Origin of the sequence: Lentzea aerocolonigenes, assembly GCF_000955955.1 — a bacterium.
Lineage (GTDB): Bacteria > Actinomycetota > Actinomycetes > Mycobacteriales > Pseudonocardiaceae > Lentzea > Lentzea aerocolonigenes_A.
In genome coordinates, this window is the sequence record NZ_JYJG01000130.1 from 1 (window position 1) to 54,976 (window position 54,976).

A 54,976-nucleotide genomic window follows, 5' to 3' on the forward strand; every position below is an offset into this window, starting at 1 on the left:
GGTACACGGCCTGGACGTCCCAGTCCGTGAAGACGCCGGTACCGCGGACGTTGCCGTCGCCGGTCAGCTCCTGGGTTTCGGTGCGCAGGCCGACGACACGGTCGGAACCGAGCACCTCGACCGGTGCTTCCAGGAAGTGCAGGTGCAGGCGGCGCGGGCGAGTGCCCACGTCGCGGATCGCCCACTCCTGCAGGGTCTTCACGATCATGGAGACCTGCTTGTCCGAACGGATCGCGGCCAGCGAGGCCTCGTCGAACTCGATGCCCTCGGCGTGGACGATCACCTCGACGGACGGCGAGTGGTCGAGCTCGCGGAGCTCCAACGGCGTGAACTTCGCCTGGGCCGGGCCGCGGCGGCCGAACACGTGCACGTCGGTGACCGGCGAGGAGGCCAGGCCTTCGTGGACGTTCGCGGGAATCTCGGTCACCAGCAGCTCGTCGGCCGTCTTCGCCAGGATCCGCGCCACGTCCAGAGCCACGTTGCCGACGCCCAGCACCGCGACCGAGGTAGCGGTCAGCGGCCAGGTGCGCGGCACGTCCGGGTGGCCGTCGTACCAGGACACGAAGTCCGCGGCGCCGTAGCTGCCCGGCAGGTCGATGCCAGGGATGTCCAGCGGGCGGTCGCAGGATGCGCCCGTCGAGAAGATCACCGCGTCGTAGAGGGAACGCAGGTCGTCGAGCTTGATGTCCACGCCGTACTCGACGTTGCCGAAGAAGCGGACCGAGGGCTTGTCGAGCACCTTCTGCAACGCACCGACGATGCCCTTGATGCGCGGGTGGTCGGGGGCGACGCCGTAGCGGACCAGGCCGTAGGGCGCCGGCAGCTTCTCGAAGAGGTCGATCCGCACGTCGACGTCGGACTTGGTCAGGATGTCGGCCGCGTACACACCGGCCGGACCGGCGCCGATGACCGCGACGCGCAGGGGATGACTCATGACACCTATTTTAGGGAAGCCTTACCTTGTCTCAGACGAGAGCTAACTCACTCGACGCGACCGACTAGGCTCACCACATGCGCGTGCTCGTGGTCGACAACTACGACAGCTTCGTCTACAACCTGGTCCAGTACCTGGCCCAGCTCGGTGCCGAGTGCATCGTGCGGCGCAACGACGAGGTGGACCTCGACGAGATCGCGAAGGTCGACGGCGTGCTCGTCAGCCCAGGACCCGGTACGCCGGAGCGGGCAGGCTCGAGCATCGACGTGATCAAGCGGTGTGCCGACACCGGTAAACCGGTCTTCGGCGTGTGCCTCGGCCATCAGGCCATCGGTGTGGTGTGGGGCGGCACGGTCGACCGCGCGCCCGAACTGCTGCACGGCAAGACGAGCATCGTCTTCCACGAGGGCAAGGGTGTGCTCGACGGTGTGCCGCAGCCGTTCATCGCGACGCGCTACCACTCGCTGACGGTGCTGCCGGAGACGATTCCGGCGGAGTTCGAGGTCACAGGCAAGACCGAGACCGGCATCGTGATGGCCATGCGCCACAAGGAACTACCGGTCGAGGGTGTGCAGTTCCACCCGGAGTCGGTGCTGACCGACGGCGGCCACCGGATGCTCGCCAACTGGCTCAAGGTCTGCGGCTACGAGGTTCCCGAGGCGACGGTCGCGCAGCTCGAGAACGGCATGCGCACGCTCGCCGCAGCCGCTCGCCAGTGAACAAAAGGGGCGGCTCCCGAGTAGGAAGCCGCCCCGCAAAGCCGAAAACCTAGGTTGTCACGATCCCGAACTTGCCGACGGTGATCGTCACGGACGCGCCCTTGGTGATCGCCTGACCCTTGCCGGGGTTCTGCGAGAGCACCGTCTTGTCCTGCTGCGGGCTGTTGACCTGCTGCTGGTCGACGTTGAGGTTGCCGTTCCAGCCCAGCGACCTGAGCTTGTTCTCGGCTTCCTTCTGGGTCAGGCCGGACAGGTCGGGCATCTCGATCTGGTTGCCCTTGGAGACGTCCAGCGTGACGATGGAGTCCTTGAGCGCCTTGCTGTTGCCGGTCGGGGACTGTGCGACGACCTGGCCCTCGGGCTTGGCGCTGTCGACCTGCCGGACGTTGACCTTGAAGCCGGAACCCTGGAGCGTCGTGCGGGCGTCGTCCTCGGTGCTGCCCACGACGTTCGGCACGTTCTGCTTGTCCGGTGCCTTGCCGAGCTGGATGGTGATCGTCCCACCCTTCTTCAGCTTCAGACCGGACTCCGGGTTCTGGTTCGCCACCTTGCCCTGGAGCTTGGCGTCGTCGACCTCGACCGACTCCTGGCTCTGCACGAGCTTGAAGCCGCCGGGGTCCTTGTCGACGATCGCCTGGGCTTCCTGCGCCGTCCTGCCCTTCAGGTCAGGAACGGCTGCCTCACCGGGAGGCGCGCCGACGAAGATCGTGACCTGCGAGCCCTTCGACACCTGCGAGCCGTCCGGCGGGTCGGTCCTGATCACCTTGGAGATCTGGTCGGACGTGCACGGGGCCGTCGCGCCGTTCGCACCGGGTTCGCAGGCGACGTCCTGCTGCTGCGGCACGAGGCCGGCCTTCGTGATCAGCTCCTTGGCTTCCAAGGGGCTGCGGCCGACGAGCGACGGAACCGAGGTCTTGTCGGTGGTCGGGCTGCTGGAGTTCATCAGGTTCGAGGTGATCCACGCGGCGAGGCCGAGCACGGCCACGCACAGGATGACCACCAGCGTGATCATGATGGCCTTCTTGCGCTTGGCGCGCCGTTCTTCTTCCTCGTCGGCGATCGGGTCGTAGTCGTCCTCCGGCTCCGACTTCAACGCCGCCGGGCGGTGCCTGCCACCACCACCGGACATCACCTGCGTGCGAGGAGTGCGCGCCTGCTCGTTCATCACGGCGGTGCGGTCCTCGGCGGTCATCACGGCCGGGGCGGACGGACGCTGACCCGACAGCACGCGCACCAGGTCGGCGCGCATCTCCGCGGCCGACTGGTAGCGGTTCGCCGGGCCCTTGGACATCGCCTTCAGCACGATCGCGTCGAGCTGCGGCGACACCTTCGGGTTCAGCTGCGACGGGGCCTTCGGGTCTTCCCGCACGTGCTGGTACGCGACCGCGACCGGGGAGTCGCCGGTGAACGGCGGTTCGCCGGTCAGCAGTTCGAAGAGCACGCAGCCGGCGGCGTAGACGTCGGAACGTGCGTCGACGGACTCGCCGCGCGCCTGCTCCGGCGACAGGTACTGGGCCGTGCCGATGACCGCGGCGGTCTGGGTGACCGCGGCCTGACCATCGTGTATGGCTCTCGCGATACCGAAGTCCATCACCTTCACGGCACCGGACTTCGTGATCATCACGTTCGCCGGCTTCACGTCGCGGTGGACGATGCCGTGCCGGTGGCTGAAGTCGAGCGCGGCCGAGACGTCGGCCATGACCTCCATCGCGCGCTTGCCCGACAGCGGGCCCTGCGTCTTCACGATGTCGCGCAGCGTCCGGCCGTCGACGAACTCCATGACGATGTACGGCAGCGGGCCGTACTCGGTCTGCGTCTCGCCGGTGTCGTACACCGCGACGATGGCAGGGTGGTTCAGTGCAGCCGAGTTCTGCGCCTCGCGGCGGAACCGTTCCTGGAACTGGGCGTCGCGGGCGAGGTCAGCGCGCAGCACCTTGATCGCCACGTCTCTGCCGAGACGGACGTCCCGCCCCTTGTGGACCTCGGACATGCCGCCGTACCCGAGGGTCTCACCCAGTTCGTAGCGGTTTGAGAGCAGTCGCGGAGTGCTCATCGGTGCTTCGTCCCGCTCCTCGTCGACGGTGTTCCCAACTCGGTTCTGGTCTTGCTCATGGCGTGCACGTCACCTTCACCTGCGAGCCGATCGCCACGTCGCCTGTCGGCGCGATGGCGGTGACCCGGCACTTCTTCAGGTCGCCCGGCGCTGTGCCCTGCGGGCTCTGCACCCTGGGCTCCAAGCCGTGGTCGATCAAGTCCTTGCTGACCTGGTCGCCGGAACGACCGATGTAGTCGTCCTCGTCGATCCGCTTCGGCGCGTTGCCCGGAATCCGATCGGCGGTGTCGGGCTTCGCCTGCCCGTTCGCCGGGGAGTTCGGGTTCGCCGAGCTCGAGGTGGTCGTCTGGCCACCCTGTCCGCTGCCGTTGTTCGGCTTCACGGTCAACTTCCACAGGACGACCACGCCGAGCACCAGCAGCACGGTCACCAGGACAGCGACCATAACCCAAACGACGGTCCGGTTTCTCGCCGGTGGTGCCTGCATCGGCGCGAACGTCCCGGTCTGGTGCGCCGGTTGCATCGCGGGATGGGTACCGGGACGTACCGGTCCGGTCTGGTGGTGTTGCATCTGCGGCGGAACCGGCAGCGGCTGCGAGACCTGCGGCGGTGGCGGCCCCTGCTGAACCTGTTGCGGAATCTGCTGCACGGGCGGCGGCACCATCTGCGGTGCCATCTGCTGCTGCGGCACCTGCACCATCTGCGGCATCGTGAACCCGGACGGCGTCGGCAACGGCTGGCCCACCCGCACCGCGCTCACGGCGGCGGCGAACTCGCCACCCGTCCGGTAGCGCTGCCGCGGGTCCTTCACCAGCGTCGCCTCGATCAGCGCCCGCGCACCCGGTGGCACGTCCGGCGGCAACGGTGGCGCCATGTCGCGGATGTGCATCATCGCGACCGTCACCGCGTTGTCCGACAGGAACGGCCGGTGCCCCGCAAGGCATTCGTAACCACACACTGCCAACGAGTAGACATCGCTCGCCGGTTCGGCCTCGCCGCCGAGAGCTTGCTCGGGTGCGATGTAGTGCGCGGTCCCCATGACCATGCCGGACCGTGTCACGGGTGCCGCGTCCACGGCCTTCGCGATGCCGAAGTCGGTGATCTTCACCTTCCCCGACGGCGTGACCATGATGTTGCCCGGCTTCACGTCCCGGTGCACGAGGCCGCGTTCGTGGGCCGCCTGCAACGCGTTTCCGGTCTGCTCCAGCAGATCCAGCGTCACGTCGGCGGTCAGCCGGCCGCGCGAGATGATCGTCGCGAGCGGCTCGCCCTCGACGAGCTCCATCACGAGGTACGCCGTGTCCTCCGGTCCGTCGGTGACGGACGCGGTCTCGCCGTAGTCGTGCACCGACGCGATGCCGGGGTGGTTCAGCGACGCCGTCATCCGCGCCTCGACGCGGAAGCGGTGCAGGAACTCGGGATCGCCGGAGAGCTCCGCCTTGAGGACCTTCACGGCCACCCGGCGGTCGAGCCGCTCGTCGGCGCCTTCCCAGACCTCGCCCATGCCACCGACCGCGATCCGCCTGGTGAGGCGGTAGCGGTCGGCGAGGAGCTGGCCCTTGGTGAGCATCAGCGACCCACCAGGTACGCGTTGATCACGGCGCGCCCGATCGGTGCGGCGACCTTGCCGCCGGTGGCACCCAGACCGCGGTCGCCACCGTCCTCCACGATCACCGCGATCGCGATCTCCGGCTTCTGCGCCGGGGCGAAGGCGATGTACCAGGCGTGCGGCTTGGTCTTCAACGGGTCGCTGCCGTGCTCGGCGGTACCGGTCTTCGACGCGATCTGGATGTTGTTGTTGCGACCCTCACCGCCGGTGTTGATCTCCGACTGGATCATCATGTCGCGTAGCGCGGCCGCGTTGTCCTTGCTCATCGCGGTCTCGACCTCGTCGGGGTCGGTCTCGTCGATCGCCTTCAGGTCCGGGCCGAGGATCTTCGACACCAGGTACGGCTGCATCCGCTCGCCGCCGTTGGCGATCGTCGCCGCCACCACCGCGTTCTCCAGCGGCGTGATCTGCACGTCGCGCTGGCCGATGCCGGTCTGGTAGAGCGCCGCGTCGTCCGGGATCGGGCCGAGCGTCGAGGTCTCGACCGGCAGCGGCACCTTGAGCCCGGAGTCGTTGAAGCCGAACTTCTCCGCCTGCCTGCGCAGCTTGTTCGCGCCGACCTGGCCGGCCATCTCGGCGAACGCCGTGTTGCACGACTTGGCGAGCGCGGTCTCCATCGACACCGTCTGGCCGGGGCCGCACGGCTGGCCGTTGAAGTTCGGCAGGTCCGTCGTGCTCTGCGGCAGCTTGATGGTGCCCGCGGCGGTGTACTGCGTGTCCTTGTTCTTGCCGTCGGCCAGCGCGGCCGCGGCCACGATGGTCTTCAACGTCGAACCGGCCGGGTAGAGGGCCTGCGTCGCGCGGTTGATCAGGGGGTCGTTCGCGTCCTTGGCGGTGAGCTGCTTCCACGCCGACGCCTGCTCGTCCGAGTCGTGGCTCGCGAGCACGTTCGGGTCGTAGGACGGCGTGCTCGCCATCGCGAGGATCTCGCCGGTGGCCGGCTTGATCGCGACGACCGAGCCGGTGAAGCCCTTCGCGGTCAGCTGGTCGTACGCGACCTGCTGCACCTTCGAGTCGAGCGTGAGCTGGACGTTGCCGCCGACCGGGTCGCGACCGGTGATCAGCGCGGAGACGCGGCGGGCGAACAGCCTGTCGTCCGAGCCGTTGAGCAGGTCGTTCTCGGCGCGTTCCATGCCGGAGGTGCCGTAGGTGACCGACAGGTACCCGGTGACCGGCGCGTACACCTTGCCGTTGTTGTAGGTGCGCAGGAACCGGAGACGGTCAGTCGTCTCCTTGACGTCCGCGATCACCGTGCCGTCCGCGACCGTGATCAGACCGCGCTTGCGGGCGTACTCGTCGAGCAGCACGCGGCGGTTGTAGGTGTTCAGGCGCCACTCGTCGGCGTTGATCACCTGCACCCACGTGGCATTGCCCAGGAGCAGCACGATCATGACCATCATGGCCATGCCGACGCGGCGGAGCGGTGTGTTCATTTGGGACGCTCCACCATCACAGTGTGCTGGTCGGCGATAGCCGGTTGTTGCGGTTTCGGCTTAGGTGCCCGCTGTGGAGCCCTCGCCGCGGCAGAAATTCGCAGTAGCAACGCGACCAGGATGTAGTTCGCGAGCAACGACGAACCGCCGTAGGACAGGAACGGTGCGGTGATACCCGTCATCGGGATCAGCTTCGTGACACCGCCGACGATGATGAACACCTGGAAGCAGAGCGCGAACGCGAGGCCACCGCCGAGCAGCTTGCCGAAGCTGTCGCGCACCGAGATCGCGCCGCGCAGGCCGCGCAGTGCGAGGACCATGTAGACCAGCAGCACCGCCGCGAGGCCGACGAACCCGAGCTCCTCGCCGATCACCGCGGTGATGAAGTCGGTGTTCGCCTCGGGGATCATCTCCGGGCGGCCCGCACCGAGGCCGGCACCACCGATGCCGCCGGTCGCGAGGCCGAAGAGCGACTGCGAGATCTGGTAGCCGCCACCGACCACGTCGTAGCGGCCGATCGGGTCCTGCCAGTTCGCCACGCGCTGCTGGACGTGCGTGAACAGCTTCCACGCGATGACCGCGCCACCGGAGAACAGGCCGAGACCGAGCACGACCCACGCCGCGCGTTCGGTGGCGATGTACAGCAGCACCAGCACGATGCCGAAGAACAGCAGCGAGGAGCCGAGGTCCTTCTGCAGCACCATGACCGCGACCGTGACGCCCCACGCCGCGAACAGCGGGCCGAGGTCGCGGGCACGCGGCAGATCCATGCCGAGGAACCGCTTGCCAGCCGTCGTGAACAGGTCGCGCTTCGAGACGAGGAACGCCGCGAAGAAGACCATCAGCAGGACTTTGGCGAACTCACCCGGCTGGATGGACAGCGGGCCGATGCGCAGCCAGATCTTCGCGCCGTTGATCGTCGGAGCGATGAAGCCCGGCAGGACACCGGGCAGCAGCAGCGCGACCAGTCCGACGAGGCCGAACGTGTAACCGAACCGGGCCAGCGTGCGGTGGTCGGAGAGGAACTTCAGCGTGGCCGCGAACAGCAACAACCCGATCGCGGTCCAGACGACCTGCTTGAACGCCACCGGGTCCCAGGTCGAGCCGTCCGGGAAGACGGTGCCCTCGAGCGCCAGGTCGATCCGGTGGATGACCACCAGACCGAGGCCGTTGAGCAGTGCGACGCACGGCAGGATCGCCGGGTCGGCGTAGGGCGCCCACCTGCGCACGGCGAGGTGGGCGGCGCCGAAGAGACCGAGATATGCGAGACCGAGCCAGAGGATCCTCAGGCTCAGCGACCGCTCCTGGTTGAGTTCGACGAGGATCAGCGCCAGCGTCACGATTCCGGCGGCGAACGCGAGCATCACCAGTTCGGTGCCGCGCCTCGTCGGCGCTCGCAGTCCCGGCGACGTGCTCGTCGCCACCGACGCGCCTGGTGAGCCTTCCCCGGTGGGGACGGGCGAGCCCATCAACTACGGACCCTCCCGGCATTCCACGCCGACCTTCTGCCCCGTCGGGGTGGGCGACGGTTCGGTGGCCCCGGTGTCCGGGGTCGATCCGTTCGCCGGAGGCGTGCTGGACGTGCTGGACGGATTCGTGGGACTCGCCGGGCTGGTCGGGTTGGTCGTCGTCGTCGACGTTGACGACGTGTCCTTGCAGAACGGCAGCATGTGCTCCGTGCGCAGCAACCTGACCGCGGCGCGCGCGCCGTCGATCCCGTTGTCACTCCGGATGCCCGCGGTGATGGTCTTGCGACCACCTTCCTGCAGGTCCTTCAGCGTGATCTCGGAGCAGCCCGTCGATCCGGGCGGGCACGAGCCCTCGACCTTGGACGACAGCTTGAACCCGAGCACCGAGCCGTTGAGACCGCGGAAGATCGCGACCTGGCCGTCCTCGGTGGCGCCGACGTAGTACTGGGTGTTGAGCCACAGCTTGCCGCCGACCGCGACGACAGCCGTCAGCAGGAGCAGCACGAAGATGATCGCGAACGCCTTGATGGCGTTGCGCTTCTTGCGCTTCGGGTCCTGCGGCGGTGGCGGCGGTGCCTCCATGCGCTGCGGCATCGGCGGGCGCTGCTGCGTGAGCGCGCTCGCCCTGGACGCCGCGGAGTCCGGCGGGGCGTTGTGCTCCTCGCTGCCGTCCCCGGCCGCGCCGCCGACGATCGGGTAGTCGTCGCCGAAGTCGACGTCCTCGACGTCCGCCACGATCACCGTGACGTTGTCGGGGCCGCCGCCCTTGAGCGCGAGCTCGATCATCCGGTCCGCGCAGGCCTGCGGGTCGGGGATGCGGATCGCCTCGTCGAGCGTCTCCAGGCTCACGACGCCGGACAGACCGTCCGAGCAGAGCAGGAACCTGTCCCCGGACCGCGCTTCGCGCACGGTGAGGCTCGGCTCGAAGTCGTGGCCGGTCAGCGCGCGCAGCAGCAACGAGCGCTGCGGGTGCGTGGCGGCCTCGTCCGGCGTGATCCGGCCCTCGTCGATCAACGACTGGACGAACGTGTCGTCGTGCGTGATCTGCGCGAAGGTGCCCTCCCGCAGGAGGTACGCACGCGAGTCGCCGATGTGCACGAGCCCGAGGCGATTGCCCGCGAACAGGATGGCCGTGAGCGTGGTGCCCATGCCCTCCAGGTCCGGGTCGCTCGTCACGAGCTCGGAGATGGCGCCGTTGCCGGCCGCGACCGCGTCGCGGAGCTTGCCGAGGAGGTCGTCGCCCGGCTCGTCGTCGTCGACGTGGGCCAGCGAGGCGATGACCACCTTGCTCGCGACTTCACCGGCGGCGTGGCCACCCATGCCGTCGGCGACTGCGAGCAGGCGGGGGCCCGCGTACACGGAGTCCTGGTTGTTGTTGCGAACCAGGCCCCTGTCGCTGCGGGCCGCGTATCGAAGAACCAAGGTCATGAGCGCAGCTCGATCACCGTTTTGCCAATGCGGATCGGGGTGCCGAGCGGTACGCGCAGGGGTGCGGTGACCTTGGCTCGGTCTAGATAGGTGCCGTTCGTGGAACCGAGGTCCTCCACGTACCAGTCGGTTCCGCGCATGGACAGCCTCGCGTGCCTGGTCGACGCGAAGTCGTCGTCCAGCACGAGAGTGGAGTCGTCTGCGCGGCCGATCAGGATCGGCCTGCCGTCGAGCGAGATGCGGGTGCCGGTCAGCGCCCCGTGGGTGACCACGAGTTGCCGGGGCGCCTTGCTTCCCTTCGCCGACTTCTCGGACCTCCGGAATCCGGGCAGACCTGACGCCCGGAGCCCTGAGGCTGCGTAGAGATCAGAGCGGACCACACGTAGGGCGGCCAGCACAAAGAGCCAGAGGAGCACGAGAAAGCCCGCTCTGGTCAGCTGCATCACCAGCTCTTGCACCGGTTGTAACCGCTCCTGCCTTGAGTTGCTTACCGACGCCCATGTCGACCACTAGCCGGCGGTGCGGAAGACCAGCGACGAGTGGCCGATGCGGACGACGTCGCCTTCCGCGAGCTGCCAAGTCTGCACTGGCGTGCCGTTCACCGTGGTGCCGTTGGTCGAACCGAGATCAGCGAGCATCGCATTCTGCCCGTCCCAGGAGATTTCCAGGTGGCGCCTGGAGACTCCCGTGTCCGGGAGGCGGAAGTCGGCTTCCTGCCCACGTCCTACGACGTTTCCACCCTGCTTGAGGTTGTACGTCCGGTTGGATCCGTCGTCGAGGTGCAGCGTCGCGTTCAGCTGACGGTTCGCGCCCTGGGTCGCCGGCGGGGCGTATCCGCCCTGGTTGTAGCCCTGGTCGTAGCCGCCCTGCTGGCCGTAGCCCTGCTGCTGGCCGTAACCCTGGTCATACCCGCCCTGCTGGCCGTAACCCTGGTCGTAGCCGCCGCCCTGCTGCTGCCCGTACCCCTGGTCGTAGCCCTGCTGGCCGTAACCCTGCTGCTGGCCGTAGCCCTGGTCATAGCCCTGCTGGCCACCTTGCTGGCCGCCGCCGTAACCCTGGTCGTAGCCCGGCTGCTGGCCATAACCCTGGTCATAGCCCGGCTGGCCGGCGCCGTAGCCGCCGCCCTGCTGGCCGTAGCCCTGGTCGTAGCCCTGTTGCTGGCCGTAGCCCTGTTCGTAACCCTGCTGGCCATAACCCTGCTGCTGGCCGTAGCCCTGCTGCTGCTGGTCGTAGCCCTGCTGGCCGTAGCCGCCCTGACCATAAGGGTCCTGGGCGGGCTGGCCCTGTCCTTGTCCGTAGCCGGGTGGCTGGCTCATGGGTCGGTCTCCTGCGGTGCGAGGTTGTGCTGACCGTCGGCTGGCCGCTTTCACGTCGGGGTCGACGGACGAGCTGGTTCGGAACTGTCCGGTGTGCAGCGCCTCGGAGCGCTCCAGGGAGACTACGACGTCACCATAGGTATCCCATCCGGACTCGGCCAGGTGCTCCCGCAGGCCCTCTGCGAGTAGCTGGGTGATGCGTAGTTCATCCTGCTCATCGCCCGCAAGACGTTCGTGGTCCTGCGGTCCGAGTAGCACGGTGAAGTGGTTGGGGGCTAGCAGTCTGCCACCCGCGAGTTCGCGGATGTTGCTGTCACCCTCCCGTTGCAGCGCCTGTGCCACCTCTTGGGGCACCACGTTGCCGCCGAACACGCGCGCGAAGGTGTTGCCGACCAGACCTTCCAGCTTGCGTTCGAAACGTTGCAGGCCCACGTCAACTCCTTCCGCTCGGACGGGCTCCTGTACCGATCGTATCCGGGTACGACTCCGCCTACAGGGGGCGATTAGGAACCTGGTTTCGACGCGTGCTAGTGTTCCCAACGTCTCCAGGGGCAAGTGGCGGAATGGCAGACGCGCACGGTTCAGGTCCGTGTGTCCGAAAGGACGTGGGGGTTCAACTCCCCCCTTGCCCATCGAAAGACAGATCGAACCCCTCTCGCGGAATCCGCGAGAGGGGTTCTTTCGTTGATCGGCAGTATCGGATTCCTTGATCCAACAGGTGATGTCTGTCACTCGTTCGGGGGTCGGCATGTGGGCGATAGGCGCACCTGATTTCGGTGCACAGCTCCAACTCGTGGAGCTTCCGGAGCCTGAAGCGGGCCCGAACGAGCTCGCGGTGCGGTTGTTCGCGGCGAGTGTGAACCCGTTCGACCGCAAAGTTCTGAACGGGATGCTCCGCGGTTCTGCCGAGCACGTGTTCCCGTTGGTTCCCGGAACTGATGGTGCGGGTGAGGTGGTTGGTTCCGGAGAGAGGATTTTCGGCACCTTCTTCCACCATCCCGTCGGCCGCGGAACGTACGCCGAGTACGTCACAGTTCCGGCCGGGAACGCGTTGGCGCCGTTGCCGGAAGACCTCGATCCCGCAGTTGCCGCCGCATTGCCGACCGCGGGTATGACAGCACTTCAGTTGGTCGAGTCGTTGGGTTCGGCGGAATCTGTGCTGATCATCGGACCGAACGGTGGTGTCGGGTCGTTCGCTGTCCAGATCGCGCGCGCGGCCGGCAAGCGGGTGATCCCGATCGGTCGTGGCGACTCTCTTGTGGAGGCCGACGCGCTGATCGACCTCGTGAGCACCGACCGTTCGTCGTTCGAGGCGAACGCGCGCTACGCGCCGTTGGCCTTCAACACCAACTACGTCTCCAGCGACAAGGCGCAGAACTTCGGCATGAAGGGGTCGCGCGAAACGCTCGTGCGGCTCGCGTCGATGGTGCAGGCGGGGGACCTTTCGGTGCCGATCGCCCGCCGGGTGCCGTTGCGCGAGGCTGTTGATGTTTTCGCAGGTCACGGGCCTGGCAAGACCGTGATCATCATGTAGGTGGTCGTTCTGGCGCGGTGAACGGTCGACGGACGGTGACCGGCGCCGCTCACCGCCGTTTTGCCCTCACGCGTAGCGCACCCACTCTGAGCAGCTCTTTTGGTGCGTCCATCCGGATTAACGTCACCCAGACGGCAGCACCGTAGGACCGAACTCCCCGCGCCGCTCTTCGACCGGTCACCGACCGGTCGGCGCCGTCGATCGCAGGGGGTGCGCTGACCTGGGAGCGGGCCGTGCGCTTCCTGCTAATCCTTATGCAGAGCACGAGTCGAAACGCGGCGGATCGCCCGCCGCGGGTGACGAGGAGGCACTGGCGTGAGCAGCACCCCAGCAAGGATCGCGGCCCTCGACAGCTCGAACGGTTTGTCGACGACCGCGCTCCCGGTTCCGGAACTGCCCGCGTCCGTCGAGGAGTTGGCAGCCGCAGCGGCGATCCGCCTCGGCTGGCACGGTGTGGTTCTCCCCGAAATGGTCCTGATGGGCCGCAAGGTCGTCGTCGTGGCCGAACTGCTCGCCGACGCCCACGCCGAGCGCGTGTGCGTGGGTGCGGGCCCCGAGGCCGACAAGACCACCGTCTCCACGTGGGTGTGGCCGGAGATGGAAGGCCGCGTCCCGCCGGCCGCCGTGCGCATCGTCGGCGTCCTGGCCGTCGCCCGCCACTGGCGCACCGCGCTCGCGTCCGCCGTCCCCTTCTCCCGCTACGGCAACGCAGCCGTCGTCCTGCCGGAGTCGGTCGCCTTCTCGCACGACTACCTGTCGAACTGCCTGCCGCGCGTCCGCCGTTACGGCGTCTCGGTCCTGCTGGCCGACGACGACAAGGACCTCTCGGTCGACGTGTCCGGCCGCCAGGAGAACGTGCCCGCAGAGGACACCGCCATCACCCGCTGGGTCAACGAGCTGGTCTACGAGCAGGTGCTCGCCACCGCTTCCTGATCTACCGTCGGGGCCATGCGAGTAGTCATAGCCGGCGGACACGGGCAGATCGCGCTGCTTCTCGAGCAGCTGCTGGCCACCCGTGGAGACGCGGTCACCGCCCTGGTCCGCAACCCTGACCATTTTGCTGACGTGTCCGATGCCGGAGCTGTTCCGGTGTTGTGCGACCTGGAGTCCGCTGATGTGGACTCGGTCGCGGCGTATTTGAACGGTGCTGATGCCGCCGTGTTCGCGGCTGGTGCTGGAGCGGGGTCTGGAAACGCCCGCAAGGACACCGTGGACTACGGGGCGGCCGCGCTCTTCGCCTCTGCTGCTGTCGAGAGCGGGGTGCGGCGGTTCCTTCAGGTGTCGACGGTCGGGATCGAGGCCGCTGACTCGCCTTCGACGGATCCCGAGTTCGCGGTCTACCTGCGGGCCAAGGGATTGGCCGAGGAAGACCTGAAGCCACGTGATCTGGACTGGACGATCCTGCGGCCCGGACCGCTGGTGAACGACGCGCCGACCGGTCTGGTCACGATCGGCGCGCCACGACTGCCGCGGTCGTCCGTCACGCGTGCGGATGTCGCCGCTGTGCTGGCGGAGTTGCTCAACGCTCCGGGGACGATCGGCAAGACGCTGGAGCTGACGAACGGCGAGACGCCGGTCGCCGACGCCGTTCGCGCTGTTCTCTAGCCGAGCACCCGGTCCAGGTAGGGGTTCGTGAACGTCCTGCCTGGATCGACCTCGTCCCGCACCCGCAGGAAGTCGTCGAAGTGCGGGTACAACGGGCGGAGCTGCTCGGCGGTGAGGTCGTGCATCTTGCCCCAGTGCGGGCGGCCGCCCACTGACGCGGCGATGCTGGCGTAGGCGTCGAAGAAAGCCTTGTACTGCATGCCGAGCGCCTGGTGCATGGAGATGTAGGCGGTGTCGCGGCCGCTCGCCGTGGAGAGCCAGATGTCGTCGGCCTGAGCGACGCGCACCTCGCACGGCACGATCAGGTGGTCGCGTTCGCCGAGTTTCCCCGCGACCTCGCGGAGTTCGCCGATGACGTCGAGCAGGGTTTCGCGCGGGATCGAGAACTCGGTCTCCACGAACTTCACCCGGCGAGGCGTCACGAAGACGTTGTGGGAGTAGTCGGAGTAGGAGCGCTCGGAGATCAGGGAGCCGCAGAGTTCGTTGAGGCGGCTGGTGTAGCGGGGGAAGGTCTTGGCCACCTTGCACACCGCGCCGAACGCGGTGTTCTCCATGACCTCGTACTCCCAGGCCTGCCGGAACTTCGACAGCGGCTTGGCCGGTTCGCTGATCCTGTTGTTGCGCTTGAGGATCACGCGGTCGGAGTGGGTGAACCAGTGGAACTCGACGTGGTCCTCGACGGCGCAGAGATCGTCGAACTGCTCCAGCACGGCGTCCAGCCGGCCCGGTGCCTCCGACGCTTGGAGGACGAACGACGGGACGCACTGCAGGGTGATCGTGCTGATGACGCCCAGTGCGCCGAGGCCGACGCGGGCAGCGTTGAAGAGGTCCGGGCGTTCGGAGCGCGAGCAGGTGACGACCGAACCGTCTGCCAGCACGAGTTCCAGCTCGGCGATCGCGGTGGCGAGGACGCCGAGCTTCGCGCCGGTGCCGTGGGTCGAGGTCGAGACCGCGCCCGCGACGGTCTGGGCGTCGATGTCGCCCAGGTTCGGCATGGCGAGGCCGAGGCGGTGCAGGTCGGCGTTGAACGCCCAGAGCGGGGTGCCGGAGCGTACGGTCACCAGGCCGGATTCCGTGTCCGCGCGCACGATTCCCGTCCAACGGTCCAGGTCGAGCGCAGTTTCCGGCGCGACCGCGATGTCGTTGAACGAGTGACCGCTGCCCCGCGCGCGGACACGGTTTCCTGAGGTGACCGCTGCCGCGATCTCGTCAGTGGAGGACGGGTGAACGACGCGCGTTGGCGTGCACGACGCGGTTCTAGCCCAGTTCGTCCACACACGGACCTCCACGAGAGAGTGTGACCTGCGAGTAACGTAAGTGAAAGCTCTTCACGTTTCAAGGGTTCACGACGTACCGTCAGTGCATGCGCAGAAACCGACTCGATGCCGCGACGAAGGATCTGGATCCTCCGTTCGCGATCGTCGACCTGGACGCCTTCGACCACAACGCGGCGGACCTCGCCCGTCGCGCTGCCGGTCATCCGATCCGGGTGGCGAGCAAGTCGATCCGGGTGCGCGACCTGGTGAGCCGGGCGCTCGAACGGCCCGGCTACCAAGGGGTCATGTGCTACTCGCTGGCTGAGGCGTTGTGGTTGTCCGAGCAGAACGTCAGCGAAGACCTGCTGGTGGCGTACCCGACGGCGGACCGCGCCAGCCTGCAGAAACTCGCGGCCAACGAAACCGCACGTCAGCGCGTCACGATCATGGTCGACTCGACTGAGCACCTGGACTTCGTGGACGCGGCGATCGGGCCGCACTCGGACATCCGGGTGTGCCTCGAGCTGGACGTGTCGTGGCGGCCGTTGCCCGGTGTCCACATCGGGCCGCGCCGCTCGTCGATCCACACGCCGCAGCAGGCGAAGGCCCTTGCCGCGAAGATCGCGCAACGGCGTGGCTTCAAGCTCGTCGGCGTCATGGCGTACGAGGGACAGATCGCCGGGCTGGGTGACAACCCGCCTGGTCAGCCGCTGCGTGCGCTCGGGATCCGGTTCATCCAGGCGCGGTCCGGGCCTGAGCTGATTCACCGCAGGACCGCCGTGGTGAGCGCGGTGCGGCAGGTCGTCGACCTGGAGTTCGTCAACGGTGGCGGCACCGGAAGCCTCGAGCTGACCGGAAGTGACCCGTCGGTCACCGAGCTCGCGGCCGGCTCCGGACTCTTCGGGCCGACGCTGTTCGACGGGTACCAGGCGTTCAAGCCGGAACCTGCCGCGTTGTTCGCTCTCTCCGTGGTGCGCAAGCCGAACAAGCACACGGCCACGTTGTTCGCCGGCGGGTACATCGCGTCCGGCACGCCGACGCCCGACCGGCAGCCGTCGCCGTACCTTCCGGAAGGGCTGAAGACGCTCGGCCTCGAGGGCGCCGGCGAGGTGCAGACGCCGGTCACCGGCAAGGCGGCTGAGCACCTGAGGATCGGTGACCGCGTCTGGATGCGGCACGCCAAGGCGGGCGAGCTGTTCGAGCGGTTCGACGAGGTGCACCTGGTGCACGGCGACCGCATCGAGCGGACCGTGCCCACGTACCGCGGCGAGCGCAGGAATTTCGGTTAAGCCGGCAGGCGCGAGGACAGGTAGCCCCTGACCAGCGCCCTTGCCTCGCCGAGGATCGCCTGGTCGCCCATCGGGGTCTTGCGGAACGCCATCTTCATCACGGCGTCGGCGGCCTCGACGGCGATCGCGATCGGCAGCCCGACCTCGCCCATCGGAATTCCGAACTTGCCCGAGATCAGCTCGGAGATCTTGTCGGAGATGACCGCGTTGTTGTCGCGGCGGTCGTCGAGCAGTCGCATGTCCACGACGTCACCGAAGTGCAGCTTCCCGAACGCGGGGATCTCGCGGTGCATCGTCACGTAGACGTCGAACACCGTGTCCACGGCGTCCCACCAGTGCTCGAGCGTCGCCTGCTCGAGCCGTTCGGTGATGCCCTGGGAGAACCTGTCGACGTTGCGCAGTGTCAGCGCCTGCACGACGGCTCTCTTGTCCGGGAAGAACTGGTACAGCGAACCGACCGCGACACCCGCTCTCTCCGCGATCAACGTCGTGGTCACGCCGTCGTAGCCCACCTCGTCGATGAGGGTCGCGCAGGCCTCGAGCATTCGCTCTACTCTCTTGGCGCTGCGCTGCTGGACGGGCTGGCGGCGGAGCGGGGTGGTGCTCGTCACGGCGACTCCCAGTAGTTCGGGTGCTTCCATCTTGCCTGTTGTACGGCCTTTTCACTTCCCTGAACCTGTCAACACGCCTACGATCCGAACAAGTTTCACATTTGGAGGATCGATGAGCGACTTCCTCTGGGGAGTGTCGACGTCCGCGTTCCAGATCGAGGGCGCGTTCAGTGCAGGCGGTCGTGGTCCCTCGGTGTGGGACGAGTTCACTCCGGTACACGAGAACCACAACGCCAGCGTTGCTTGCGATCATTACCACCGGTGGCGCGAGGACGTTGCGCTCATGACGCAGCTCGGCGTGAACGCGTATCGGTTCTCGATCGCGTGGCCGCGCATCCAGCCCACCGGCAAGGGCCCGGTGAACTCCGAGGGCCTCGACTTCTACGACCGCCTGGTCGACGCGCTCGTCGACGTCGGAATCGCCCCCGTGGTCACGTTGTACCACTGGGACACGCCGCTCGAGCTCGAAGCGGAGGGCGGCTGGCTGAACCGGGACATCGCCGACCGGTTCGCCGACTACACCGCGCTGGTCGCGGACCGCCTGGCCGACCGGGTGAAGATGTGGATCCCGATCAACGAGCCAGCCATGGTGACGTTGCAGGGCTATGCGATCGGTGAGCACGCCCCTGGCAAGACGTTGCTCTTCGACGCGTTGCCGACCGCCCACCACCTGAACCTCGCTCACGGGCGTTCGGTCGAGGTGCTCCGGTCGTTCAACGCCCAAGCGGTTGGCACGGCGAACAACCACACGCCTGCCTGGCCGGCTGCGCCGAACGACCTACCAGCTGCCGAGGCGTACAGCGAAATCCACAACTGGTTGTACGCGGACCCAGTTCTGTCGGGCCGATATCCCGACGCAGTCGCCGATCTTCTGCCCGTCGAGGACGGAGACCTGCAGGTCATCCACCAGCCGCTCGACTTCTACGGCGTCAACTACTACAACCCGACGCGGCTGAAGAACCCGTCAGAGGGCAACCCGCTGCCGTTCGAACTGGTGGAGATCGACGAGTACCCGAAGACCGGCTTCGGCTGGCCGATCGTGCCGTCCGGGTTGACCGAGATGATCAACACGCTCCGCGAACGCCACCCGAACCTGCCGCCGGTGTACGTGACCGAGAGCGGTTGCAGCTTCCCTGACGAGATCCAGGACGCCGCACGGGTCTCCTACCTCGACGGACACCTCAAGGCCGCGCAGGCAGCGGACGTCTCCGGCTACTTCGTGTGGTCGCTGATGGACAACTTCGAGTGGGAAGCCGGCTATTCGCAGCGGTTCGGCCTGGTGCACGTCGACTACGAGACGCAGCGACGCACGCCGCGCGACTCGTTCCACTGGTACAGAAAGGTGATCAGTGGTGAGTGAGGCACTCGCTGAACCGGTGGTGCGCGTCCGCCGCGGGTGGATGGCGTGGTTGTTCTGCGCGAACCTGGGGCTGTGGCTGGCGGTCTACGCGCCGATCCAGGTGCTGTTGCCGCAGCAGGCCGAGCTGCTGGACAAGGGGAACAAGGAGCTCGTGTTCGGCATCGTCACCGGGTTCGGCGGCCTGGTGTCGCTCGTCGTGGTGCCGCTGATCGGGTTCCTGTCCGACCGCACGACCTCGCGGTTCGGCCGTCGCCACCCGTGGACGCTGGCCGGCGCCATCTTCGGCGCCGTCGGTCTCGCCGTGCTCGCCAACGCGCCGTCGGTCGTCGTGATGACCATCGGCTGGTGTCTGGTGCAGGCGGGAATCGGCGGCATGCTCGCCGCGCTGACCTCGGCTGTTCCGGACCGCGTGCCCGTCGAGCAACGGGCGCAGGTCGGCGGGCTCATCGGCATCAGCCAGATGCTCGGCACCGTGCTGGGCGCGGTCGTGGTGACGTTGCTGGTCAGCGGACTGCCGGCCGGCTACCTGGCATGCGCGGTCATCGTGCTGGCGGGCGCGATCTTCTTCGTGTTCCGCACGCCAGACACCCAGCTCATCGTGAAGCCGGTCAAGCCGACGTTCTGGATCTCACCGCGTGAGCACCCCGACTTCGCGTGGGCCTGGGGTGGTCACCTGATGATCAACCTCGGCAACGCGTTCGGGACGCTCTACCTCCTCTACTTCCTCGGTGACGTGGTCCACCACCCGTCGCCGGAGGACGGTCTGCTCGTGCTCATGGCGCTCTACGGGGTGGCACTCGCCGCAGGAGCGGTGCTGTTCGGCGCACGAAGTGATCGTTCTGGGCGTCGGAAGCCGTATGTCTACGGTGCTTCGGTCGTGATGGCGCTGGCGGCGTTGATCCTGGTCATCTGGCCGACCTGGACCGCGGTGCTGATCGCCTCCCCGTTGCTCGGCGTCGGGTTCGGCACGTACTGGGCGGTCGCGATCGCGTTGCTCACCCAGGTGCTGCCGGCGGCGTCAGATCGGGCCAAGGACCTGGGCGTGCTGAACGTGGCCAACGCGTTGCCGCAGGTCATCGCACCCTTGCTGACGGCGTTGATCCTGGCCAACCTGGGTGGCTACCGCGGCTTGTTCGCGGTGTCGGCGTTGGCGACGACGCTGGCGGCGGTGTTGATGAGTCGAGTGCGATCGGTGGTCTGATGCGTCTGTCCGGCAAGAGGGTTCTGGTCACGGGAGCGTCCCAGGGGATCGGGGCGGAGGCTGCCTTCCGGTTCGCTGGTCGAGGCGCGCACGTCGACCTTGTGGCCCGGAGCGCCGAACTGCTTGATCTACAGGTCAAACGGATCACCGAGTTCGGCGGCTCGGCGACCGCTCACGTGGCGGATCTGTCGGACGCCGCGGAGATCCACGCGCTCGCCGAGAGCGTGGAAACGCCGGATGTGCTGGTGAACAACGCCGGTGTGGGCCGCTGGTTGTTCCTCGACGACACGTCGGCCGACGAGCTGCAGACGATGACCTCGGTGCCGTACCTGGCGGCGTTGCTGCTGACCAGGGAGTACCTGGGAGCCATGCGGGCCAGGCGGTCCGGCTGGATCGTCAACGTGAACTCGCCGGTGTCGCGGCTGCCGATTCCCGGCTGCGTTGGTTACCAGTCATCGCGCTGGGCGTTGCGCGGCTTGACCGCATCTCTGCGCCTCGACCTGCGCGGCACCGGGGTCGGGATCAGCGAGGTCATCCCGGGCAAGGTTTCCAGCGAGTACTTCAACAACAACCCTGGCGCCGAGGAACGGATCCCGGCGATCGCGAAGCTCATCCCCACGGTCACGCCGGAGCAGTGCGCGAAGGCGATCGTCGACGCCGTGGAGAAGGAACGCGCCGAGCACCTCTTCCCGTGGCAGCTCAAGGCGTTCGAGATCTCCGGCAGGCTCTTTCCGACCCTGACCTCATACCTGACCTGGAAGACCGGCACCCACCGTTAGCAGGCAATGAAAACGGCCCTTGCCTGCGCGGGAGGTGCAGACAAGGGCCGTGGTTGGTGACCGCGGGCCGACGACGGTCGGGGAGGGTAGGTGCACGTCACCGGCCCGCGGGAATCTGTGGAGTTGTTGAGCTGACCGGGGTCCGCGATGTAGCGGTCGGGGGTTCGCACATCGCGGACCACCGGTCAGTAGGCCGTTTGCAGACCTGGTCGTGTCGGGGGGACGCCAGGTCAGTCGCAAAGGCCCGTTAGTGGGCTCGAGCCACCGCGCGGCGGGTCCTGGTGACAGGAGGGGTCACCGGAGCCTCGCGCAGGTGGCGAGCCGGGCGCGGGGCGAGTCCGCCCGCAACCAGGTGTTCGTACGCGGCGCGCCACACCGAGCAAGGTGACTTCTGCTGGCGCCAACGACCGGAGCACTCGGGGCAGTTGCCCTTCTCGTCCGGCTCGTGCGCTGCCAGCAGAGCACGCCATCCCTCGGTCAGCCGAGGGAGCTCGGATCGAGCCACCGACAGGAGGGACGGGGCGTCAGCGCGGCTCGCCAGCTCCGTGAGCAGGTCGAGACGTTCCCACACAGCGTTGCGAAGAACCTGTCCGAGGATCGCGTCCACAACTTCACCGTCACCTTTCCGCCTGGTCGGCGGCTTCGCGTAGCGCAGCCCTGAGCTGTACGAGCTGGTCGTGGGACAAGACTGCCGTCTCCCCGGGAGGTCCGACCAGAACCACTTGGCCCTGAACGACCTTCACGGTGAGCTGGCGGTCCCGGTCGACCACGTCGCCGCAGCTGATCTGCCACGTCCGACGCTGCCCGGTCGTGCCGCGCCATGTGGATTCGGTGTCACCCGTCTCCACAATGGAGGTGGAGCTTGGGGAGGAGCTGTCCACTATCGGTCGTTCCTCTCCGTGCTCACTCGCTTACCGGAATCTAGATTGCGATGATTCATGCCGGAACGGGACGTCACAGCGCTGACCGGTGGAAGTCTTACGGTGAGCGGTAGGCGGTGTTCGGTAGAGCCGATCAGCTCCGCCGAAGAGGACTTCTCGACTCGGGGACCTGCCCCTAGTCTGCCGATGACGCCCAACGGACTGTGAGGGTGCGCGATGAACACCATGAGTTCCCAGGGCTCTCCGATTCCCGCCGAGGTGTGGGACCAGCAGGAGATGCGGGACGCACTGGCCCGACGAGAGATCAGCTCGGTCTACCGGCTGCTCCGACGGCACGGCGTGTCCCAGCGCCAGATCGCGGCGCTCACTGGGCAGTCGCAGTCCGAAGTCTCGGAGATCCTCAAGGGACGCCAGGTGATGGCATATGACGTCCTGACGCGGATCGCCATTGGCTTGGGTGTCCCACGTGGATACATGGGTCTCGCCTATGACGAGACAACGGCAGTGAGGGTGGCCGCAACTGCGGACTCACCCCATCCTGAGGAGGACGAGTCGGTGAAGCGTCGGAAGTTCCTCGCGCACGCCGCCGCCGTGACAGTGGGCGCGGCCGTGTTCGGAGCGGACTCCGGGTCGTGGGTTTCTCACCCCACACAGACTCCGGCTCCGGGACGCATCGGCATGACCGATGTGTGCCAGGTCGAAGCGGCGACGCGGGCTCTGCGTGCCCTGGACTACCAGTACGGCGGCGGTTCCTGCCGCGACGCGGTGGTCGCCCAGCTGTCCTGGGGACAGCAGATGCTCGGTGCGAGCTCAACGGACGTGGTTCGTCAGCGCCTCTACGTCGCGCTGGCCGACCTGCACAACCTCGCCGGCTGGACGTCGTTCGACACGGGCCTGATGGACTCGGCCCGCAACCACTTCGGTCAGGCGCTCGACCTCGCCAAGCAGGGTGAGAACGAGGCGCTGATGGCGAACATCCTGTACCGCATGGGCCGGGTCTACTTGCACCAGAACGCCCCCGACGACGCGCTGAAGGTGTTCCAGCTGGGTCAGCTGGCCGCGCAGAACTCGGGTTCCAAGCTCGCGGTGGGCATCCTGTGCGCGAACGAGGCCTGGGCCTACGCGAAGATGGGTTCCGACGAGCAGGCGCTCAAGCTGCTCGGCCGCGCGCGCGACGAGTTCTCCCGCGCGAACGTCACCGAAGCCCCAGCCTGGGCCAAGTTCTTCAACGAGATCGGCCTCTCGTCCATGATCGGCACGGTGCACACGGAGCTGGCACAGACGGTGGACGCCAAGTACACGAGGACCGCCATTCCTGCGCTGTCCAAGGCGATCAACAACTTCGGTGACGAGTACGCGCGCAGCCGCTCGTTCAACCTGACCTCGATGGCCATCAACCACCTGCTCGAGGGCGACATCGACCACGGCGCCAAGATCGGTCGCCAGGCCGTCGACCTGTCGGAAAGCCTCAAGTCGGTGCGCACGAAGCAGCGCATGGAGCCGCTTCGTCAAGAGGCCGAGAAGCGCCGCAACAACCCCGAGGCCCGCGAGCTCGCGGACCGCGTCGCCCGCTTCACCGGCACCGAGTCGGCCGCCTGAGCCATCTCGTTTGGGTCCTATAGCACCACTTTTGGATGGTGTGGGACACGAACCGGTAACGCCAGGACCTTCTCCCACGAATGCAGCATCGACGGGCGAGAAATCCACGCCTAAGGTGCGGCAGGTCGGGGCGAAGGACGAGGTGCGGCGCGTGAGCCTTACTCGGAGGTGGCGTTCCAGGAGAGCGCTGCGGTCCGCGCAGTTGCTCGACGAGGTGGTGGACACCCAGTTGCCGCTGCTGGCGGCGTTCGACGAGGAGCGACGGCGCAGGTCAGCCGACTACCTCGCGGAACTGGTGGCGCTGGCGCAGGACTACCGGTACTACGCGAACGGCTGGATCGACAGCCGTGAGCTCGACCGCCGCGGTCAGCGGACGATGAACCGGCTGGCGCGCATGCGTGAGGAATCTTCGGCTCGACTGATCACCGACTAGTCCGTTCGTGGGCAGCTCGTCGCGCTGATCGGACCACTCACCGAGTGCGGTCGGAGATCATGCGGATGTTTCACGTTGAACAATCACCAGGGCACCGGTCCGCTGTGGTCGAACAGGCCTCCGGTCGGACCGTCGTCGGGCAGAGTCGCCAGCCTGATCGCGATCCTGGCTCCCTCCGCAGGTGTGTCCCTCCCCTGGAAGCCGTTGAGATCGGTCGCCACGTAACCGGGGCAAGCCGCGTTGACCTTGATGTTCGTGAGTTCCTTGGCGTACTGGACGGTGAGCGCGTTCAGGAACGTCTTCGACGGCGTGTAGGTCCCGTTGGCCTCGCCGAACTCCGCTCCTGGCGTGGTCTGCAGCGTCAGTGACGCGAGGTGGCTCGACTGGTTCACGATCCGCGGCCGGGCGGAACGGGCCAGCAGCGGCAGCATCGCGTTGGTGACCCGGAGGACGCCGATCACGTTGGTCTCCAGCACCTCGCGCAGGCTTTCCGGTGTGGCGGCGGACGGCGCCGCGGGCCACACTCCGGCGATCGCCGCGTTGTTGACCAGCACATCGAGGCGGCCGAACCGTTCCTCGAACAGCGCCACTGCCGCCTGGACGCTCTCGTCGTCGGTGACGTCCAACGGCACGGCGAACGCGTCGACGCCGTTCGCCCGGAGCTTCTCGGCGGCTTCCTCGCCCTTCTGCAGGTCCCTCGCGCCGACTCCGACGGTCATGCCGAGCCCTGCCGTGATCTCGTAGCCGATGCCCTTGTTCGCGCCGGTGACCAGCGCAATCGTCTGTTCGTTCATGCAATTGATCGTGGTCTTGCGGGCTCTGAAGACCAACATCACTTCGGTGGCGCAGCGATACCCGGCAGGTATGGATAACGTGAACGACGTGGAGACCAGAGAGCTCCGGTACTTCGTCGCCCTCGCGGAAGAGCTGCACTTCGGCCGGGCCGCCGAACGTCTCGGCATCGCGCAGCCGCCGCTGTCCAGGACGATCGCCCAGCTCGAACACCGGCTCGGCGTCCAGCTGTTCGCGCGGACCAGTCGCAAGGTCTCGCTCACCGACGCGGGCGCGGTGCTGCTGGGCGAGGGGAGGGCGATCCTCGGCGCGGTCGCCGCGGCGGAGAGGCGCACGCGGACCGTCGACCGGCCGTCGCTGGTGCTGGCCGCCAAGGCGGGTGGTTCCAGCGAGCTGCTGGCAAAGCTGCTCGACGCCTACGCCGCCGAACCGGGTGCGGTCGCCGTCGACCTGCTGCTGTGCGAGGCCCACACCTCGAAACCGCTGCTCGACGGTCGTGCCGACGTGGCGCTCCTGCACGAGCCGTTCGACTCGACCGCCGGACTCGACGTCGAGACCCTGTACAGCGAGAGTCAGTTCGCGGTCCTGTCCAGTTCGCACCCACTGGCCGGCGCTGGACAGCTGAGGATGGCCGACGTCATCGACCTGCCGGAGCTCGCGCGCTGGCCGGAGCCCGACGGCACGTACCTTCCCGGCCCCGGCGTGGAAGTGCACAACCTGACGCAGCTGTTCCAGATGATCTCGCTCGGCCGTGCGGTCGCGGTCATGCCGGAAGTCGTCCGCGCGGGTCTGCTCGAAGGCCTGGTCGCGATACCCGTGGTGGACGCGCCGAGGGTGACGACGGTGATCGCGTGGCCACCGCACAGCAGGTCGCGTGCAGTTGCCGACCTGGTCCGCGTGGCGACGGGGTTCAGCTGACGGGTGCGCGGCTGAGCACCACCGCGAGGCCGAACGCGACACCCATGATGGTCACCTCCAGCACGGCCCACTGCACGATCGCGGTGACCTTGTGCTGGGAGATCTTCGGCAGCAACCGCCACCGGATGTGCGCGCCGAGCAGTGCGATCGCTCCGGCACACAGCGCCTTGCCGATGAGCAACAAGCCGTAGCCGGTCGTGACCAGCGACTGCGGGAACGGCACGACGGGGTTGAGGACCAGCTCCAGCAGTCCGTTGAACAGGCCCGTCACCGCGACGACGATCAGGCTGATGGTCGCGACCTTCGAGAACTTCGGCAGCGCGACCGCCAGCAGTCCCTTGCGGTAGGCGACCAGTGCCATCAACGCGCCGAGCCCGCCCGCCCAGGCCGCGGCGCCCAGCACGTGCAGCTCCATGGAGACCATCGAGTAGTCGTGGTACTTCCAGTTGGAGGCGTGCCCGGTCACCGGGATCGGCAGCAGCCCGAACATCGAGATGAGAATCCGCAGCTCAGCGGGTATGGACTCGCCGCTGCGCACCGCCATCACGCCGATGATCAGATAGACGAACGCGCAGGCCGCGCTGAACAGGAGACCCTTGCCCGCGCCGACGTTCGCGATGTAGTCGATGGCGTTGGCGATGCTGACGTTGCTGCCCGGCCGCAGCTCGGCGGCCTGCAGCACGATCGCCAGCAGCGCCGTGATCACCCAGACGGCGGCGGCGATGACCGCGGCCGGCCGGGCGAGCTTCATGACCGGTTCGGTGTGCGTGGGCCGGTCGAAGCCGAGCAGCTTCGGCAGGATCGACAGCCCGACGACGATCGTCGCCGAGATGTCGAGCAGCACCCGCGTGACCGGAAGGCCGTACCGGACCGCCGCCCCGGCGTCCACGACCCCGGCGACCACGACAGGTGGTGCCAGCACGAGGCCGAGCGCGATGCCCGCGAAAGCGCCGAGGACGAGCCCGGCGAGCACGCGGTAGTGGGAGGGGACGGCGGTCCGGACGGTGCTCATGCCTTCGCGTCCCCGCCACCGCGCAGGGCGAAGAACACGCCGCCACCGAGCAGCACCACGGCGCCGACGATCCACACCCAGATGGGCAGGCCGTCGCTCGAGCCGCTGTCGGGGGCGTTCTCGGCCGCGACCTGGCGAGGCGTGCCGGTGCCGTCCTTCGTGAGCGTGAACGTCAGCTCACCGGAGACGGGGTGGCCGTCCGCGGACAGGATGCGGTAACCGATCTTGTACTGCCCTGCCTTGCCGAGCGCGTCGATCTTCTGGCTGACCGCGGTGTCCTTGATCGTCGGGTCGCCGGCGACCTCGTAGTGGCCGCCGCTCGAGTCGATCACCGTGATCGCGTTGATGCCCTGGCCGCCCTGCACGTCCTGGTCGAACGTCAGCGTGACCGTCGACGGACCGACCTCCAGCGAGGTCTTGTCCTTCGGGTCGCTGCTGATCAGTGCGTTGTGCGCCGCCGCGGGAGCGGCCGTGGCGAGCACGGCCGCACCAGCGAACAGGAACGCGACTAGTGCGCGCTTCATGCCTTGCGCCTCGACCGCAGGATCGCGCCGACACCGAAGCCCAGGCCGAGCGCGCCGACGGCCAGACCAGCGCCACCGAGGTAGCGGGCGGTCTTGTCGGAACCGGCAGCCGACGCCTCGTGCGTGTCGGCGTGGCTGTCAGCGGCCTGGGTCGTGCCGTGGCCGCCGTGGTCGTCCTCGGTGGCCTTCTTCGGGGCCAGCTTCAGCGCGGGGGCCGGGTGCTCCGGCTCCTTGCCGTCGGCGCCGGTGGCCTGCGACCAGTCGACGACCTCGCCGTTCTCGTAGGTCTGCTTGGTCGGCAGCTCGAGCTTGTCCTTGCCCTCTGGCAGGGTGCCGAGCGCGACGAAGAACTCCTGGTACTCGTTGATCCCGATCTTCACACCGGGCTCGGCGGTCCAGGTGATCGTCTTGAACGCCTCGGTGACCTCCTTGCCCGCGATGGTCACCGGCTTGTCGAGCTTGGCCTTGACCGCCTCGGCCTTCCAGCCGGCCAGCGGCTTGGTGCGCACCGACGTCAGCGGGGTGTCCTGCGGCAGCGTCACCTCGATCTTGGTGGTGCCTGCGTTGTCCCGCTCGTTCGGGACCCGGAACGCGAACGTGGCGCGGCCGCCCTGGGTGAACTCGGCCGGCTGGGCGCTGACGTGCGCCGATGCGATGGTCGGGGTGCCGAGGACGGCGATTCCGGCAACGGCGAGAACGGCGAGCGTGCGCACGCCAAATCGATTTGTCGACATGAAGTTGTGGCTCCTGATTGCCAAGGGGTCTGCCGGGGGATACGGATGATCAGGAGTCACAGGGCGGGCCGCGCCGCCGATTTGCCCGCGAGACGTCCAGGTAGTGCGCGTTCTGGACGTACGGCGTGCTGGTGAACGTCCGCGCCGGCGCGGTGACCGGCAGCGGAGTGAGCCTGCGGGGGATCAGGCGCGTGACCGCGGCGAACAGCCTGAACAGGGCGTTCTCCGCGTGGAACAGGAGGATGCCGGTCAGCGTCGCGGCGACGAGGTGCGCCACGAACATCTGCCCGGTGAGCGTGTAGGTGTGTTCGTGGTTCACCCAGGTCAGCAGCAGGTGCTGAGCCAGCTGGGCCGTGCCGAGGCCCACGATGACCGAGAGCTTCCCGGTCCGCTTGTCCGCGAGTGACGCGGCCGCGAACGCGATCAGCACGACCAGCGGCAACGCGTGGATGAACTCCGACAGCTCGCCGCCGCCCAGTCCGTGTGCGGCGATCGTGAGCGTTGCAGAGGTCAGCGCAAGTGCGGCACCACGCAGGGTGCGGAACTCACTCGACCGTGTGCTCACGTCGGTGAGGGTAATCGGAGGAGTTTCCCCCGGTCTATGAGTGGGTATCTAGGGCCGCATGCACAACCAATGCGACCAGCCGGGCCGCACCGACAGGGTCGTGTTCGGCGTTGCCGCAGGTCTCACGCTTGCGTTCGTGATCTGGGGAATTGTCGGAACCGACTCGCTCGCCTCGGTGTCGAAGACCGCGCTCGGCTGGATCATCCAGCATCTGGGATGGGCGTTCGTGATCTCGGCCTCGGGGTTCGTCGTCTTCGCCCTGTGGCTCGCGTTCAGCCGTTACGGCAAGATCCCGCTCGGCCGTGACGACGAGAAACCCGAGTTCAAGACCGTCTCGTGGGTCGCGATGATGTTCAGCGCCGGCATGGGCATCGGGCTGATGTTCTACGGCGTGAACGAGCCGTTGACCCACTTCGTGAAGCCGCCGCCGGGTACCGACGGCGATCCGCTCGAGACCGCGATGGCCACGACGTTGTTCCACTGGACGCTGCATCCGTGGGCGATCTACGCCATCGTGGGCATCGCCATCGCCTACAGCAGCTTCCGGCGTGGGCGATCTTCGCTGATCAGCTCGGCTTTCGCGCCGTTGCTGGGGCGTCGAGCCTCGTCCGGGTGGGGGCGTGCGATCGACGTGATGGCGATCTTCGCGACGCTGTTCGGGTCGGCTGCCTCGCTGGGACTCGGTGCCCTGCAGATCGGCTCCGGGCTGGAGGCCGCCGGATGGGCCGGCGAGGTCGGCAAGGGTGTTCTCGTCGCGATCATCGCCGTGCTGACCGTGGCGTTCGTCGCGTCCGCCGTCTCGGGTGTCGCGAAGGGCATCCAGTGGCTGTCGAACATCAACATGGTGCTCGCCGTGGTGCTGGCGCTGTTCTTGTTCGTGGTCGGCCCGACCGTGTTCATCCTGAACCTGCTGCCGACGGCTCTGGGCGACTACTTCCGCGAGCTGGCTTCGATGGCCGGTCGGACTGCTGCTTCTGGCGGGGACGCGACCGAGACCTGGTTGTCCGGGTGGACGATCTTCTACTGGGCTTGGTGGATCTCGTGGACGCCGTTCGTCGGCATGTTCATCGCGCGGATCTCGCGTGGGCGGACGATCAAGCAGTTCGTGGCCGGGGTGATCCTGGTGCCGTCCGCGGTGTCGCTGGTGTGGTTCGCGATCCTGGGCGGGACGGCGATCTTCGAGCAGCGGTCCGGGGTTGATCTCGCCGGACAGTCCACACCGGAGTCCCAGCTCTTCTCGTTGCTGGACCAGTTCCCGTTGGCCGCCGTGGCCGGGGTCGTGGTGATGCTGCTGGTGGCGATCTTCTTCGTGTCCGGTGCGGATGCGGCCTCGATCGTGATGGGAACGCTCTCGCAGCAGGGGTCGATCCAGCCCAAGAAGCCCGTGGTGATCTTCTGGGGTGTGCTGACCGGCGCGGTCGCCGCGGTGATGTTGCTGGTCGGCGGGTCGAACGCGCTGACAGGGCTGCAGAACCTCACGATCATCGCGGCGCTGCCGTTCATGGTCGTGATGGTCGGGCTGTGCGTGTCGCTGGCCCGTGATCTCCGCTCGGATCCGATGATCAAGCGTGAGGAGCGCGTGGCCGAGGTGATGGAAGAGGTCACCGCGCACCTCGACCCCGGCCAGGTGGTCGAGGAAGCGGCGGTCAAGGCAGTGGCCGAGGTGACCGGGAAGACCCCGGACGTCAGCGCACGTTCAAACGCCTGAGCAGCTCCTGCTCCAGCACGTCCAGATCAGTTCCGACGGCCCGGTGCGCGGCTTTGCGCCGGGCCGTCGGCATGCGTTCGGAAGCGCGCACGGCGGCCAGCAGTTGGGCGAGCCGGGCTTCGGTCTTCGAAACCCAAGCCGAGTCGGAAGCGCGCAAAGGCTCCATCGAGTCGGAAAAACCGACGATTCGTGCGTGCAGACGAGCGCCGTAGCCGGAGTACTTGCCGATGTCCGCGACGTCGATGCCCAGGCGGCGCGCGCGATAGCGGTCGTACTGCTCGCTCAGCACGCCGGCGCCTCTGACGATCGCCGGGGCGAGGACCGGAATGAGGGCCGGGGCGATCACCTTTGCCACTCCGACCAGGTTCTTGGCCCTCTTGGGCGTGATCAGATGGCCGGTTTTGCGCGCCATTCGGGTACACCTCCTCCGTCAGGTGAAACTTACTGCCCAGGTTGCCGACACATCAGGTCGACGCGCGACATACCCTGCATCCTGTGACTTCCCAGGTGCAGCTAGACGCCGGCGTGGTCACTCGTTGTCGGCGGCGGGTGCACCTCGAAAACGATCCGGAGATGCGCGACGCTCCCAAGGCGGCGCCGGATCCGGCTTCGGAACAACGGAAAGCGGACGCGACGAACCATCGCAGGGCGGTGGCGGACGCGCTCGGGCGGATTGCCGGCTCGAACCTCTTCGAGGTGCCGAACGGGCCGGATGTGCGCAGTGCCGACCGCGAACGCGTGACGCTCGCGGCCATGCAGATGGGTGCCCAGTACATCTGGGGTGCCGCGCTGCCGCGTGATCCTCGTGGTGGCCGGCGGGGCGGCATCGACCTGCTGGTCAAGGACTCGACCGGGTACGTGCCGGTGCTCGTGGTGCGACACAAGATCACCGATCCCGGCCAGGGCGCTCGCACGAGCCCGTTGACCATGCCGTTGCCCGGTGGCAGCCGGACTGATCCGCATCGCAAGGTTCGGCCGCAGCCCAGGGATCAGCTCAGGCTGGCTCATGCCCAACGGCAGCTGCAGGCGGCCGGGTACGCGGCACACGGGCGGGCCACCGGTGGCGTGATCGGCATGGACGCCGACGTGGTGCTGTGGCACGACCTGGAGGCGCCGACGTGGCCGGGCGGCCGCAACGCGCTGGGCGAGTACGACGCCAGGTTCTCCGATCGGCTCGCGGTTGCGCTGGCGGCCGCGAACCAGCGGGACCCGCTGGCCCGGCCGTCGCGGATCGTGGACTGCAAGACGTGCCCGTGGTGGCCTACTTGCGACAACGATCTCAAGCAGGGGCGGGACGTCAGCCTCGTCGTGCGCGGCGAGGACGCCGTGGCGCTGCGGAAGGCCGGGCTGTCCACTGTGGACCAGCTGGCCGAGCTGGATCCCACCGGCGACGGGCCGATCCAGCTGGTGGGCATGCCGTTCGGCGACGCCGTGGTGCTGGCGCGGGCGTGGCTGCGGGATCTCACGCTGGTGCGGCGGGTGCCTGAGATGAAGGTGCCGCGCGCGGACGTCGAGGTCGACGTCGACATGGAGAGCTTCGGCGATCTCGGTGCGTACATGTGGGGTTGTCTGCTGTCCGGAAAGGACATCGACGAGGAACACGGGTATCGCGCGTTCGTCACGTGGGACGCGCTGCCGTGCGACGACGAGGCGCGTTCGTTCGCCGAGTTCTGGACCTGGCTGACCGGAATCCGGTTGCGCGCCAAGGCACGCGGGCTGTCGTTCAAGGCCTACTGCTACAACGAGCTGGCCGAGAACCGCTGGCTGCTCGGCTCGGCGGAACGGTTCGCGGGCAAGCCAGGCATCCCGACGGTGGCCCAGATCAAGGAGTTCATCAACTCGGACTCGTGGGTGGACCTGTTCGGGATCGTCCGCGAGCAGTTCCTGTGCGCGCACGGCAAGGGCCTGAAGATCATCGCGCCGGTCGCGGGATTCTCGTGGCGCGACCCGGAGGCCGGTGGCGAGAACTCGATGCGCTGGTACCGGTCCGCCGTCGGGCTCAACGGTGACGAGCTCGACGTCGAGCAGCGGCAAAGGCTCCTCGAGTACAACGAGGACGACGTCCGGGCCACCCACCGCCTGCGCGAGTGGATGACCTCGGACGCCATGTCAGGTCTGCCCTACGCGGGAGACCTCTAGCACGCCTGGAAGCTGTTGGAGTAGAGGTTGGCCATCGGCACGTAACCCCACTGGCTCGTGTCGCTGTGGATCCTGAGCCACCGCTGGTCGCCCTTGTGCGACTCGCCGATCACCCAGCACGCGGCCTCGTACGGGTGGTTGCCCGTCACGCTGCCGCACGTCGGCGACTCGATCTGCGGGTACTTGCGGACGCTCATGGAGATCTTCGGCGTGGCGTTGCCCTTCTTCGTCTGCGGCGCCAAACACGACGCCTGCGTGCTGAACTCGCCCTTCGCGTCCCAGCCGACGCCGTACTCGACCATGCTCGCCGCCTGTGCGCTGACCGCACCGGTGAACACGGTCGCCAACGCGGCGAGTGCCACGACTGCTGCCTTCATGTTTCCCCCTCTGGGAGTTCGTTCGGACACCCGAGAGGTTGGCCTGCGTCGTTCCAGGTTCGTTCCAAACGACTTCCAGCTACGCTGAGGTGCGTGCTCCTGCGGGTTCTCGGTCCCGTTGAGCTGCACGGGGAGCCTCTCGGCGGAGGCAAGCAGCTCACGACGCTGGCGGTGCTGGTGCTGTCGGCGAACGAGTGGGTCAGCTGCGAACGCCTGATCGACGCGATCTGGGCGGACGACCCGCCGAAGTCGGCCGCGGGCAACGTCTCCACCTACATCTGGGGCCTGAGCAGGCTGCTGCCGGACCGGATCGAACGCCACCAGGGCCGCTACCGGCTGCGCGTCGAGGCAGACGAGCTCGACCTGTCCGCGTTCCGTGCGCTCGTCGTCGCAGGCCGACACGCGGAGGCGGTGACGTTTTGGCGCGGTGATCCGTTCGAGGGGATCTCGTCGGAAGTGGTGCGCAACGCCGCGGTGTTGCTGCTGGAGGAGAAGCACGCCGCCGAGGACGAGCTGACCGGTGACGTCACGCGACTGCGTGAACTGGTCGCGGCCCAGCCGTTGCGGGAACGCCGCTGGGCCCACCTCATGCAGGCGCTGCACGACGCGGGCCGGCTGGGTGAAGCGCTTGAGGCCTACCAGCGCTTCTACCGGTTGCTCGACACCGAGCTGGGCGTCGAGCCAGGCGCCGAGATCAGGAGGTTGCACCAGCGCCTGCTCGCGCCGGATGTTCCGGTACCCGCGCAGCTGCCCGCCGCGGTCGCCGGGTTCGTCGGCAGGGAGGCCGAGCTGAAGCGCCTGGACGACCTGGCGCTCGGCGGCACCGTCATGATCGTCACTGTCACCGGCACGGCCGGCGTCGGCAAGACCGCGCTGGCGTTGCAGTGGGCGCATCGGCGGCTCGAGCCGTTTCCCGACGGCCAGCTCTACGTCAACCTCCAGGGCTACTCCGCCCGCGAACCGGTCGAACCCGACGAGGCGCTGGAGCTGATGTTGCGCGGCCTCGGCGCCGAGAAGATCCCGCCCAGCACCGAGGCGCGGGCGAACCTGTACCGCAGCCTGGTCGCAGGCAAGAAGATGCTGGTGGTGCTGGACAACGCCGGTGCTGCCGACCAGGTGCGTCCCCTGGTCCCGGGTTCACCGGGCAGCGTGGTCCTGGTGACCAGCAGGGACACCCTCGACGGGTTGGTCGCGCTGGACGGTGCGCGCCGCATCCGGCTCGACGTGCTGCCCGAGCACGACGCGGTGGACCTGGTGCGCGACCTCGCCGACGTCGACGAGGTGGCGGGTGCACGGCTCGTGGCGGCGTGCGCGCGGTTGCCGCTGGCGTTGCGGATCGCCGCGGCGAACCTCGACGCCGGCGTCGACGAGTACCTCGCCGCGCTCGGCGACGATGTGCTGACCAGTCACTTCGACCACTCGTACGCCAGGCTCGGCGAGGTGGAGCGCAGGGCGTTCCGGTTGCTCGGTCTCATGCCGGGCGCGGACATCGCGGTGCCTGCCGCCGCCGCACTGTTCGGATGCACCGAGGAGGAGGCGGCGACGTTGTTGCGTCGTCTGGTCAAGGTGCACCTGGTCGAGCAGCAGCTGCCGGGCCGCTACACGTTCCACGACCTGCTGCGTGCCTACGCGATCGGGCTCGGTGGCGACGACGAGGCGTTGACCAGGCTGTACGACTGGTACCTGGACCAGGCCGCGACCGCTGCGCTGGCCTGGTTCGACCTGGAGCTGCCCGCGCTCGCGCAGGCGACCCGCACGGCTGCCACGAAGGGGATGCCACACGCGTGGCGCATTCCCGCGGAAACGTGGCGGTACCTGCGGGCGCGTGGCCGGGAGGCGGCGTGGCTGGACGTCTTCGAGATCGCGCACAGCGTCGCACCTGACGTGGAAACCGCGCTGCTCGTGGCGAGGAGCATGATCCGCGCCCACCGCGTGCCGGATGCCGTGCGGCTGCTGGAGCAACTACAGCCGGTGGAGCCCGGTGACCAGGTTCAGGTGATCGGCACGCTCGGCATCGCGCACAACCTGCTCGACGACCCCGCCACCGCGTTGGCGCTTCACCAGCAGGCCCATGAGATCGCAGCACGAACCGGAGATGCGACCGGCGAGGCGAAGGCATTGCTGAACATCGCCATGATGCTCGCCAGGCTCGACCGGCACGAGGAAGCGATCGAGCGCTACGAGCAGGCGTTGACGTTCGACCTCGACGAGCCGTCGTTCTTGGCCCAGGCGCACAACAACTTCGGCGTCCTGCTGCGAACCGTCGGACGCGCGGAAGAGGCACTTCGGCAGTTCCACCTGGCGTTGGAACTGGTTCGGGCGCTGGGCAACCGGTGGGGCGAGGCGAACACCATGAGCAACATCGGCGACGTGCACGGACGGGGCGCCGAAGGCCTGGCGTGGCAGCGGAAGGCGCTGGCCATCGCTCGGGACATCGGCGACACCCGTCTGGAGGAACTGATTCTTACCTCGGTGCCATCCGAAGAGCGCCGTCCATGCGGATGACCTCGCCGTTCAGGTAGTCGTGCTCGACCAGCGAGACCGCGAGCTGCGCGTACTCGGTGGGCTGGGCCAGGCGCTTCGGGAACGGGATGCCGGCGGCGAGGCCCGCGCGGAACTCGTCGGAGACCGTGGCGAGCATCGGGGTGTCGACGATGCCGGGTGCGATGGTCAGCACGCGGATGCCGACGTTCGACAGGTCGCGGGCGGCCGGGAGGGTCATGCCGACGACGCCGCCCTTGGACGAGGCGTAGGCGACCTGGCCGATCTGGCCGTCGAACGCCGCGATCGAGGCGGTGTTGATGATGACGCCGCGGGCGCCGTGCTCGAGCTCCTCGGTCTTGCCCATGGCGGCGGCGGCCAGGCGCAGGACGTTGAAGGTGCCGATCAGGTTGACCTCGATGACCTTGCGGTAGAGGTCGAGGTCGTGCGGGCCGGTCTTGCCGACGGTCCTGGTCGACGGGCCGATGCCCGCGCAGTTCACCGTGATGCGCAGCGGGGCGCCGGAGCCGGCCGCGGTGTCGACGGCGGCCTGGACCTCTTCGCCAGAGGTCACGTCGGCGGCCAGGTAGGTGACGTTCTCGACGGCGTCGGCCTTCTCGATGGCGCTGGGCAGGTCGAGCGCGAACACCTGCGCTCCACGCGCCGCCAGCGCACGTGCGGTCGCGCCGCCGAGACCGGACGCGCCACCGGTGACGATGGCCGCGGTACCCGAGATCTCCATGCCTTCATCCTCCTCGAAGCGAACTGCTCGCGAGGAGGTTAACGCTCGTTACCTCGAACTCAACGGTCGGTCCAGTGGAGCAGTGCCACCAACGGCACCGCTGCCAGGAGCGCGAGGCCGATGAAGATCGTCGCGATCGTCAAAATTCCCATGCCCTGAACTGTGCCGTTCGAGCCTGTTCGAAACATCGGCCGCGCCGGTAGACCTCTGGTAGGAGATCTGTCACGGTCAGCTACGACGAAAGTCGTACGGCGTTCAACTCGGCATGTCAGGGTCACCCTTATGTTTGCGCGCCGTATCGCCGTAGTGGGCACCGGTTACGTCGGGTTGACGACGGGCGCCTGCCTCGCGTCTCTGGGGCACCGCGTGGTCTGCGCGGATGTTGACTCGTTGAAGGTCGCGCGGCTGCGGGCCGGGCAGGTCGACATCCTCGAACCAGGACTCGCCGAGCTCGTCGTCGAAGGTCAGGCGGCTGGGCGGCTGGAGTTCGTGGTGGGGGCCGCTGCCGCGGTGCGCGAGGCCGACGTCGTGTTCCTGTGCCTGCCGACGCCGATGGGCGTGGGCGGTGCGGCCGACCTGAGCGCTGTCGAGTCGGTGGCTGCGGAGATCTCCGAGGTGCTGCCGTACGGGACGGTCATCGTCACCAAGTCGACGGTGCCGGTCGGTACGTCTGCACGCGTGCGCGCGCTGCTCGGCCGTGAGGACGTGGCGGTCGTGTCGAACCCGGAGTTCCTGCGCGAAGGCACGGCCGTGCGGGACTTCCTGCACCCGGACCGGATCGTGGTGGGCTCGGACTCTCCCTCCGCCGCGGAACGGGTCGCCGCGCTGTTCGCCAAACTCGGCGCGCCGACGGTGTTGATGGACGCGGCTTCGGCCGAGATGGTCAAGTACGCCGCGAACTGCTTCCTCGCGATGAAGCTCTCGTACGTCAACGCGGTCGCTGAGCTGTGCGAACTGCTCGGCGCGGACATCGAGTCGGTGTCCGAGGGCATGGGGTACGACAAGCGGATCGGGCAGTCGTTCCTGAAGCCGGGACCGGGCTGGGGCGGCTCGTGCCTGCCGAAGGACACGCACGCGATGGTGCAGATCGCCGAGGCGGCCGGGGTCGACTTCGGACTGGTCCGCTCGACGATCGAGGCCAACGTCCGCGCGCAGATGCGGGTCGTGGACAAGGTCCGAGTCGCGTGTGGAGGGTCGTTGGCCGGTGTGCGGATCGGCGTGCTCGGACTCGCGTTCAAGGCGGGGACGAACGACCTGCGCGACTCGCCGGCGCTGGCCGTCGCGGAGCAGCTGGTGCTCGAAGGTGCCGAGCTGACCGCGTTCGACCCCGAGGTGACGGGGCCGCTCGCCGGAATGCTGCTGGTCGACGACCCGTACCAGGCGGTCAAGGGCGCCGAGGCCGTGGTGCTGCTGACGGACTGGCCGGTGTTCCGCACGCTCGACTGGGTGCGCGTCGCCGAACTGATGGACGGCCACACCGTCGTCGACTCCCGCAACCACCTGGACGCCGACGCGTTGGAGCGCGCTGGACTACTCCATTCGGGCGTGGGGCGTGCGTCACTCGGAGTCACGCAATTTAGTTAGCGTCGCATACCTTTAGAGGCGTGTTCACCACGCGCCCTGAACTCGTCGGCACATTCGGCATGGTCGCTTCGACCCACTGGCTGGCCTCTGCGGCGGCCATGGCAGTGCTGGAGGACGGCGGCAACGCGTTCGACGCCGCCGTGACCGCGGGGTTCGTGTTGCAGGTGGTGGAACCGCACCTCAACGGCCCTGGCGGCGAGGTTCCGATCATCTTCGCGGCCGCTGGTGCCGCGCCGCGCGTCCTGTGCGGACAGGGTGTGGCTCCGGCCGGCGCGACGATCGACCACTACACCTCGCTGGGCCTGGAACTGGTTCCCGGCAGCGGGCTGCTGGCCGCGACCGTGCCCGGTGCCTGGGACGGGTGGCTCACTCTTCTGCGTGACTACGGCACCAAGTCGTTGCGTGATGTGTTGGACCGCGCGATCGGCTACGCGCGCGACGGCTTCCCGCTCGTCGAACGTGCGGTGCACACGATCTCGATGGTCTCGGACCTCTTCCGCGACCACTGGCCCACGTCTGCCGCGCAGTGGATGCCCGGTGGCGTGCTGCCGTCTGCGGGTGGGCGGTTCCGGAACCCGAAGCTCGCCGACACCTGGGAATGGCTGCTCGCTGCCGCCGAGGCCGCCGGCGCCGACCGCGAGGCGCAGATCGAGGCCGCGCGCCGGGCCTGGTCGCAGGGGTTCGTGGCCGCGCAGATCGACGAGTTCTGCCGTGCCGAGTTCCGCGACGACTCCGGCCGCGCCCACGCCGGTGTGCTGACCGGTGCGGACATGGCGTCGTGGGAGGCGTCGTACGAAGACGCCGTGCTCACGGAGTTCGGCTCGTGGACGCTGGTGAAGGCTGGTGCGTGGACCCAGGGACCCGTGCTGGCGCAACAGCTCCGCCTGCTGGAGGGCTACGACCTGTCCTATGTGGACGGGAAGCCTGCCGCGGAGACCGTCCACCTGGCCGTCGAGGCCGCCAAGCTGGCCTTCGCCGACCGCGAGGCCTGGTACGGCGACGCTCCGGACGTGCCGCTGGAGACGTTGCTGTCGCGTTCCTACGCTTCGGAGCGTCGTGCGCTGATCGGCGACGAGGCTTCCTTCGAGTTGCGCCCCGGTTCGCCCGACGGACGGGAACCGTTGCTGCCGAAGCACATCCTGAGCGGCCCGTCGGTGCTCGTGTCCGACCCGACCGGCGCCATCGGTGAACCGACGGTGGCCCGCTCCGGCGTCACGCGCGGCGACACGGTGCACGTCGACGTCGTGGACCGCTGGGGCAACATGGTCTCCGCGACCCCGTCCGGCGGCTGGCTGCAGTCGTCGCCGACGATCCCGTCGCTCGGCTTCTGCCTGGGCAGCCGCGCCCAGATGTTCTGGCTGGACAAGGGTTTGCCGAACTCGCTGGCTCCCGGCAAGCGCCCGCGGACCACGCTGTCGCCGTCGATGGCGCTGCGGGACGGAACCGCTGCCCTGGCGTTCGGCACGCCCGGCGGCGACCAGCAGGACCAGTGGCAGCTCGGCTTCTGGCTCGCGCACATGGCGGGCCTGAACCTGCAGGAGGCGATCGACTCGCCGATGTGGCACTCGAACGCGTTCCCGAGCTCGTTCTACCCGCGCGCCTGGACGCCAGGCGAGCTGGTCATCGAGTCCCGGGTCGGCGCCGACACCCTGGAAGCGTTGCGGCGCAAGGGCCACCAGGTAGTGGACGCCGGTGAGTGGACCCTGGGCCGGATGTCGGCCGTGGCAAGGGACTCCGCGGAATCCACTACTGGCGGACTCCTGCGCGCCGGTGCGAATCCACGCGGCGCACAGGGCTACGCGGCCGGTCGCTAGCCGCCGATGACGTTGGTGCCGTCGTGGATCATCTCCACGTTGCCACCGACGTTGTGCAGCGTGGAGAGGCCCGCGCCCTCGCCCAGTTCGCTGACCTTCTCGATCGGGTCGACCTGGGGCAGCTGGGGAACCGGCAACGCGGACGCACTGGCCGTACCCGCCATGGCGGCGAGGGCACCTGCGGCGATACCGGCGGACGCGACGATCTTCTTGATGCTCAAGGCGTTTCGCTCCGAAGTTCGGTGAAAAAAGTGGAACGGCGCCCGATTCGAGGGGGAGGGAATCGGGCGCCGCCCCGGCCAGGAAGTACTGGTTGGATCAGATGTCGACGTGCGCGAGGCCGTTCCACGGGCCCTGGGGCTCGTTGAGGCCGAGCAGCGTCGCGGCGGGAACACCGTTGCCGCCGGCGTCGATGTTCTCCACGATCGCGGTGACGTCCGCGTCCTGGGCGTTGACGGCCTGGATCTTGCCTGCCACGTCCGAGGTGTCGACCTTCGCGAGGTCGCCCGCAGTCGCGATGTCGCCCAGCTGACCGCCGATGTCGGGCTGCGTGTGCGCGGTGGCGTCCACGGTGTCAGCGTGCGCGATACCACCCAGGCCGAGCATGACGGCGGTGCTGCCGAGGGCGACAGCGGCCCCGGTGACGGTCTTCCTGAGGTTCATGGGCGCGAAAGTTTCGCATTTGACCCCTCTACATCAAGCTGCGTAACTCAGGCGAGGGAACTTCTTCATCCGTTGGTGGGACGCCACTCCATGCCAACCGTGCAAACGCGGACTTCCTCCCGCCACACCGTGATCGCGAACGTGCCCGCTTTCGTTTCGGTCCGCGCCAGGAAGTCGGACGCGGATCGACTACAACGTGCCGAAGATCAGCCGCATCGAGAACGGTCAGCTGCCGGACATTCACGCGTTGCGGGCGATGCTCGACGTGTACGGCGTCATCGGCGACGAAGAGGCGCCGTACATCGAGCTGTGGGAGCGCGCGAGGGAGAAGGGCTGGTGGAAGCAGTACCACGCGATCATCGCCGAATCCGCTCTTCGGCACGCAGACCGCGAGCAGTTGTCGCACATCAACAAGATCGGCCTGCTACCCAACGTCACGATTCAGGTCGTATTGGACATGGCGGGCCTGCACGACGGGCCGTTCACATTGCTGGAGTTCCCGTACCCAGGAGACCCTCAAGTCCTCTACATCGAGCACGCTGTAAGAGCAGCCGCAGAAACAACGGCGGCAACGGCAACTGCGTTGAGATTGCGCTGAACGGCTCAAAGGCGCTGGTGCGAGACGCCAAGAACCGGACAGGATTTGTCATCCAGTCCGGCAATTGGTCTGCGTTTGTCGGCGCCGTCAAGCGCGGCGACTTCGAAAAGAACTAACGGGCTAGGCGATCGCGCCCGGTGGAAGCTTCAACTTGAAGGGCAGCGTGGTGACAACCGCCAGATCGGAGGCGGTCGCCTTCATCAACGTCGGGGCGTTGCGCGCACCGGGCTCCGGCAGGTCCAGCAACCTGTCCACGGCCTCGCACAGGGGACCTTCGTAGATCCACACGGCTTGGGCGGGCCGGGCCGAGTCGCGGACCGCGGGCAGACGTCCCGCGCGCGCCTCTGTCTCCGACCAGAACAGGATCGAGTCGATGAAGCCTCTGCGCTGCTTGAACGCCATGATGCGGTCGAGCTGCCCGGCGTCGTCCCTCAGGTGGAGGAACTGAAAACCGCTCTCGCGCAGCTCGATGACCTTGCTCAGTGCGTGGTCCATGGCGCACCTACCCCTGTGAGGTCCCCTTCGGGTGACCGTTCAGTCATACGACCCGAAAGGATCGTACGGTAAGTCAACGTTCGTCCGTAAGCCGTAGTCCGAACGAGTATCTCAATTGGTGGACGTTTGTGGCTTAGGGTAATCACTGGCGTCCTTGTTGGGGGAAACGGCCAGGAGGGCCATTACGGTTCGCGTCAGGAACGCCAAACCGCCCAATGTGACTAATGTCACTGTGATCCACATGTGTCGCCTCCGAGTGGTGACCTACACCCGTAGTAGACGTGTAGCACTCGGAGGCGGTTGCAAGTGGCACCGACTCGCGTTCTTAACAGACACGAGCCGGTGCACCATCACATAGGGCGAAGCCAGAGGGTGATGAACCCCGAGTCCGCCGCGTCGGCCATCGTGATGAGCTCCTCATCTGAGCGCTCGCCCTCGACCGGGCCGTCGTCGTCGACCGGCACGAGCTGGAAGCCGAACTTCCGGTACGTGGCGAGCACGTCCGCCGCGTCGTCGCCCAGTTCGGCGATCGCGCCGGGGCAGAACTCGCACACCACGTGCGGCCTGTCGCGTTCGAGCACCGACGAGAGTCCGGCCAGAGCCCGGTGGTCGCGGCCCTGCAGGTCGACCTTCACGAGGCTGATCCGCTGCGAGGTGACCTCGGGACGGCCATCCAGCCGCACCGCGGGCACCACGACGCCCTTCACGCCCTCGTCGGAGGTGTGCACGCGGTGGTCGCCGCTGTTGAACTCCTCCTCCTGCACGAGCACGACCTCGGTGTCCGAGTCCCACGCGGCGATCGGCAGCACGGTGACCCGGCCGGCGACCGGTGCGGGGAGCACGGTGTCGACGTTGCGCTGCATGTACTCGGCGTTGACCGGGTTCGCCTCGATCGCGACCGCGGTGATCGGCGTCCGCGTGCGCTGCAGGAGCCGCAGCGTGTGGTAGCCGACGTGCGCGCCGATGTCGAGGAACGCGCCCTCGCCGATCAGTTCGGCCATCAGGTCGGCCTCGCTGACCTCCCACGAGCGGTGGTAGGCGATCCAGGGCAGCACCACGTCGTCCTTGGGCAGCAGCAACGGGCCCGCGTCGCACAGCACGACCTCGGCACCGTCCGGCACCGGCGTGTGGTTCAGCCTGGCCGCCGCGTGCACCGCAGCGACGTCGCGCGTCACCTGCTGCAGAGTGCGTTCGTCCTGGTCGACCCGGATGTCGCGCTCCGCGAACATGTCGTGGTTGCGCTGGTCGGCCTCGGCGAGTTGGTCGCGCACCGAGTCAATGGCCTGCCGGACGCCTGCGACGTCCTCGCGGACCGTCTCGGACGTCCGCTCCAGCCGTTCGCTGCGCTCGTGGCTCGTGGCGACGCTCTGGGCGACGTTCTTGGTCACCTCGTCGAGCCGCTTCTCGAACGAGCGCTCCATCTCCTCCAGACGGGCCAGCAGCTTCGCGTTGGTGACCTCGAGGCTGCCGACGCGGCCGAGCATCTGCGCGGCGGTGTCCTCGACCCCGCCGATGAGCGTGCCCATGACCTTGCGCTGGTGCACGTCGTAGTGGTCGATCACGCGCAGCACGGCCCGCCGCATCGCCGGGGCGCCGGGCAGCCGTGACGGCGCGCCCGCTTCCGGTTGCCACAGCAAGGCCTGCTTCGAGTCGCGCAACGGCTTCAGCGGGTCGCCGATGCCGGGTGCGGACGTCGTGGCGGTGGTGCCGAAGGGCTGTTCGCGCCAGCTCTCGTACGCGCTGGTGAGCTGCTCGCGCATCCACTTCGCGGCGGTCTCCATCGACCTGGTGCGCAGGATGTACTCCCGCGCGGCCAGGCCACGGCGGCGTGCCTCTGCCGGGTCGTCGGCGATCTCCCGCATGGCCCGTGCGGCGGCGTCCAGGTCGGGATCCGCCCACACCGCGGTCTCGTGGTACGGGTAGTTGCCCTTGCCGACCTCGGTCAGCTCGTACGGGATCGGCCAGCCGACGGTGGCGTCGAAGAACTCTGTGGTGCTCGAGTAGTCCGTGGAGATCACCGGCAGCGCGCGGGCCATCGCCTCGGCCACGGTGAGACCGAAGCCCTCGCTGCGGTGCAACGAGATGTAGGCGGTGCTGTTCGCGTACAGGTCGTGCAGCTCCTGCACGGTCAGGTAGCGCTCCAGCAGCTCGATCCGCGGGTCGTCCGCCGCGAGCACGCGCAGCCGTTCCGCGCTGAGCGGGTGCAGCTTGCCGTTGATCGCCTTGATGACCAGCTTGACGTCGTCGCGGCCCTCGAACGCCTGCTGGAACGCGGTGACCGCCCCCCACGGGTTCTTGCGCTGCCCGATGCTGTTGAAGTCGAACGCGAAGAGGAACTGCACGGGACCGGTCGGCGCCGGGCCGGGCTCGCCGGGGTCGCGCACCGGCACCGGGATGGTCTTGACCGGGACCGTGGCGTGCTTGGCGATCGCGTCGCGGCAGAAGTCGCTGACCGTCCACACCTCGTCGACCAGCGCGAAGGCGGAGTGCAGCCACTCGGGGAAGTCCTCGAGCTCCCACGCCCACAGGCCGATGCGGTACCGGTGGTGGCCGACCCCGGGGTGGTTGCCCAGCACGGCCTTCGTCTGGTCCGCGTTCACGGCGAGCAGGCTCACCGGGAACTTCGGCTCGCCCGTGGTGCCCTTGTGGTCGACGTTCGTGCGGTTGGAGAGAAGCCGATCCTCCACAACGGACACGACAGGCACGCCGGACAGCTCGATCGCGTCGTGCACGATCCGGCCCATCTCGCCGAGCCCGAGCTCCGCGGTCAGGTAGCCGAGCATGTTCACGCCGAGCTCGTCGACGGGCTCGCGGACCGGCTCAGGCTCACCCGGCAGGCCCCACGACGGGAGCATGCCCTCGGAGATTCCCGAGGCACGGCACCAGGCCCGGAAGTGGGCCGCGTCCGCGCCGAGCACGTCCGGGAAGGCGAGCTGGAGGTCGGTGCGCGCCTCGTAGACGGCCATCGTCATGCGGCTGAGCCCGGCCGCGGCCTGACCCGGCGTCGAGGGCGACGTCAGCCACTCGCGGAAGGCGTGGCCACCGTCCGCTCCGAACGCGTGCGGCGGAATCTCCGTGTCGTGCTTGGTGATCCGCTCGTGCTCGACCTCTGCCTTGATCCACGCGTCGCGGTACATCCGGCGCATGGTCGGGCTGAGCTTCGAGCCGTCCGCCATCTTGTTGAAGCCGTACGGGATCGCGTCGAGCGTCTCGGCGTATCCGTTGGCCTGCAACGCGGTTCCGTAGTTGTCGCAGAGCGCCTTGAGATCGGCGTTCTCCGACAGCAGGATGCGCGGCCTGCGCTGGCAGTGGTACGTCAGCAGCCAGGGGTGCTCCGGCCGGTAACCGCTGAAGTGGAAGAACCGCAACGGGGTGCCGTCGACGAGGTACGTGTCGCCCTGCTTGGCGACCTTGCGCTCGTGCAGGTTCCAGTACGCGACGTTGAAGCCGGGGTCGCGCAGCACGTGGTTGCGGAACAACGCCGGCACCTGGTCGACCCAGCGCTGGTCCGTGAACAGCTGGCGTTCCGGCGCGACGATCGCGTCGTGGCGCAGGCGTTCGGCCCAGAAGTCGAGGAACGGCTCCGAACCCGGACCCGTCGCGACGAAGCCCAGGTTGAAGATGCCGGTGCCCATGATGACTGCTTCGCTGGGCTCCTTGCCGTCCCGCGGCAACGGCTCCAGGAAGTGCGGTGTGAGCACGATGCCGTGCTCCATCGCGAGCTCGGCGAGCTCCGGCATCGGCGCGAACACCTTGATGTCCGGGTCGATGTACATGACCACGTCGGACGTCTTGCGCAGCTGTCGCAACAGGTACGGCTTCACCGCGGTCGCGAGCTCGGTGACCGAGTAGGCGGTGGCCATCCGCAGGTAGTCGAGCTCGTCGATGCCCGCGGTGGCCGGACCGACCACGCGCACGCCGCCCTCGTCGCCGACGCTGCTCCACGGCGCGTCGATGACGAGGATGACGAACTGGTGACCGGGGTGGTGCTGGAGGTAGGAACGGGCGAGAACTCTGGCGGCGGGCAGGTAGTTCTGCGCCACCACCGTGCAGGCGGTGACCTCAGGCATCAGTGGGCATCGCCTTGAGCTGAGCGTCGATCGCTTCCTTGAAGATGGTCATCGCCTCGGTGACGCTCGCACCCGTCACGTCGACGCGCACGATGTACTTCTTGCTCGCGTAGTGCCCGCGGATGCGGGCCGGGTTGCCGTCCTTCGGCGGAACCTGCGTGACGTTGACCTTGTCCGGCACGTCCGTGGTGACCGCTTCCATGCCGTTGGTGACCTGGACGTTCTTCAGGTCGACCGCGCACTGGGACGCCGTCGTCTCCTCGGTGGCCGAGACGATCATGACCGTGGTGGTCGAGCCCTGGGCGGGAGATGCGTGGAAGAGCTTGGTCCTCGCGCCGCCGGCGGTCTTGTAGACCTCCATCTCGTTCGGCGTGAGGTACGGCGGGGTGAGCTTCTCGATCTGCTCGAAGGTGGTGATGTCCGTCTGCTGCTTCGGATCGCCGGCCATCTTGCCGACCTGCGCGGGGTCCGGTGGCGGGCTGGGCTTCGTGCTGGTGGGGGTCGGCGCTCCGCTGCCCAGGTTGGAGTTGGGATCCGCCACGTTGCGGCCCCACACCCAGTACGCGCCGAAACCGAGACCGAGGACCACGAGCACGACGAGCACGATGCCGATGATCTTGCCCTTGCCGCCTCCGCTCTCGTCGAAGACCTCGGGGCCGTGGCTCCAGCCACCAGGCTGGTTGATCTGGTCGAAATCACCGCCGACCCACGGCGGCGGGGCAACCTGTTGCTGCTGCTGGGGCGGACCCCAGCCACCCTGACCGGCCGGCGGTGCGATGGGCGCGACGAACTGCGTCCGCTCCGCATCCTGCGCACGGTGCTGTTGCTGCTGGTTGGGCGTGACGACCTGGGTGGCGTCCGGATTGGACGGAGCCTGGTTCTGGACGTTCACCACCTGAGTGGCGTCCGACGTCGGCGTCGCAGGCTGCTGGGCCTGCCACTTGAACGGGGGAGCGAAGGGAGCACCTTGTTGCTGTGGCGGCCCCGCCGCCGGGCCACTCCCTGCTGACCCGGAGAGGACCTCGTCCCGGCGCCGACGGTAGTCATCGGCCGAGATCCGACCAGAGGCGAGTTCGTTGTCGAGCTTCTGCAGCTCGTCTTGCCAGGTCACCCCTGGCACCCCCTTCCGCGCGAACATGAGACCCGGACATTGTGCCCGTGGCTTTGGAGACGCTCGTCCCGAACCTCACAAGTCGTGACCTGGTTGTGGCGGGGAGCACCCGCAATAATGCCCCCATGGCGTGGTTCGGTCTCAACAAGCCGTCGCTCGTGACCTCTGAGGACGCGCTGCCTGGGCGAACGGATCCCATCGCGGTGGAGTCGACCCACGCAGTCTTCCCCGATCGCCCGCTGGTTCCGCCGTTCCCCTCCGGCCACCGGACCGCCGTGTTCGGCATGGGTTGCTTCTGGGGCGCCGAGCGCCTCTTCTGGCAGACGCCAGGCGTCTGGACCACTGCCGCGGGCTACGCGGGCGGCCACACCCCGAACCCCACCTATGAAGAGGTGTGCTCGGGCCGAACCGGCCACGCCGAGGTCGTCCAGGTCGTCTTCGACCCTTCGGAGCTGCCGTTCCAGGACCTGCTCCGCGTGTTCTGGGAGGGCCACAACCCGACCGAGGGCATGCGCCAGGGAGCGGACGTCGGCACCCAGTACCGGTCGGTGATCCTCTACACGGAAGAGGGACAGCGGATCACGGCTGAGGCATCGCGAGCCGTCTACCAGCAGGCACTCGACGCGTCTGGACACGGGAAGATCACCACCGAGGTGGCGCCGCTGGAGGCGTTCTACTACGCCGAGGACTACCACCAGCAGTACCTCAGTGACGGAAAGAACAAGTACGGGTACTGCGGGTTGGGGGGCACCGGCGTGTCCTGCCCCACCGGCTTGACCACAGGCCGGTCCTGAACGACGCTCTTCTACCGACTCCGGCAGGTCACGCACTAGTACCCCGTACCGTTACTGCGTCTGGGTGGACCGGTGGCTGCTACCCGGTAGGAACGCGGAAAGGTCATCTTGTGGGGGAAATCACCATCTCGGAGCGGACGGAAGTGCCGCCTCCCGAGAACGAGGCGCCGTCAGCGCCGCCGACGCAGCGCCCGTGGGTCCGCGCGCTCGTCCGGCTGCTCAGATCCGAGGGCGCGCTGGCGTTCTACGTCGGTCTCGGCATCTCGCTGCTCATCAACATCAGGGTGGTGCTGCGGCCGACGACGCTGATCATCGGCCCGCTGGGTGACCCAGTGCTGCAGGCGTGGCAGATGGCCTGGCAGCACCAGTTCCTGACCAACGGCGGCGATCTCTGGACGGGGAACCAGTTCTATCCCGCCGTCGACAACCTCGCCTTCAGCGACTCGTTGCTCGGCTATCTGCCGCTGAGCCTCTTCGGTGGCGGTCAGGGCGCCGCGATCTTCCGGTACAACGTCCTGTTCGTGCTGGTGTTCGCACTGGCGTTCGCCGGGGGCTACCTGCTGGTCCGTCAGTTGGGCAGCAACTGGCAGGGCGCGGCTCTAGCCGGCGTCGTCCTGGCGTGGTCGCCGTGGAAGCTGACCCACGTCGCTCATCTCAACGTGCTGTCCGTCGGCGGCATCGCGTTCGCGCTCTGGGCGGTCACCCGCGGGTTCGGCTACTCGCTCCGCTCACGCGAGGAGCCCAAACCCTGGTGGGCCTTCGCGGGCTGGCTGATCGCCGCGTGGCAAGTGACGCTCGGGTTCGCCGTCGGCATCACGTTCTTCTACGTGATGGTGGGGGTCGGCATCGCAGTCGCGATCGTGGCCTGGCGCCACGGTCGACGCATGGTCATCGCGAACGCCGCGGGCGGCCTGGTGTTCCTGCTGGTCACCTGGGTCATGGTGGTGCCGTACCTCCGGGTGCAGGAGCATTACGGCTTCCGGCGCACCTGGCAGGACATCATCCAGTACTCCCCGCCGGTGAACGGCCTCTGGACCACGACGATTGACAGCCGGCTGTGGACCTGGTCGATCTTCAACGACTACAGCAAGATCGCGGACCTGGGCATCACCGAGAAGCTGCTGTTCCCCGGCCTGTTCGTGGTGCTGTTCGGCGTGATCGGCCTGTTCCTGAGCTCGTTCCGGATCAAGGCGCGGATCATGCTCGCGGTGATGGTCGTGGTCCCGACCGTGCTGTCGATCGGTGTGTCGTTCTTCGGCGGCGTCCTCTACAAGCTCATGTGGGACGTCGTGCCGGGCTGGGACGCCATGCGAACGCCGGGCCGGCTCATCCTCTGGGCGATCCTGCCGCTGACCGTGCTCGCCGCAGGTGCGGTGACCGAGTTCGGCAGGCTCCTGTACAGCCGCACCAGACTCCCGACGAGGGTCGTTGCCCTCCTGCTCGTGGTGCCAGCCATCGCCGCGCTGCTCGAAGGCATTCCGAGATGGCCCTACGCCGACATCCCCGCGGTTCCGGCGGAGGTGCGCAGCGCGATGGCCACGAAGGACCCGCTGCTGATCCTGCCCCTGATCGACAACGACGAGTTCGTGAACCTGCTGTGGTCCATGAACGACTTCCCGAAGATCGCGAACGGCAACTCCGGCAACTTCCCGCCGGAGTACCAGAACATCCGCTCGGCCACAGTGGTGTTCCCTGACGACTACTCGCTCGACGTGCTCAAGTTCTACGGCATCCGCAAGGTGCTGGTGCTCAAGTCGCGGCCTGGTGGCGAGAAGATCGCGGCGCGCTCCGTCGCGGGGATGCCGCTGAAGCGCGAGGAGTCGGGCGACGTCGTGATCTACACGATCACGGGCTGATCCTCGTCGAGATGTCCTGGGCGGCGCAGGCGAATCGGTTGGCGTACTGCCTGACCGACCCGCGGACGCTGAACGGGCTGATCAGCAGAAGATGAGGCCGCAGGGCTTCGTGGTGGTCGTCGTGGTCGGCCGCGGCTGAGTCGTGGTCGTGGTCGGCTTCGGCGGCTGAGGTGTCGTCGTCTTGGCCGGGGTTGTTGTCGTCGTCGTGGTTGTAGTCGTTGTTGTTGTCCCCGAAGAAGAAGACGGCGCGGACGACGACGGGGTGGACGACACTGTCAGTGATGGTGTCTCGGTCTGCGTGGGCATCAAAGACGGGGTGTTGATCAGCGACACACGGGCCGGTTTGTCGTCACCCGGCCCTGTCGGATCGCCCGCTGCGAGCGATCCGACATGCGGCGCGAGCACGTAAAACGCGGCTATGACGGCGCCCAGGAGCGCACCTGTCGCGAGCCGACCTGGCCCGGTCATCGCCGCCAACACCCCGATTGCCTATCCCGTTCACTCGATTGGGTCAAGCAAAACGAGAGTTTTGGTATCGATCAAACCCTGTTGACGGTCACGCCGACTACACCCTGTGACAGCGGGGCGATGGCCTTGAATGCCTTCGGGGTCAGGTCGATGCAGCGGCCGGTGACGAACGGGCCGCGGTCGTTGATCCGCACGGTCACGGTCTTGCCGTTGGAGCGGTTCTTCACCTTCACCTTCGTGCCGAACGGCAGCGTCTTGTGCGCGGCGGTGAGCTTGTTGGGGTCGAAGCGCTCGCCGCTGGCCGTCGTGCCGCCACCGGAGTAGTAGGAGGCCTTGCAGGTCTCGGCCGAGGCGACCGGGGTGAACAGGACTGCGGTGGCGGCGAGGGAGGCCAGCGTGAGGCCGGCGGCCGCGAGGGTCTTTGCCATGGCACCAGCAACTCACCAGGCGGCAAAGAGACGCCTAACGCGCGCCTAACCGGGAAATTGCTCCGCGGCGGAGACGAGCAGCTGCCAGTCGCCCTCGGGCAGCGTGCGCAGCCGGTCCAGCAGAACCGACATCCGCGCCAGTAACGCAGGGTGATCGGTCCAGAACGAATGATCTACTCTCAGTAGAGCGGCCAGCAGGTCGCCGGGGTACAGGGCGAACGACCGCAGCGGGTCCGACTCGACGTGCTCCAGAGCCAGCAGCGCGGTCACGTCCAAGCCCACCTGATGCGTCACCAGCAGGTGCAGCGACGTAGGCGTCAGCTCCCGCACGGGCAGGTCGCGCAACGCGCACAGGTCCCGGTACAGCTGCGTGGACGACTGGTCAGGTCTCAGCCAGTCGTCGTCGCTCAGGTGCGCGAGCGTTCTGTCGCGGTCCACACACACATAGTCCCTGCCGGGACAAGAGCTAGCGGGCGGACTGCGGCAACGGTTCGGCATTCGGCGACTGCCAGCCCACCCGGACGAACACCTCGCCGTCGTGGAGCAACGCCTGCGACGCCAGTCCCCACACGGTCGATGCGAGCAGCACGGAGCTCACTGCCTCGCCGAGTCGCAACCAGTCGTGGCCGATCATCCGCACCAATGCGCCGTTTCGTCGTGCCACGAGCTCCATGTCGCAGCTCTCGGCGTGGGCCGCGTGCAGCAGCCACGTCAGCGCGGAGTCCGGCACCTCGTCGGGCAGGAACGGCCGCGGGTCCGCCCGCCGCAAGGAGATCGCCGCCGCGGAGGCCACCTCGCACGAGAACGGGTCCAGCTCCCAGCGCGGGTGCACGGACGCGACCTGGCCGTCAGCACCCGCGGACCGCAGCACGTGGCAGTCCCAGCCCATCGCCGAGAGAGCGACGCGTACGTGGTGAAGCACCGCACCACACGCGAGGAGCGCCGTCTGGTCCGTGCGGGTCGTCACGAGCTCCAGACACTCGTTGCCCTCACGCCAGCGCCACGGCGGCACGATGTCGAACGACGGTGCCCGCGCGGCGAGCTTCAGGACTTCCTCGACGGTTCCCGCGTCTGGGGTGCGCACGCTGGTCCTCATTCGACCCAGCCTGCCGACGCCCGGTTGCACCGCGCCTGCGTCACGACTGCGTGAGTTCCTTTTGGGCAGCCGCAACCACCGCGGCCACCGTCATCGCCGACCCGCGCGCGAACGCGGCGGCGTATTCCTCCTCGCCCAACGCCTGCGAGCAGAGAGCCACGCACTGGTCGTGCGAGGCCGCGAAGTTCGCCGACCCGAACAGCGGCAACCCGACTGACTGCCACACCCGGTCAGCGCCGCCCAACAACAACGCGGCGTGCGAAGCGGATCCGCACACGACCGAGATCAGCGCCAGCAGCTCCACCGACACCGCGATCCCCAACAGATCGTCGAACTTCTCCTTGATGCGCAACGAAGAAGTGGCCAGCTCACGGGCCTCGGCGACGTCGCCACGTCCCATCGCGACGAACGCCAGGACGTACAAGGCGTACGCGCGCGCCCACAGCTCACCGTTCTCCTCGCACACGGCCCGCGCCTCAGCACAAAGAGAGGCCGCGCGGTCCAACTCACCACCGAAAGCCACCGTGATCGCCAACGCCACCCGCGCCATGATCACGTTGCTGTCCAGGTGCCCCAGCTCGGTGTGCGCGCGGTCCGCTTCGGCCAGCAGCGAGGCGCCCAGCGGCAGGTCGTCGTTGAACACGGCGGCCGCACCCTGCACGTACGTCGCGTAGACGTCGGCGTCCGCGTCGCCCAGCAGCGCGGCCTCGGTCCGGCACGTCTCCAGCAGCGCGGGCACGGCGGCCGTGTTGCCCTGCAGCGTTGCCACGTACCCGTTGACCCACAACGCCTTGCAGCGCGCGCGTGACGGCTCGGTCTCCAGCGACAACGCCCAGTTCAGCCAGTGCCGGCCCTCGGCGAACCGCCCGCAGCCGACCCAGTAGAACCACAGCGTCGCAGCCAGCCGCAGACCCGAGTCGGCCTCGCCCGGCGTCGTCAGCGAGTACTCCAGAGCCGCCCGCAGATTGCCGCTCTCGGTCGTCATCCACCCGACCGTCGCGGCCTGCCGTGGCGTGAACCAGGCCCGTTCGCCCTGCTGAGCCACGCCGGCGTACCAGTCGCGATGCCTCAACCGCAGCCGTGCTTCCTCATCGCTCGCACGCAACCGCGTCTGCCCGTACTGGCGCATGGTCTCCAGCAACCGATAGCGCGCCACGCCCGCGTGTTCCTCGCGCTGCAGCACGGACTTGTCGACCAGCCCGTCGACCGCGTCGAACATGAAGTCCGCGGTCAGCGAGTCGTCCGAGCACACCGCCTCGGCCGCCGCGAGATCGAAACTGCCCGCGAAGACCGCCGCTCGTGCCCACAGCAGCTGCTCGCGCGGCGAACACAGGTCGAAGCTCCAGTCCATGGTCGCCAGCAGGGTCTGGTGCTGCGGCAACGCGGTGCGCCCGCCGTCGGTCAGCACCTTGAACCTGTCGTCGAGCCGTTCCAGCAGCTGCGCCGGCGTCAGCGCACGCACTCGCAGCGCCGCCATCTCGATCGCCAGCGGGATGCCGTCGAGCCGTCGGCACAGGTCCGCCACGGCCTGCTCGTTCGCGCCCGTGATGACGAACGAGCCAGGCACGGCGGCGTTGGCGCGTTGAGCGAACAACGTCGCCGCCGGATAGGGGACGGACAACGGCGCCACGGCCAGCACCTGCTCGCCGTAGACCCGCAGAGCCCTGCGAGAAGTCGCGATGACCCGCAGTTTTGGCGCCACTTTCAGCAGCGTGTCCACGAGCACCGCGCAGTGGTCGACGACGTGCTCGCAGTTGTCCAGCACCAGCAACGCGTCCCGGTCGGCGAGGAACTCCGTCAAGACGCTCAGCTGCCCGCGCCCGGTCTGGTCGACCACGCCCAGCGCCTCGGCCACGGTGTGCGGCACAAGAGCCCGGTCGCGCAACGCCGCCAGCTCCACCAGCCACACCCCGTCCGGCGGCTGTTCGCCCCGCGCCACGTGCACCGCGAGCCTCGTCTTGCCCACCCCGCCGACACCGATCAACGTGACGAGCCGGTGCTGCCGGATCAGGTCGGCGACGTGCTCGGTCTCCGGCCGGTCCACGAAGCTCGACCGGTCGGCCGGCAGGTTGCCGCGAATCACCACCGGAGCACGTTCTGGCAGGTCGAGCCGTGGATCGGCGCTCAGCACGGCCTGTTCGAGATCGCGCAGCCTGCTGCCCGGCTCGATGCCCAGCTCGTCGACCAGCACGCCGCGCGCCCGGTGGAACGCGGCCAGTGCCTCCGCCTGCCGTCCCGACCGGTAGAGCGCGATCATCAGCTGCTCCCACAGCCGTTCGCGGAACGGGTGCTGCTCGACCAGCGAGTTGACCAGCGGCGCCACGGCGGCGTGCTCGCCGAGGGCCAGCGAGGCCTCCATCAGGTCCTCGGTCGCGTCCATCCGCAGCTCGGTGAGCCGCGCGGACTCGTGCCGCGTCCACTCGCCCGGCCGGCAGTCCGCGAGTGGATCACCTGCCCACAACGCCAGCGCCTCGCGGAGCATCCGAGCGGAGTCCACCGGGTCGTCGCTCTTGCGTGCTGCTGCGACGAGTGCCTCGAACCGTGCGACGTCCACGGTGTCCGCGGGCGTGTTCAGCACGTAACCCGGTTCGCGGGTGGCGATCAGCTCGCCGAGCCCGGCGTCGCGGATCTGGCCGCGCAGGCGGGCGAGCAGGCTGTGCAGGGTCTTCGTGGCGGTCGCCGGCACGTCGTCCGACCAGAGCGCGTCCACGAGCGCGCTGCGCGGCACCGTCTCGCCCGGATTGAGGGCGAGCCGTGCGACGAGCGTCCGTTGTCCCGCGCTGCTGAGCTGAACTGATCCGTTCGGACCGGTGAGTTCGAGCGGACCGAGCAGCCGGATGATCACCGTAATTCGTCCTGTCGTCAGCCCCCGACAAAGGCTGGAACCGGGCCAAGATACTGCAATGGAATTCGACCCGAGAATCAACGCCCAGCGGGTGACCGCATACGCCGACCTGCGTGCCGTGCTGGCTGATCCGGTGACGTTCTCCTCCCGGAACATGACAGGTCCGCAGGTCGCGGCCGTGGCGGCGCTGTTGCCGCCGGAGCAGCGGCGATTGCTGGAATTGATGTCCTCGCTCAACGCGGCGGACGGATCCAGGCACGCCCGAATTCGTGCGGCGGCGAATCAGAAATTCACTCCAACGGCCGTGCGCCAAATGGCTGACGTAATTCGGCGGCGCGCTCGGACGCTTCTCGACGAGCTGCCTGAGGAAGCGGATTTCGTGAGCGAGTTCGCCGCGCCGTTCGCGTTGGGCGTCGTCGGTGACGTGCTCGGCGTGCCCGAACGGGACTTTCCGCTGTTCCGCGAGTTCGTGGCGCCGGTGCTGGAGCTGACCAGCGGCGAGGAGGTCAGCGAGCGGGTCCTCGGGTCGTACTTCGCCGGGATGAACGAGTTCTGCGCCTACTTCGGGCGCTCGGACGCGTTCAAGGGCGGTCAGCTGTCCGAGCAGGAACGGCTGTCACTCTGCCTCGCCACCGTTGTTGCGGGCACCGACTCGACCACGAACCTGTTGGCCAGCACGCTGTTGCGGCTCGACGCACGGGAACGACGGCTCGGCGGCGTGGTGGAGGAGGTGGTGCGGCTGGACGCGCCGTTCATCGGCTTCTTCCGGACAGCGACGTGTCCGGTGACGATGGGCGGGGTGAAGATCGCCGAGGGCGAGCACCTGTTCCTCGACTACGCGGCCGGCAACCGCGACCCGAAGGTGTTCTCCGAGGACTTCGACCCCGGCAGGCCGTCCGTGCCCGGCCATCTCGGCTTCGGGCACGGACCGCACTACTGCCTCGGCGCGCAGCTCGCGCGCCTGGAGGGCCGGATCGTCGCCGAGGAGCTGCTCGACCGCTCGTCCGAGGTGGCCGAGCAGCCCGGCGACGTGCGTTACCGCAGGCACCTGATCAGTCACGGGCCCGCGGTGCTGCGGTTCAGGCCAGGGCGGCGTCCAGCGTGATGTCGACGGCCGCGAGCGCCTTGGAGACCGGGCAGTTCGCCTTGGCGCCCTCGGCCGCCGCGACGAAGTCCTCTGCCGAGATGCCGGGCACGTTGGCGCGCACGGTCAGGTGAATCCCGAGGATGCCCTGGCCCGCCTGGAACTTGACCTCGGCCTTGGTGTCGATGGAGGTGGGCGGCGTGCCCGCGCCGGTCAGGCCGTGCGAGAGCGCCATCGAGTAGCAGGAGGAGTGCGCCGCCGCGATGAGCTCCTCGGGGCTGGTCTTGCCACCGGCCTCCTCGGCGCGCGCCTTCCAGTCGATCTCGAAGCTGCCGCTCTTGGACGTGTCGAGGCTGACGTTTCCCTTGCCCTCGACGAGAGAGCCTTCCCAGTGCGCGTTTGCCGTCTGAGTGATGGCCATGATCTCCAGGTCCTTGTCGAACGTGCTCGACCCGTGTGGTTCGAGCGGCTGGTACCACCCTTTCACGGGCGGGCTTCGAGATCACCTTGAGAAGCCTGAGAAACGAAGAAGACCCGGTGTCCGTGGACACCCGGGTCTTCTGTCGAGA

At 68.0% G+C, this 54,976-nt stretch carries 50 protein-coding genes and 1 tRNA gene; 22 read left to right on the top strand and 29 right to left on the bottom strand.

Annotated elements, in window-relative coordinates:
- Positions 1-907: FAD-dependent oxidoreductase (locus UK23_RS19655; protein WP_045313060.1), on the bottom strand; the 907-nt coding region annotated here is incomplete at its 3' end.
- 104 nt (positions 908-1,011) lie between these two features.
- Between UK23_RS19655 and UK23_RS19660 the strand changes: the two genes are divergently transcribed.
- Entirely contained in the window at positions 1,012-1,653 is a 642-nt protein-coding gene (locus UK23_RS19660) for an aminodeoxychorismate/anthranilate synthase component II (protein ID WP_045313029.1), read from the top strand.
- 49 nt (positions 1,654-1,702) lie between these two features.
- Here UK23_RS19660 and pknB read toward each other — a convergent pair whose 3' ends face one another.
- From pknB to UK23_RS19695, 7 genes are read right to left on the bottom strand one after another with little or no spacing between them, the layout of a single operon-like run.
- Positions 1,703-3,706: a Stk1 family PASTA domain-containing Ser/Thr kinase gene (gene pknB, locus UK23_RS19665; protein ID WP_045313030.1), complete on the bottom strand. Its 2,004-nt coding sequence runs from the start codon at positions 3,704-3,706 to the stop codon at positions 1,703-1,705.
- 55 nt (positions 3,707-3,761) lie between these two features.
- Positions 3,762-5,276, bottom strand: coding sequence for a serine/threonine-protein kinase (locus UK23_RS19670; protein ID WP_045313031.1), 1,515 nt, complete (start codon positions 5,274-5,276; stop codon positions 3,762-3,764).
- The gene (locus UK23_RS19675) at positions 5,276-6,748 is read right to left on the bottom strand and encodes a peptidoglycan D,D-transpeptidase FtsI family protein (RefSeq protein WP_045313032.1); all 1,473 of its coding nucleotides are present in this window, start codon (positions 6,746-6,748) and stop codon (positions 5,276-5,278) included. Before UK23_RS19675 ends, UK23_RS19670 begins: the two co-directional genes overlap by 1 nt.
- Positions 6,745-8,217, bottom strand: a complete 1,473-nt coding sequence (locus UK23_RS19680; protein ID WP_045313033.1) for an FtsW/RodA/SpoVE family cell cycle protein — start codon at positions 8,215-8,217, stop codon at positions 6,745-6,747. Before UK23_RS19680 ends, UK23_RS19675 begins: the two co-directional genes overlap by 4 nt.
- 3 nt (positions 8,218-8,220) lie before the next feature.
- On the bottom strand, positions 8,221-9,645 hold the full coding sequence (locus tag UK23_RS19685; protein WP_045313034.1) for a PP2C family protein-serine/threonine phosphatase: 1,425 nt from the start codon (positions 9,643-9,645) through the stop codon (positions 8,221-8,223).
- Positions 9,642-10,103, bottom strand: coding sequence for an FHA domain-containing protein FhaB/FipA (locus UK23_RS19690; protein ID WP_045313035.1), 462 nt, complete (start codon positions 10,101-10,103; stop codon positions 9,642-9,644). The genes UK23_RS19685 and UK23_RS19690 overlap by 4 nt, the downstream gene beginning before the upstream one ends.
- Before the next feature lie 51 nt (positions 10,104-10,154).
- A complete protein-coding gene (locus UK23_RS19695; RefSeq protein ID WP_045313036.1) occupies positions 10,155-11,393 on the bottom strand; it encodes a DUF3662 and FHA domain-containing protein in 1,239 nt (412 codons plus the stop codon).
- Between the two features lie 117 nt (positions 11,394-11,510).
- On the opposite strand from UK23_RS19695, the gene UK23_RS19700 reads away from it, so the two are divergent.
- The 4 genes from UK23_RS19700 (at position 11,511) to UK23_RS19715 (ending at position 14,100) form a co-directional block, all read left to right on the top strand.
- Positions 11,511-11,593, top strand: a tRNA-Leu gene (locus tag UK23_RS19700).
- Between the two features lie 161 nt (positions 11,594-11,754).
- On the top strand, positions 11,755-12,495 hold the full coding sequence (locus UK23_RS48775) for an NADP-dependent oxidoreductase (RefSeq protein ID WP_052684822.1): 741 nt from the start codon (positions 11,755-11,757) through the stop codon (positions 12,493-12,495).
- A 315-nt stretch (positions 12,496-12,810) separates the two neighbouring features.
- A complete protein-coding gene (locus UK23_RS19710) occupies positions 12,811-13,428 on the top strand; it encodes a hypothetical protein (protein ID WP_045313037.1) in 618 nt (205 codons plus the stop codon).
- A gap of 15 nt (positions 13,429-13,443) precedes the next feature.
- Positions 13,444-14,100 (top strand): NAD(P)H-binding protein, encoded by a 657-nt coding sequence (locus UK23_RS19715; protein WP_045313038.1) that lies wholly within the window; start codon positions 13,444-13,446, stop codon positions 14,098-14,100.
- On the opposite strand, the gene UK23_RS19720 is transcribed toward UK23_RS19715, so the two are convergent.
- Positions 14,097-15,389, bottom strand: a complete 1,293-nt coding sequence (locus tag UK23_RS19720; RefSeq protein ID WP_156213238.1) for a D-arabinono-1,4-lactone oxidase — start codon at positions 15,387-15,389, stop codon at positions 14,097-14,099. The two genes, UK23_RS19715 and UK23_RS19720, sit on opposite strands and share 4 nt — an antisense overlap.
- Positions 15,390-15,463: 74 nt before the next feature.
- Here UK23_RS19720 and UK23_RS19725 point away from each other — a divergent pair, with 74 nt between their 5' ends.
- A complete protein-coding gene (locus tag UK23_RS19725) occupies positions 15,464-16,645 on the top strand; it encodes an amino acid deaminase/aldolase (protein ID WP_045313040.1) in 1,182 nt (393 codons plus the stop codon).
- On the opposite strand, the gene UK23_RS19730 is transcribed toward UK23_RS19725, so the two are convergent.
- A complete protein-coding gene (locus UK23_RS19730) occupies positions 16,642-17,286 on the bottom strand; it encodes a TetR/AcrR family transcriptional regulator (RefSeq protein ID WP_045313041.1) in 645 nt (214 codons plus the stop codon). The genes UK23_RS19725 and UK23_RS19730 overlap by 4 nt on opposite strands.
- Positions 17,287-17,368: 82 nt before the next feature.
- Here UK23_RS19730 and UK23_RS19735 point away from each other — a divergent pair, with 82 nt between their 5' ends.
- From UK23_RS19735 to UK23_RS19745, 3 genes are read left to right on the top strand one after another with little or no spacing between them, the layout of a single operon-like run.
- The gene (locus UK23_RS19735) at positions 17,369-18,616 is read left to right on the top strand and encodes a GH1 family beta-glucosidase (RefSeq protein ID WP_045313042.1); all 1,248 of its coding nucleotides are present in this window, start codon (positions 17,369-17,371) and stop codon (positions 18,614-18,616) included.
- Positions 18,617-18,656: 40 nt separating this feature from the next.
- Positions 18,657-19,817, top strand: a complete 1,161-nt coding sequence (locus UK23_RS19740) for an MFS transporter (protein WP_082114807.1) — start codon at positions 18,657-18,659, stop codon at positions 19,815-19,817.
- The gene (locus tag UK23_RS19745) at positions 19,817-20,596 is read left to right on the top strand and encodes an SDR family NAD(P)-dependent oxidoreductase (protein ID WP_045313043.1); all 780 of its coding nucleotides are present in this window, start codon (positions 19,817-19,819) and stop codon (positions 20,594-20,596) included. Before UK23_RS19740 ends, UK23_RS19745 begins: the two co-directional genes overlap by 1 nt.
- 247 nt (positions 20,597-20,843) lie before the next feature.
- On the opposite strand, the gene UK23_RS19750 is transcribed toward UK23_RS19745, so the two are convergent.
- The gene (locus UK23_RS19750; protein WP_035909125.1) at positions 20,844-21,203 is read right to left on the bottom strand and encodes a hypothetical protein; all 360 of its coding nucleotides are present in this window, start codon (positions 21,201-21,203) and stop codon (positions 20,844-20,846) included.
- 490 nt (positions 21,204-21,693) lie between these two features.
- On the opposite strand from UK23_RS19750, the gene UK23_RS19760 reads away from it, so the two are divergent.
- Together UK23_RS19760 and UK23_RS19765 are read left to right on the top strand one after the other, a co-directional pair.
- Positions 21,694-23,076: a helix-turn-helix transcriptional regulator gene (locus UK23_RS19760; RefSeq protein ID WP_045313044.1), complete on the top strand. Its 1,383-nt coding sequence runs from the start codon at positions 21,694-21,696 to the stop codon at positions 23,074-23,076.
- Between the two features lie 151 nt (positions 23,077-23,227).
- Positions 23,228-23,509 carry a hypothetical protein gene (locus UK23_RS19765; protein ID WP_089949382.1) on the top strand — a complete coding sequence of 94 codons (282 nt, stop codon included), beginning with the start codon at positions 23,228-23,230 and terminating at the stop codon, positions 23,507-23,509.
- 83 nt (positions 23,510-23,592) lie between these two features.
- Here UK23_RS19765 and UK23_RS19770 read toward each other — a convergent pair whose 3' ends face one another.
- Positions 23,593-24,303, bottom strand: coding sequence for an SDR family oxidoreductase (locus tag UK23_RS19770; RefSeq protein WP_045313065.1), 711 nt, complete (start codon positions 24,301-24,303; stop codon positions 23,593-23,595).
- Positions 24,304-24,391: 88 nt separating this feature from the next.
- Here UK23_RS19770 and UK23_RS19775 point away from each other — a divergent pair, with 88 nt between their 5' ends.
- A complete protein-coding gene (locus UK23_RS19775; protein ID WP_045313066.1) occupies positions 24,392-25,219 on the top strand; it encodes a LysR family transcriptional regulator in 828 nt (275 codons plus the stop codon).
- Here the strand turns inward: UK23_RS19775 and UK23_RS19780 are convergent.
- The 4 genes from UK23_RS19780 to UK23_RS19795 all read right to left on the bottom strand — a co-directional run bounded on the left by UK23_RS19780 (position 25,212) and on the right by UK23_RS19795 (position 28,054).
- Positions 25,212-26,231, bottom strand: a complete 1,020-nt coding sequence (locus tag UK23_RS19780) for a copper resistance D family protein (RefSeq protein ID WP_045313045.1) — start codon at positions 26,229-26,231, stop codon at positions 25,212-25,214. The two genes, UK23_RS19775 and UK23_RS19780, sit on opposite strands and share 8 nt — an antisense overlap.
- Entirely contained in the window at positions 26,228-26,755 is a 528-nt protein-coding gene (locus UK23_RS19785) for a copper resistance CopC family protein (protein ID WP_045313046.1), read from the bottom strand. Before UK23_RS19785 ends, UK23_RS19780 begins: the two co-directional genes overlap by 4 nt.
- A complete protein-coding gene (locus UK23_RS19790) occupies positions 26,752-27,468 on the bottom strand; it encodes a YcnI family protein (protein WP_330770164.1) in 717 nt (238 codons plus the stop codon). The genes UK23_RS19785 and UK23_RS19790 overlap by 4 nt, the downstream gene beginning before the upstream one ends.
- Before the next feature lie 70 nt (positions 27,469-27,538).
- Positions 27,539-28,054 (bottom strand): hypothetical protein, encoded by a 516-nt coding sequence (locus tag UK23_RS19795; RefSeq protein WP_052684823.1) that lies wholly within the window; start codon positions 28,052-28,054, stop codon positions 27,539-27,541.
- A 58-nt stretch (positions 28,055-28,112) separates the two neighbouring features.
- Between UK23_RS19795 and UK23_RS19800 the strand changes: the two genes are divergently transcribed.
- Positions 28,113-29,762: a BCCT family transporter gene (locus tag UK23_RS19800; RefSeq protein WP_082114800.1), complete on the top strand. Its 1,650-nt coding sequence runs from the start codon at positions 28,113-28,115 to the stop codon at positions 29,760-29,762.
- Here the strand turns inward: UK23_RS19800 and UK23_RS19805 are convergent.
- On the bottom strand, positions 29,740-30,174 hold the full coding sequence (locus tag UK23_RS19805) for a DUF6474 family protein (RefSeq protein WP_045313048.1): 435 nt from the start codon (positions 30,172-30,174) through the stop codon (positions 29,740-29,742). The two genes, UK23_RS19800 and UK23_RS19805, sit on opposite strands and share 23 nt — an antisense overlap.
- An 83-nt stretch (positions 30,175-30,257) precedes the next feature.
- Here UK23_RS19805 and UK23_RS19810 point away from each other — a divergent pair, with 83 nt between their 5' ends.
- The gene (locus UK23_RS19810) at positions 30,258-31,901 is read left to right on the top strand and encodes a TM0106 family RecB-like putative nuclease (protein ID WP_045313049.1); all 1,644 of its coding nucleotides are present in this window, start codon (positions 30,258-30,260) and stop codon (positions 31,899-31,901) included.
- Here UK23_RS19810 and UK23_RS52730 read toward each other — a convergent pair.
- Complete coding sequence (locus tag UK23_RS52730) at positions 31,898-32,278, bottom strand: hypothetical protein (protein WP_052684824.1); 381 nt, start codon at positions 32,276-32,278, stop codon at positions 31,898-31,900. The two genes, UK23_RS19810 and UK23_RS52730, sit on opposite strands and share 4 nt — an antisense overlap.
- Before the next feature lie 93 nt (positions 32,279-32,371).
- Here UK23_RS52730 and UK23_RS51725 point away from each other — a divergent pair, with 93 nt between their 5' ends.
- Positions 32,372-34,783 (top strand): AfsR/SARP family transcriptional regulator, encoded by a 2,412-nt coding sequence (locus tag UK23_RS51725; RefSeq protein WP_052684825.1) that lies wholly within the window; start codon positions 32,372-32,374, stop codon positions 34,781-34,783.
- Here UK23_RS51725 and UK23_RS19820 read toward each other — a convergent pair.
- On the bottom strand, positions 34,743-35,501 hold the full coding sequence (locus tag UK23_RS19820) for an SDR family NAD(P)-dependent oxidoreductase (RefSeq protein ID WP_045313050.1): 759 nt from the start codon (positions 35,499-35,501) through the stop codon (positions 34,743-34,745). The genes UK23_RS51725 and UK23_RS19820 overlap by 41 nt on opposite strands.
- 282 nt (positions 35,502-35,783) lie before the next feature.
- Between UK23_RS19820 and UK23_RS19825 the strand changes: the two genes are divergently transcribed.
- Positions 35,784-37,085: a UDP-glucose dehydrogenase family protein gene (locus UK23_RS19825; protein ID WP_045313051.1), complete on the top strand. Its 1,302-nt coding sequence runs from the start codon at positions 35,784-35,786 to the stop codon at positions 37,083-37,085.
- 20 nt (positions 37,086-37,105) lie between these two features.
- Positions 37,106-38,899, top strand: a complete 1,794-nt coding sequence (locus UK23_RS19830) for a gamma-glutamyltransferase family protein (RefSeq protein WP_045313052.1) — start codon at positions 37,106-37,108, stop codon at positions 38,897-38,899.
- On the opposite strand, the gene UK23_RS19835 is transcribed toward UK23_RS19830, so the two are convergent.
- Both UK23_RS19835 and UK23_RS19840 read right to left on the bottom strand, forming a co-directional pair.
- Positions 38,896-39,120, bottom strand: a complete 225-nt coding sequence (locus UK23_RS19835) for a hypothetical protein (RefSeq protein WP_045313053.1) — start codon at positions 39,118-39,120, stop codon at positions 38,896-38,898. The two genes, UK23_RS19830 and UK23_RS19835, sit on opposite strands and share 4 nt — an antisense overlap.
- Before the next feature lie 97 nt (positions 39,121-39,217).
- On the bottom strand, positions 39,218-39,562 hold the full coding sequence (locus UK23_RS19840; protein ID WP_045313054.1) for a hypothetical protein: 345 nt from the start codon (positions 39,560-39,562) through the stop codon (positions 39,218-39,220).
- Between the two features lie 196 nt (positions 39,563-39,758).
- Between UK23_RS19840 and UK23_RS53835 the strand changes: the two genes are divergently transcribed.
- Both UK23_RS53835 and UK23_RS53840 read left to right on the top strand, forming a co-directional pair.
- The gene (locus tag UK23_RS53835) at positions 39,759-40,160 is read left to right on the top strand and encodes a Scr1 family TA system antitoxin-like transcriptional regulator (RefSeq protein ID WP_045313055.1); all 402 of its coding nucleotides are present in this window, start codon (positions 39,759-39,761) and stop codon (positions 40,158-40,160) included.
- Positions 40,157-40,276 carry a hypothetical protein gene (locus UK23_RS53840; protein ID WP_231114585.1) on the top strand — a complete coding sequence of 40 codons (120 nt, stop codon included), beginning with the start codon at positions 40,157-40,159 and terminating at the stop codon, positions 40,274-40,276. Before UK23_RS53835 ends, UK23_RS53840 begins: the two co-directional genes overlap by 4 nt.
- A 4-nt stretch (positions 40,277-40,280) precedes the next feature.
- On the opposite strand, the gene UK23_RS19850 is transcribed toward UK23_RS53840, so the two are convergent.
- The 3 genes from UK23_RS19850 to UK23_RS19860 form a co-directional block, all read right to left on the bottom strand.
- Positions 40,281-40,655 carry a hypothetical protein gene (locus UK23_RS19850; protein WP_045313056.1) on the bottom strand — a complete coding sequence of 125 codons (375 nt, stop codon included), beginning with the start codon at positions 40,653-40,655 and terminating at the stop codon, positions 40,281-40,283.
- A gap of 350 nt (positions 40,656-41,005) precedes the next feature.
- Positions 41,006-44,725, bottom strand: a complete 3,720-nt coding sequence (locus UK23_RS50385; RefSeq protein ID WP_082114805.1) for an FkbM family methyltransferase — start codon at positions 44,723-44,725, stop codon at positions 41,006-41,008.
- Positions 44,718-45,836: a hypothetical protein gene (locus UK23_RS19860; RefSeq protein WP_045313057.1), complete on the bottom strand. Its 1,119-nt coding sequence runs from the start codon at positions 45,834-45,836 to the stop codon at positions 44,718-44,720. The genes UK23_RS50385 and UK23_RS19860 overlap by 8 nt, the downstream gene beginning before the upstream one ends.
- A 125-nt stretch (positions 45,837-45,961) precedes the next feature.
- Here UK23_RS19860 and msrA point away from each other — a divergent pair, with 125 nt between their 5' ends.
- Positions 45,962-46,630 (top strand): peptide-methionine (S)-S-oxide reductase MsrA, encoded by a 669-nt coding sequence (gene msrA, locus UK23_RS19865; protein WP_045313058.1) that lies wholly within the window; start codon positions 45,962-45,964, stop codon positions 46,628-46,630.
- A 110-nt stretch (positions 46,631-46,740) separates the two neighbouring features.
- Positions 46,741-48,486, top strand: a complete 1,746-nt coding sequence (locus tag UK23_RS19870; protein WP_052684826.1) for a hypothetical protein — start codon at positions 46,741-46,743, stop codon at positions 48,484-48,486.
- A gap of 539 nt (positions 48,487-49,025) precedes the next feature.
- On the opposite strand, the gene UK23_RS19875 is transcribed toward UK23_RS19870, so the two are convergent.
- From UK23_RS19875 to UK23_RS19890, 4 genes are read right to left on the bottom strand one after another with little or no spacing between them, the layout of a single operon-like run.
- On the bottom strand, positions 49,026-49,382 hold the full coding sequence (locus tag UK23_RS19875; protein ID WP_063778093.1) for a septal ring lytic transglycosylase RlpA family protein: 357 nt from the start codon (positions 49,380-49,382) through the stop codon (positions 49,026-49,028).
- Positions 49,383-49,427: 45 nt separating this feature from the next.
- Complete coding sequence (locus UK23_RS48785; protein WP_052684827.1) at positions 49,428-49,820, bottom strand: contact-dependent growth inhibition system immunity protein; 393 nt, start codon at positions 49,818-49,820, stop codon at positions 49,428-49,430.
- 28 nt (positions 49,821-49,848) lie between these two features.
- On the bottom strand, positions 49,849-50,466 hold the full coding sequence (locus UK23_RS48790) for a hypothetical protein (RefSeq protein ID WP_052684828.1): 618 nt from the start codon (positions 50,464-50,466) through the stop codon (positions 49,849-49,851).
- A 52-nt stretch (positions 50,467-50,518) separates the two neighbouring features.
- On the bottom strand, positions 50,519-53,323 hold the full coding sequence (locus UK23_RS19890; RefSeq protein ID WP_052684829.1) for a BTAD domain-containing putative transcriptional regulator: 2,805 nt from the start codon (positions 53,321-53,323) through the stop codon (positions 50,519-50,521).
- A 58-nt stretch (positions 53,324-53,381) separates the two neighbouring features.
- Here UK23_RS19890 and UK23_RS19895 point away from each other — a divergent pair, with 58 nt between their 5' ends.
- Positions 53,382-54,428 (top strand): cytochrome P450, encoded by a 1,047-nt coding sequence (locus UK23_RS19895; RefSeq protein ID WP_052684830.1) that lies wholly within the window; start codon positions 53,382-53,384, stop codon positions 54,426-54,428.
- On the opposite strand, the gene UK23_RS19900 is transcribed toward UK23_RS19895, so the two are convergent.
- Positions 54,403-54,828: an OsmC family peroxiredoxin gene (locus UK23_RS19900; protein WP_045313075.1), complete on the bottom strand. Its 426-nt coding sequence runs from the start codon at positions 54,826-54,828 to the stop codon at positions 54,403-54,405. The two genes, UK23_RS19895 and UK23_RS19900, sit on opposite strands and share 26 nt — an antisense overlap.
- Between the last annotated feature and the right edge of the window lie 148 nt (positions 54,829-54,976).

Bases quoted from the DNA above. Each gene is read 5' to 3' on its own strand.
- UK23_RS19660 (WP_045313029.1), top strand. From the start codon at position 1,012: ATGCGCGTGCTCGTGGTCGACAACTACGACAGCTTCGTCTACAACCTG.
- pknB (WP_045313030.1), bottom strand. From the start codon at position 3,706: ATGAGCACTCCGCGACTGCTCTCAAACCGCTACGAACTGGGTGAGACC.
- UK23_RS19670 (WP_045313031.1), bottom strand. From the start codon at position 5,276: ATGCTCACCAAGGGCCAGCTCCTCGCCGACCGCTACCGCCTCACCAGG.
- UK23_RS19675 (WP_045313032.1), bottom strand. From the start codon at position 6,748: ATGAACACACCGCTCCGCCGCGTCGGCATGGCCATGATGGTCATGATC.
- UK23_RS19680 (WP_045313033.1), bottom strand. From the start codon at position 8,217: ATGGGCTCGCCCGTCCCCACCGGGGAAGGCTCACCAGGCGCGTCGGTG.
- UK23_RS19685 (WP_045313034.1), bottom strand. From the start codon at position 9,645: ATGACCTTGGTTCTTCGATACGCGGCCCGCAGCGACAGGGGCCTGGTT.
- UK23_RS19715 (WP_045313038.1), top strand. From the start codon at position 13,444: ATGCGAGTAGTCATAGCCGGCGGACACGGGCAGATCGCGCTGCTTCTC.
- UK23_RS19725 (WP_045313040.1), top strand. From the start codon at position 15,464: ATGCGCAGAAACCGACTCGATGCCGCGACGAAGGATCTGGATCCTCCG.
- UK23_RS19730 (WP_045313041.1), bottom strand. From the start codon at position 17,286: ATGGAAGCACCCGAACTACTGGGAGTCGCCGTGACGAGCACCACCCCG.
- UK23_RS19735 (WP_045313042.1), top strand. From the start codon at position 17,369: ATGAGCGACTTCCTCTGGGGAGTGTCGACGTCCGCGTTCCAGATCGAG.
- UK23_RS19740 (WP_082114807.1), top strand. From the start codon at position 18,657: ATGGCGTGGTTGTTCTGCGCGAACCTGGGGCTGTGGCTGGCGGTCTAC.
- UK23_RS19745 (WP_045313043.1), top strand. From the start codon at position 19,817: ATGCGTCTGTCCGGCAAGAGGGTTCTGGTCACGGGAGCGTCCCAGGGG.
- UK23_RS19760 (WP_045313044.1), top strand. From the start codon at position 21,694: ATGAACACCATGAGTTCCCAGGGCTCTCCGATTCCCGCCGAGGTGTGG.
- UK23_RS19770 (WP_045313065.1), bottom strand. From the start codon at position 24,303: ATGAACGAACAGACGATTGCGCTGGTCACCGGCGCGAACAAGGGCATC.
- UK23_RS19780 (WP_045313045.1), bottom strand. From the start codon at position 26,231: ATGAGCACCGTCCGGACCGCCGTCCCCTCCCACTACCGCGTGCTCGCC.
- UK23_RS19785 (WP_045313046.1), bottom strand. From the start codon at position 26,755: ATGAAGCGCGCACTAGTCGCGTTCCTGTTCGCTGGTGCGGCCGTGCTC.
- UK23_RS19800 (WP_082114800.1), top strand. From the start codon at position 28,113: ATGCACAACCAATGCGACCAGCCGGGCCGCACCGACAGGGTCGTGTTC.
- UK23_RS19805 (WP_045313048.1), bottom strand. From the start codon at position 30,174: ATGGCGCGCAAAACCGGCCATCTGATCACGCCCAAGAGGGCCAAGAAC.
- UK23_RS52730 (WP_052684824.1), bottom strand. From the start codon at position 32,278: ATGAAGGCAGCAGTCGTGGCACTCGCCGCGTTGGCGACCGTGTTCACC.
- UK23_RS19820 (WP_045313050.1), bottom strand. From the start codon at position 35,501: ATGGAGATCTCGGGTACCGCGGCCATCGTCACCGGTGGCGCGTCCGGT.
- UK23_RS19825 (WP_045313051.1), top strand. From the start codon at position 35,784: ATGTTTGCGCGCCGTATCGCCGTAGTGGGCACCGGTTACGTCGGGTTG.
- UK23_RS19840 (WP_045313054.1), bottom strand. From the start codon at position 39,562: ATGAACCTCAGGAAGACCGTCACCGGGGCCGCTGTCGCCCTCGGCAGC.
- UK23_RS19850 (WP_045313056.1), bottom strand. From the start codon at position 40,655: ATGGACCACGCACTGAGCAAGGTCATCGAGCTGCGCGAGAGCGGTTTT.
- UK23_RS50385 (WP_082114805.1), bottom strand. From the start codon at position 44,725: ATGCCTGAGGTCACCGCCTGCACGGTGGTGGCGCAGAACTACCTGCCC.
- msrA (WP_045313058.1), top strand. From the start codon at position 45,962: ATGGCGTGGTTCGGTCTCAACAAGCCGTCGCTCGTGACCTCTGAGGAC.
- UK23_RS19875 (WP_063778093.1), bottom strand. From the start codon at position 49,382: ATGGCAAAGACCCTCGCGGCCGCCGGCCTCACGCTGGCCTCCCTCGCC.
- UK23_RS19895 (WP_052684830.1), top strand. From the start codon at position 53,382: ATGGAATTCGACCCGAGAATCAACGCCCAGCGGGTGACCGCATACGCC.
- UK23_RS19900 (WP_045313075.1), bottom strand. From the start codon at position 54,828: ATGGCCATCACTCAGACGGCAAACGCGCACTGGGAAGGCTCTCTCGTC.